Origin of the sequence: Mucilaginibacter sp. RCC_168 (genome assembly GCF_041355315.1) — a bacterium.
Lineage (GTDB): Bacteria > Bacteroidota > Bacteroidia > Sphingobacteriales > Sphingobacteriaceae > Mucilaginibacter.
The window spans coordinates 1-57,671 of the sequence record NZ_JBFUPN010000032.1; the positions used below are offsets into that span (position 1 = coordinate 1).

Genomic DNA, 57,671 nt, shown 5'->3' on the forward strand with positions numbered 1-57,671 from the left:
ATGGTGGAGACCCTGACAAACCGCCTCCGAACGGCCATCATTCCCCTTTCTGGTAACTCTTCCCAACACCTGTGGTTGCAAACGAGCGCAAGTAGAATCAACTATTTTACTTAACTTAATCTAATACAACTTAATCACGTGCTACCCCTATGTAATAATTAAAAGTATCTACTTCGATGTTATTTTCCGTAGCGCCATCCAGTTTTAATGGTGTAAAGCGGGTAGTTGGGGTGATGAATTGATAATCGCCGCCTTTTACTTTAATCCTTACCGGCATATTGAACTTTTTGCTGCTTACGTTTATCCAACGGCAACGTATTTTATCCTTATAGGTCAAAAACTCCAAGATCGGGATGGTTTTATAATGCAGGTACTGGTCGAATATAGGAGCCAGGTCCATGCCGCTTTGCTGAGAAATATAATCAACCACCTGGTTGTAAGTAACGGTTTGGTGGTAGAAGGTTTTGTTGAGCCCACGCAGAATGTTACGCCATTTTTCATCATCATTTATCACTGTGCGGATCATGTTGAGCAGGTTACCGCCTTTATAATACATATCGCCCGATCCTTCGCGGTTTACGTCATAAGGACCAACAATAGGGCGGTCATTCTGAATAGCCAAACGGGTGCCATGCACATACTCCTGCCCGGCTTGCTTGCCATAATAGGTTTCCACAAATAACGATTCGGAGTAATTGGTGAAACTTTCATGGATCCACATATCAGCTACATCTTTGGAGGTGATATTATTGCCGAACCACTCATGCCCACTCTCATGCACTACAATAAAATCCCATTTTAAGCCCCAGCCCGTGCCCGAAAGGTCGCGACCCAGGTAGCCATTCTGGTAATGATTACCGTAGGCGGTGCCGCTTTGGTGTTCCATGCCCAGATGTGGGGCCTCTACCAGCTTATAGCCATCTTCATAAAAGGGATAAGGGCCAAACCAGTGCTCAAATGCTTTGAGCATTTTGGTAGCATTCTCGTTCCATTGTTTTTTAGCCTTGTTCAGATTGTAGCTCAGTGGCCAGTAATCCATGGTCAATTTTCCCTTTTCGCCCTGGTAAACGCCATCGTAGTGTACATAATCGCCAATGTTGGCCTCAATATCATAGTTGTTGATGGGATTGGCCACAAACCAGTCAAAACGGGTATAGCCGTCTTTTAATTTGGTTACTTTACGTAAACGCCCGTTTGATACATCCTTTAAACCATTAGGTACGCTAATGCTGATGAGGGCGCTGTCAACCTCATCATACTGATGATCTTTGGTAGGCCACCAGATACTGGCGCCTATACCCTGACAAGCAGTAGCCACCCAGGGTTTGCCCAATGAGTCGGTAGTATATACGATACCGCCATCCCAGGGAGCGCGTTTGGCAATAGTAGGATTGCCGGAGTAAAACACCGTAAACTCATCGGCGCTGCCTTTGGTTATGGTTTGCGGAAAGGTGATGAATACGGCGTTAAATTCGCGGATGTATGGTAATTCCTGCCCTTTGTAAATCACCTTATCAACTTTGAGGTTAGCAAACAGGTCGAACTGTAGTTTGGTAAAATCCTGTGTGGCTGTAAATTTAAACTGGTTGCTGCCGCTGATGTACTTTTGATCGATATCAAACTTCACATCCAGGTGATAGTAATTGATATCATAACAGGTGCGTAGCGGAGTTAAACTGCCACGCAGGGTATCGGCACGGGTAAAAATTTCGCGGTTGGCGCCAAGCTGGGCCTGTGCAGGTAACGTAAACGCGTTGAGCATCAAAACAGCCGCTGTGATGGTATATAAATATTTTATTTTCATGTTAAAATTGCTGTGTTTTTAAATTTAGTAAGGATGTTTAGTCCCTTGGTCCCCAGATATTCTTTCGCCAAAGCTCCTGGGCATATTTCCTGAACACCTCCGGCCCGCTTTTAAAAGCATCGTCAAAAGTATATTTGCCGCCGTCGTACTCAGCCGGACCCACTTTAACTTTGTTTTGCCCTCTTATCGCATATTTGTTACCGCCCTCGTGCATAATGATCTTCATTTCGCCCGGACTGATATCGCCGACGCATAATGTTTTGTACATCAGCCATACTTCGGCTTTCCCATTCCTGTCCAGGTCGGTAACGGCAAAAGTGCCCGGAATGTATATCGCTTCCAGGTCTACCTGGCAGTCCTTAACAAAATCAACCATTTGCCAGTTTAACTGCATACTTCCGTTGCTCTTTATGGTATACTGATAAGCATAAAGGGCCGCATCGCGTCCATTACCATCTTCGCTATCGCCTCTGGTATCGGTTATCCCGGTTTCTGTTGTGATCAATAAGTGCTCACCTTCGCTGTCTTTAAAGCGTACGGAGTTAACAATATCTCCTTTATATTTAATGGATGCAGGTATCGATCTTTTATTAAGCTTGACCACACTGACCTGTGCCATAGCCATTTGCCCCGCGGATAAAAACATCAGCATGGTCATGAATTTGATGTAATGCATGCTCATACTAATCTTTCAGTATACCGATATAGTAATTAAATGTATCTACTTCAATATTGTCTGTAGTAGCACCTTCAATAGCAACCGGGGTAAAACGGGTAGTAGGTGTAATAAATTGGTACTCTCCTCCTTTAACCCTTACCAATACAGGCATGGCAAAACCATTAACATCGGCTATCCAGCGACTAAGCAGTTTGCCATCCCTGGTGGCAAACTCCAGTGTTGGCAGGTTTTTGTAATGCAGGTACTGGTCAAATACAGGTAATAGTTTTTTGCCCGATTGTTCGGTGATATAGTTAACCACCTGGTCATAAGTAACGGTTTGATGATAAAATGTTTTATTGAGACCGCGAAGTATCCCGCGCCATTTTTCATCATCATTAATAATAGTGCGCACCATATTGAGCAGTACCGCGCCTTTGGGATACATATCCCCGGAGCCTTCTTTGTTTACATTGTAAACGCCCACAATAGGGCTCTCGTTCCCAATTCCTATTCTAAGTCCTTTGTTGTATTCCTGGCCTGCTTTTTTGCCCCAGTTATTTTCAATAAACAACGATTCGGAATAACAGGTAAAGCCTTCATGTATCCACATATCGGCCAGATCTTTACCGGTGATGTTATTGCCAAACCACTCATGGCCACTTTCGTGAACTATAATATAATCCCATTTAAGCCCCCAGCCCGTGCCCGACATATCATAACCCAGGTAGCCATTCAAATAATGATTACCGTAGGCTGTAGCGCTTTGGTGCTCCATACCTAAATGCGGTGTTTCTACCAGTTTGTAACCATCCTCATAAAACGGATAAGGGCCAAACCAGTGTTCAAAGGCTTTAAGCATAGGCTTTACATTTTCGGCAAATTGCTTTTTGGCTTTCTCCAGGCTGGCTGGCAATACCCAGAAATCAAGACTGAGCTTGCCTTTCTCTCCATCGTATGTATCGCCGAAGTGAGTATAATCGCCAATGTTGGCAACCACATCATAATTGTTAATAGGGTTGGCCACAAACCAATCAAAGCGCGTATAGCCATCTTTGAGCGGAGTAACTTTACGCAGCCTGCCGTTGGATACATCCTTTAATCCTTTAGGTACGCTGATGCTGATCATCATGCTGTCAACCTCATCGCTTAGATGATCTTTATTGGGCCACCAGATACTGGCGCCCACGCCCTCACAGGCAGTAGCTACCCAAGGTTTGCCCAGCGAATCTTTTTTAAATACAAAGCCGCCATCCCAGGGGGCGTTAACCGCCACGGTTGGTTTGCCCGAATAGTATACGGTAAACTCATCCTTGCTGCCTTTGGCAATGGTTTGTGGAAGTGTAACAAAAACGGCATTAGCATCGCGGGTATAAGGCAGGTTTTTACCTTTATACACCACTTTGTCTACGTTCAGATTGGCAAACAGATCGAACTGCAGTTTGGTGAAATCCTCAGTCGCGGTAAATTTAAATTGATTGCTGCCACTGATGGCTCGTTGGTCGATATTTACTTTTACATCAAGGTGATAGTAGTTAATATCGTAACAGGAACGTAAAGGCGAAAGGCTACCACGCAGTGTATCTGCATGCGTGTATTTTTCTTTCTCTTGTAAAAGCTGGGCTTTGGCAATAACCGGGAGGCATAATAAAATAGCTCCCAATATAAACTGATAATTCAGTTTAGTAAGTGATGAGTTGTTCATTGTAACGGATCAGTCAATGTTTAATGAACCTAAATCTACAAATATCTTGTGATTAAGTTTATTTTTAAAGATAAGTTGCTTCTTAATTCACCCTAAAAGGGGGGCTTTTTAAGAAAAAAGCCCTTCTCTATTGGGAGAAGGGCCAGTATAACATCTATTTCAATACTTCCACATCAATAAAGCTGTCGTTATAAACAGTCTCGGTGGCTTTGATGTAGTCGCTTTCGTTGGCCTTGTACGGATTCTCCACAAATTTTTGCGGATTACGTGCTATGATCGGGAACCAGGTGCTTTGTATCTGGATCATAATGCGGTGACCCTTTTTAAAGGTATGCAGCACATCCTGCAGGCGGAAGTTAACATCGGTTTTTTGGTTGGCTACCAAAGCTTCTGGTTTCTCGAAGCTATTGCGGAAACGTGCCGGCATTACTTCGGAGCGTACCATTTGCCAGTAATTGCTCAGGATGATGTTTTTGTTGGGCATGTATGGGTTGTTAGGCTCATCGGCAGGGTAAACGTCGATCAGTTTTACTACAAAATCGGCATCGGTGCCGGTAGTCGCAATTTTAAGATGGGCCATGATCTCGCCGCCAAGGGTTACATCATCATTTAACACGTTGGTCTGGTAAACCAATACATCCGGACGACGACCGGCAAAACGCTGATCCTCACTCATATAATTGTGCGGGGTAAAGCCCATGGTAGTGGTATTATCCTCAGTATAAGGAACCGGTTTAAGCGGATCGCTTATATAGGATACTGAACCGGCTGTGGCAGGTTGCGCATCGGCCAGTTTACCATCGGCACCTAAATACATTTTTTGGTGAACGGCATTTGGAGCCGGCCATTTATCAAAAGTAGCCCATTCTTTTTTGCCGGTATTATACATATAGGCATTTGGCAGACCTGAATTTTTATCGCCATTACCTTTCAGGAAATGGTTGAAGAATTTGGCTTCGATATTTTTTTGGTAAAAAGTAGCGATGCTATCGCCAAAGTAAACGTTGCTGTGCATGGTATGCCCGGTTTCGCGCGACCAGCGGCCGTGCCCAAACGGACCCATTACAATGGTATTATAAGCATTAGGATCAGTTTTGTTGATGGTTTTGTAGATAGCCAGCGGACCGGTCAGATCCTCGGCATCAAACCAGCCGCCTACCAGCATTACCGCGGGTTTTACTTTGCCGTAATGCTTTAACAGACCGCGTTTTTGCCAAAATTCATCATAATTAGGGTGGTTGATGGTTTCCTGCCAGAAGAAATTGTCGTGATAAAATTTGTCGGCATTTTTTAGCGGACCAAGATCTAATAGGTATTGATATCCATCTTTGCTATTGGGTTTAAGCATGGTATACCAGGCCTTGGTAGTGGTATCGGTTTTCTGAACGCCAAAAACCGGGAAGGTGAAAAAGTAACCTTCAAGAAAAGCGCCGTTATGATGAAAATCGTCAAAAAAGAAATCGGATATAGGGGCTTGTGGCGATGACGCTTTCAAAGCTGGATGGTTTGACAGGATACCCGCCGCGGTATAAAAACCTGGGTAGGAGATGCCATACTGGCCAACCTTGCCATTATTGAAAGTTGCATTTTTAACCAGCCAGTCAATGGTATCATAAGTGTCAGAACCTTCATCAACATCGGTTTTGCTTTTTTTGTTATCGATAACGGGCGTCATGTTTGTCCAGGTTCCTTCACTTTTCCAGCGGCCGCGAACATCCTGGTACACAAAAATATAACCCTCTTTCATGATAATTTCCGACGGACCCAAGCGTGCGGGATATTTATCCTCGCCGTATGGCGCTACGCTGTAACAGGTACGCTGCATCAGGATAGGATACTTGTTTTTAGCCGAAGCATCTTTAGGCGTGTAAATGGAGGTAAAGAGCTTTTTACCATCGCGCATAGTGATGTACACGTCTTTTTTGGTAAAATGTTCCTTTACATAATCGCTTTGAGCAAAAGCGTTAATGCTGCACATTAATAATAGTGCAAAAAATGAGTAAATTTTTTTCATGAGATCAGTCAGTTTAAAGGCCTAATTTAGCAAGTAAATCGTTAATTCAATTTATTATTGCAACACTGTTACAATAAAGCTAAAAAAACAGCCTTACACATCATTTTGTATATTTATCTACCTTATTTATGTCATCATTCCCAGCTCAGTATTCCACCTTATCTGCCCTTGCTTTAAAAGATTATATAACAGCAGCGTATGGTATAAACCTAATAAGCTGCAAATATTTACTGCGTGGCGTAAGCGATACCTATGTTTTAGAAGCAGCTGATTCAAAGTATATTTTAAAAATTTACCGTGGCATGCACCGCTCCTTAACCGAGATACAGGGTGAAGTGGAGTTGTTGAATATGTTGAAAGAGTATGGTGCAAAGGTATCCTACCCACTGGTTGATATTTTTGGCGGACAGATACAAAAATTTGATGCAGCCGAAGGCACCCGCTACGGTATTGTGCTTTCCTATGCCGAGGGCAAACCTGTGCTTGATCTGTCTGATGAGCAATTGAAAACTGTTGGCCGTGAAATGGCCACGGTTCATAACATCACCTCGGTAGTGAAACTGAACTATAAAAGAAAAGCCTATACTACGGATAGCACGCTCATTCAACCTTTAAAAACGCTGAAGCCCGCGTTTGCGGAGCTGCCTGGTGAATATATCTATTTAAAAGAGACCGTAATGCAGGTAATTCAAAAGCTAAATACGTTTGATACAAAGAAATTTAGCTATGGTTACTGCCAGTATGATTTTTTGCCTAAGAATTTTCATTTTGATGACGGTGGCCAGATCACCTTTTTTGATTTCGATTTTGCAGGACAAGGTTACCTGGCCAATGATCTGATGTCGTTCTTTGTGCATTTTTTTATGCATGTATTTACCGGCAAACTGACCCGCGAAGAAGCCGACTGCATGTTTAAGGTTTTTATAGCAGCCTACCGCGAAGTAAGGCCTGTGTCAGATCAGGAGATCAAGGCTATTCCTTATCTGGGTGTAGGGTTCTGGATATTTTACCTGGGCTTTCAATATGAAAACTTCGATGATTGGTCGAACCCGTTTTTTGGTCCGAAATTTATAAAGGATAGGGTATCGCTGATAAAAGTGTGGGTAGATAAGTATTGCGAATTTTGACCATTAATCTATAAAATAATAGCCTAATAACCATTAACTTTGCCAACCACAAAATACAAACTTATGCAATATGATGTTATCGTTATCGGTTCGGGCCCAGGTGGCTATGTAGCCGCTATACGTTGTGCCCAGCTTGGTTTAAAAACCGCGATTGTTGAAAAATATGCTACCCTTGGCGGTACCTGTCTAAATGTAGGCTGTATCCCATCCAAAGCTTTACTGGATTCTTCTGAACATTACCATAATGCCGCTCATGCCTTTAAAACGCATGGTATTAACCTGGATAACCTGAAAATTGATTTCGGGCAGATGATCAAACGCAAGCAGGAAGTGGTTGACGCCAACACCAGCGGTATTGTTTACCTGATGAAAAAAAATAAGATCGATACCCATTATGGTGTAGGATCTTTTAAAGATAAAAATACCATCATCGTTAAAAAAAGCGATGGCACCGAAACTGAGCTCACCAGCAAAAATGTGATCATTGCTACCGGTTCAAAACCATCAGCACTACCATTTTTAAAGATCGATAAAAAACGCATCATTACCTCAACTGAGGCTTTAACCCTTACAGAGATCCCTAAGCACCTGGTGCTGATAGGCGGCGGTGTTATAGGTTTGGAGCTGGGTTCTGTTTACGCCCGCTTAGGCTCCAAAGTATCTGTAATTGAATTTATGGATGGCATTATCCCAACTATGGATAAAGGTTTGGGTAAAGAGCTGCAAAAAGTCCTGACCAAATTGGGTATGGAATTTTACCTGAGCCATAAAGTTACCGGCGCTACCGTAAAAGGGAAAGAAGTAACCGTGAGCTTTGATACCCCGAAAGGCGAGAAACAGGAACTAAAAGGCGATTACTGCCTGGTTGCTGTTGGTCGTATAGCTTACACCGATGGTTTAGGTCTGGATAAAATTGGCATTACCGTTGAAGAACGCGGTCGTAAGATCACCGTTGACGATCACCTGGAAACCAGCGTTAAAGGTGTTTACGCTATTGGCGACGTGATTAAAGGTGCCATGCTGGCCCACAAAGCCGAAGATGAAGGTACTCTGGTTGCCGAGATCATAGCCGGCCAGAAACCACACATTGATTATAACCTGATACCGGGCGTTGTTTATACCTGGCCGGAAGTTGCCGCCGTTGGTCAGACAGAGGAGCAATTGAAAGCAGCCGGTGTAAAATATAAAACAGGATCGTTCCCATTCAAAGCCAGTGGCCGTGCGCGCGCCAGCGGTGATCTGGATGGTTTTGTGAAAGTACTGGCCGATGCCACTACCGACGAGATTCTGGGTGTGCACATGATCGGTCCGCGTGCTGCTGATATGATTGCCGAGGCTGTAGTAGCGATGGAGTACCGTGCCAGCGCCGAAGATATTTCGCGCATGAGCCACGCCCATCCAACTTACACAGAAGCCATGCGCGAAGCCTGCTTAGCAGCGACTGAGAACAGGCCGATACATATGTAATTTGGGAATTGAGAAGTTCGATTTGGAATTTGGTTAATATCGAACACCAAATTTTGAACTTCGAATATTGAAGTAAATGATATCGAAGCAGAAACAATTAGGTTTGTTTCTGCTTTTTTTATTTTAAGGGTCCTTATATTGAGCTGATGATTATCTTATTGAATATTGGTATTGTGCTATGCACCATTGCATTTATGGAATTGCTTTCCTGGGCTATGCATAAATACCTGTTTCATGGGCCGCTGTGGTTCATCCACAAAACACACCATCAGGAAAAACATAGCTGGTTCGAGCTGAACGATCTGTTCAGTATAGGTTTTGCGGCCTTTGCTTTAGGACTGATGTGGATAGGGCACCTTAATCTGGACTATCACTTCTGGATAGGTACAGGTATCAGCACATATGGTATCATCTACTTTATTTTTCACGATTGGTTTATTCATAACCGCTTTAAAGCATTCAAAAGTAATAACCGTTACCTGGCAGGCATCCGCCGTGCGCATAAAATGCACCATAAATCTATGCAGAAAAATCCTTCGGAAGAGTTTGGGTTGTTGGTGGCGAGCAGGAAGTGGTTTAGGAAGTGAGTGTCTGAACTCGAATTATGGAATTAAGGAATTTTAGAATTTCCTTAGTAGGTTTAATTCTGTTAATTCTAAAATTCTATAAATTCAAGTTCAGACAAATAGCCTTACACCGCTATCACATGCTTCCCTTTTTTGTAACCAATGGCAGCAAAATACAGGATGAACAGATAGATAGGTAACAGGATCCAGTAAGATGTTTGAGCTGCTGCTTCAGGGCCGAGGCTGGGTTTAAATCTATCAACCAGGAAGCCATAAATAGGCGGGAAAACCGCCGCGCCGGCTATACCCATAACCAGTAGTGACGAACCGATCTTGGTAAACCTGCCCAGGCCCGATAAGGCCAATGGCCATATAGCAGGCCACATTAATGAATTGGCTAAACCTAAAAGCGCAATGCAGGCTACGGAAGCGTATTTGGGAACGAGCAAGGCGGCCGCTGTTAAAATCACACCCAGCACAGCCGAGTATACCAATGCTTTTTGTTGTGAAATATAACGGGGAATAAATAAGATGCCCGCGATGTAACCAATAACCATGCAAGCCAGTGTGCCCGATGCAAAATATTTGGCGGTGGATAGCGGGATATGATGCGCAACACCATAACTGATGATAGAGTCGCCGGCTATAACTTCGGCGCCCACGTATAGAAACAGGGCAATTACCCCCAATATTAAATGCGGAAACTCGAATACGCTGGTTTTACCGGAATTGGCAGCAGCTACGGTTTCATCCTCATGATCGGTATCAATTTCTGGCAGGCCCGAAAAGTAGATCAGCACGGCCAATACTGCCAATACAATAACAATAAGCACGTAAGGCAAAATTACCCTGGAAGCAAGTTCATTGAGCTCGGTTATTTTTTGGGTAGCATCAAGCTTAGCGAGATTGGCAGTAAAGGCATCGATGTTTTTTAATACCACTGCGCCCAATGCGATAGGCGCCAGTACACCGGCAAATTTATTACAGATACCCATGATGCTGATCCGTTTGGCAGCGCTTTCGGGTGGGCCAACTATAGTGATATATGGATTGGAGGCTGATTGTAAAACGGCCAACCCTGAGCCTTGTACAAATAAACCGATCAGGAATATAGTATAAGTCCTGGTTAATGCCGCGGGTATAAATATGAGAGCGCCAACCGCCATAATAAGCAGACCAACCGCCATGCCATTTTTAAAGCCAAATAGTTTAAGCAACCAGGCCGATGGCTTTGCCATTAATAAATAGGCAATATAAAAAGCGCTGGCTACTAAAAATGATTCGATGTTATTAAGCTGACAGGCAATTTTTAAATAGGGTATCAATACAGAATTTAGCCAGGTTACAAACCCGAAAATGAAAAATAATGCACCTATAATAATAATAGGATTTATACCCGAGCTTTTTACCGCCACCGGATTTTCAACTTTAATAACAGTAGCCATTTCTTTTAGTTAAATTGTTAAGAACTTAATGAAGTTTCTAAAATAATTAAAAAAGTTGGTAGATTGTATTGGGAATGTGAAAATTAGTGAAATTAAATGAGGATATATTCCTTTTATTTTGGTGATTTATATCATTCGCGTGATTTTTCGGGATGATTTTTCTTTAAAAAACAGGTTGATAATGAGTTTTATTGATTTATCAAACGTTTGTGTAGCTGTTCTATGGGCAATACCTGTAAAAATCAAGATTTCTGAAAAAAATTAATTTATTGTGTGTTATTGGTTCTTCCGGCTATCAATATCAGAAGATCTTCAATCCAAATTAAAATTCCGAAATTCGGACGCTTACATTCATCGCCAGCATGAAAATACTAATAGTTAACAATACCATGATACCGGCTGCCAAATATGGAGGCACCGAAAGAGTGATCTGGTGGTTGGGCAAGGAGCTTAACCGCCTGGGTCATGACATTACCTACTTGGTGAGTGAAGGCTCTGCCTGTCCCTTTGCGAAAGTGCTGGTATATAATCCTGCTATTGACATGAACCTACAGGTTCCGGATGATGTAGACGTGGTACATTTCCATTTCCAGGTAAGCGGGTTTACCAAAAAGCCATACCTTATTAATGTGCACAATAACCCGGGCTACGGCCAGGTGCTGGATCAAAACTCCGTATTTGTATCTGCCGATCATGCTGCACGTCATGGATCAAGCGTGTTTATACATCATGGTCTTGATCCGGATGATTATCCCCGGCCCGATCTGCAACAGAAACGTACCCATACCCACTTTTTGGCCAAAGCCGCCTGGCGTGTAAAAAATGTAAAAGGCGCCATTGATATAGCCACCCAAACCGGCAATAAGCTTGTCGTATTGGGAGGTACACGTTTAAACCTGAAAATGGGACTGCGCTTTACTCCCAATTTAAATGTTCGGTTTAAGGGTATGGTTGATAACGCGCAAAAATCGGTAGTATTGAATGCTTCAAAGGCTTTATTGTTCCCGGTTTTATGGCATGAGCCTTTTGGCTTGGCTATTATTGAAAGCCTTTATTTTGGCTGCCCAGTGTTCGGTACGCCTTATGGCTCGTTGCCGGAGTTGGTACCGGCTGAGGTTGGCTTGTTGAGCAATAGCAAAACGACGTTAATAACAGCGCTTAAAAATGTAGACTCTTTTAGTAATCAGCACTGCCATGATTACGCCATGGAACATTTTACTGTTCAAAAAATGGCCCGACGCTATCTGGAATTATATGAAAAGATATTGAATGGCGAAACCTTGAACCCGGTTAGCCCTGCGCTGAAGGAAGCATCACCCAAGTACCTGCCCTGGAACGCATAAAATAATACTCATCCTCAATTCCTCGCCACGGGAGGAGTGCGGTTGTTATGAGTGTAAAGGCAGGGAGGGGTTTATACGCCGGGTATAAACTACATGATGCAGAAACCCCTTCCTCCTTTTTCCCGAGGGAAGGAATCGCACCCTGCCTCAGCTTTTGAAAAACTTGAAAAAGGTCAAAACTTTAAAGAATCTTAATCAGACAACAACGTAGTAATATTATAATGTGTTATTTTGTACCTAAATATCTCCGGTGAATAGTTCAGCAACCACTTTATCTCCCGCATATAAAAAGCCATACATTGTAGTGTTGGCCCTGGCCATATTGGTAAATATTGCCGGCATAGGTATTAAATACTTTACCGACGATCCTAGTTTGTACAGTGTGCTGGCCCGTGGCATGGCCCAAAGCAATAATTTTACCGAGCTCATTTACCACGGGAAGGACTGGCTGGATAAACCGCATTTTCCGTTCTGGATGGCCGCGCTGAGCTTTAAGATCTTTGGTATCAATACCATCGCCTATAAATTACCGGCCCTGTTATTTTTCCTGCTATCGGTGGTATACACTTATAAACTGGCGCGCAAATTTTACGATCTGGAAACCTCATTGATCGCCACACTGATCTTGCTTACCGCACAGCACGTGCTCATGTCAAACACCGATGTGCGGGCCGAGCCTTACATCATGGGGTTGCTCATGGGAGCGGTATATCACTTTTATCAGCTCAAAGAGCGCCTTGGCTGGGCCGATATCTTGCTTGGAGCCCTGTTTACCGCCTGCGCCGTTATGACCAAGGGTATTTACCTGCTTATTCCCATCGGCAGTGCCATTATAGGCGATTACCTGTTTAAAAAAGATCTCAAAAGCTTGTTCCACTGGAAATGGCTGCTGGCATTTGTGTTGGTGTGCATATTTACCCTGCCCGAAATTTATACCTTATATATACAGTTTGATATACACCCCGAAAAAGTGGTGTTTGGTAAAACCGGTATATCAGGTATCCATTGGTTTTTGTGGGATAGTCAGTTCGGGCGTTTCAACAATAACAGCTTTATCCGCAACAGTCATGGCAGCGTGTTCTTTTTTCTTCATACCCTGTTATGGGCCTTTGCGCCGTGGATGCTGTTGTTTTATTACGCGCTCATCAGGCATATCGGTCAAATAATCAAAGGTGTAAAACTGCCCGAGTATGTTAGCATTAGTGGTTCGGTAGTAATGCTGCTGATATTTTCCGTATCTAAATTTCAGCTGCCGTTTTATACCAATATCCTGTTCCCCTTCTTCGCTATTATCACAGCCGGCTTTATTCGTGAAGTGATCCAACACAAAAGTAAATTCTTTACCATTGCTCAGTATACTATTGTTGCGTTATTGATCATCGCGGTAACGGTGCTCAACTTTGTTTTCGCCCCTGAGCGCTGGCAGGTGTTTATAGGGCTCTGTATCCTGCTCATTGGTGTCATCTTATATATTTATAAAAACAGCCGTAACCGGGAAAGGGCTTTGTTTTTATTAACAGCCATAACGGCATTATGGGTTAATACTTACCTCATGGGTGTGGTTTACCCCACACTGCTGAAATTTAAAGGCGATGTTCACGCTGCCGAATATATTAACCAACATTATCCAAACGCTGAGATCATAGCCGCTTTTAATGTCCCCAATGCTTTTGACTTTTATACCCATCAGCCGGTAACTTTTATGGACATGGCTCAGGCCGTCACACACAGCAATGCCCTTATCCTGATAGACGACGGCTTAAAAGCCGAACTGGAAAAGAACCACACCAATTTTCAAATAGTACAGGCATTTTACAATTATCCCAACGAAAATATGCGGCTACCGTTTATCATCAAAAGCAGCCGGCTGGGTAGCTTGGAGCGGTTTTATCTGGTGAGGGTGGATAAAGGTTTGTAATGTTCTGGCGGTGGTGCGTTACTCAGCATGATAAACGTGTTATATCGACCACATACTACTTTTGAGCTTAAAATGTAAGGTTTAAAAAGTTTTTCATTATAGCGGCGATACAATAACCGCAGGCAATAAAATAAAATTCCGAAATTCGCCACCAATAAATCCGACATCGAACATCCGATATCCGACATCAAAAAAATATGCTGCAAATACAGGAAAACGTATCCCTCAAAAATTTCAACACCTTTAGCATCGACGCGTATGCCCGTTATTTTGTGGAGATAGCGCACGAGGATGAACTGGTGGAGTTGTTTGCCGATCCGCAATGGCAGCAAATTGAAAGGCTGGTATTGGGCGGCGGCAGCAATCTGCTACTGGTGAGTAATTTTGAAGGATTAGTGATCCGTATGAATATCCGCGGTATTGAACACCGCATCAGTCATAACGATGTTTTTGTGGAGGCCGGCGGCGGCGAAGTATGGAACGACCTGGTAAACTTCTGCGTTGCCCGCGGATATGCCGGTATCGAAAACCTGAGCCTGATCCCCGGTTCGGTAGGCGCATCGCCTATCCAAAACATCGGCGCTTACGGCGTGGAACTGAAGGATGCCTTTTTGAGTTGTCGTGCTTTTGAAATAGCAAGCGGTAGTTTTAAAACATTTACCAAAGCCGATTGCAAATTTGGTTACCGCGAAAGTGTATTTAAAAATGAACTCAAAGGTTTGTACATTATTGTGTCGGTAAAATTCCAATTATCGCTTATTCCTGATATCAATACACAATATGGCGCTATTGGGCAGGAGTTAGCTAACCGGGGTATTACTACGCCTACAATCAAAGATGTGTCGGATGTTGTATCGCATATCCGGGTATCTAAACTGCCTGATCCATCAACCATAGGTAATGCAGGCAGTTTTTTTAAAAATCCCTTGATTAGCCAGGAAGAATTCAGCACGCTGCAGGCTAAATTTCCGGATGTGGTTAATTATCCAGGCGGTGACGGCCTTGTGAAACTGGCTGCAGGCTGGCTTATTGAGCAATGCGGCTGGAAGGGAAAAGTAGTAGGAAATACAGGTACCTGGAAAAATCAGGCGCTGGTTTTGGTGAACCACGGCGGTGCCACTGGCAAGGAAGTGTATGCTTTTTCGTCGCAAATCATAGACAGTGTGTACACTAAATTTGGCGTTATGCTACAACGCGAAGTAAATATTATTAGTTAAATAATTTTATTCTAATTAAACTTTTGGTTTCGTTTAGTGTCAATTGTATAACATTTTTGTTACGTAAGTTAATTTCATTGATTTTTCATTTTGGTTAATTTTTGCCTTTAATGTTCTGCTTTTCAGTTCATTAATTGTCTATATGGTGTAACTTTTACACTCTTTATTTTTCCAGAAAAAATCTCTTTCGTCATTGTTCTGGTTAAAAGATCAATTTTTAAGTGGCATCATGGTTGCCTGAGTGTTGATACAAAACTTTAACAAAATGACAAAGATTGAGTTTAACACCCTAGTACTACGTCAGGCAAGTTCATTGAGGTCCTACGCACTTCATTTTACCCATGACGCAGATGATGCTAACGACCTTGTCCAGGACACAATGTTGAAGGCCATAACTTATTACAATAAGTTTAAAGAGGGTACTAATTTAAAAGGATGGTTATACACCATCATGAAAAATACATTCATCAACAATTATCGCCGTTTTGTTAAAATGAGCACTTTTGTTACCAAGTCAGACGAGATATCTTCTCCAAACCTAGTGTACAGTTCAACAAAAAATCAAGGCGAAGCAAAATTTGTGATGGACGATATCAAAAGAGCGCTTGACCGCTTACCAGGAGATTATTATGTACCCTTCACTATGTACTTTGAAGGTCATAAATACCACGAAATTGCCGATCATCTGGATATCCCGATCGGTACTGTAAAAACCCGCATCCACGTAGCCCGCAAGTTACTGAAAAAGAACTTGAAAGCTTATGATAATGGCATTGCCAAACCCGTTTACGCAGAGAATTAATAAGATTAAACTCAAAATATATATCATAGAAAAACCCGCTTTTTAGGCGGGTTTTTTATGCTTTTGATCCGGGACAGATAGTATATCTATACCGCCAGACCCGTTTGAAGATCATAGGTATAGGATGTACCGTTGATTACTATTTTTACCCGGTGATTGCCCAGGAATTGAATAGTACCCTTATAATCCCAGGTACCATCGGCGCCGCTGCCTTTGGTAGCAAAATTGGCAGAACCGCTGATAATATCCCCCTCTTTTGTTGGGTCGATGATGAGTGAGTTGAACGAGTAATTATAGCTGAAAATGCCTGTTTTTTCCGCAGTTGTTTTAGCCTGTAGATTAGTGTAAACATTCATGGAGCCGGTCATTGATAGCTGAGAATCCTTATTGCCCGGTGTTAATAGCTTCATATTGAGCGTTTCACCACTCTTGGTTAGTACAATATAATCATTGGATGTGATGGTAACGTATAAACTATCATACACACTGATACCCGAAAGCGAGCCGGCTGTACATTGTACGTTATATTTGATTTTGTTCCAGATGCTGAATTTGGCAGTGTCGCTCAGATCGAGTGCGAACTGGAAAGCGGTATCTATCTTAAAATCACAATCCGGTTGATGGGTTGATTGTACTTTCAGGCGTCCTTTATGGCTTTGATTCATATTATCGGGCATATTAGCTCCATCGGCAATATTGAATGAGCCATATTCGCCATACAATATCTGTTTAAGGTTCATTACCACATTGCTGCTTACCACCTTGGTACTTACCGTGCTGGTATTGCCTTTGTTATTAATATTGGCCGATTTGATACAAGCCGAGTAACCAATAGCGATGCAGGCCAGTAATAGAAAGATGAGTTTGGGGTACTGTTTCATAAAAAAGGTTTGGTGTTCTGTGTAAATTTAACTTATTATCAATGAATTAGAACAAGGGGAAAGCAAAATAATTTATGAGGATAATCAGGCATGAATAGATCAATTGGATAATATTATCCGCAGAACATAACAAACAAAGCATCAATATACTACCAAACTAATAGGTATTTTCTTAATTTCGCAACCTCATACGTGTAAACAATAAAATGGACTATCAATTTAAAGATATAGAGCAAAAGTGGCAGCAGTTTTGGGCCCAGAACGGAACCTTTAAAGCTGAAGATAAAAGCGCCAAACCTAAGTATTATGTGCTGGATATGTTCCCCTACCCATCAGGCGCGGGGCTGCATGTGGGCCATCCGCTGGGTTATATTGCCTCTGATATTTTTGCACGCTATAAACGTTTAAAGGGTTTTAATGTGCTGCACCCCATGGGGTATGACAGCTTCGGTTTACCGGCCGAGCAGTATGCTATACAAACCGGGCAACACCCCGCTATTACCACTGCAGATAATATTGCTACCTATCGCCGTCAGTTGGATCAGATAGGTTTTTCGTTTGACTGGAGCCGGGAAGTACGCACCAGTTCGCCCGATTATTACAAATGGACGCAGTGGATCTTTATGCAGTTATTTAATTCCTGGTATAATAAAGATGCCGACAAGGCCGAATCCATTACCAAACTGGCAGCGCATTTTGAGCAAAAAGGCTCTGCCGGTATTAATGCCGTATGTGACGAAGAAGTTTTGACTTTTACCGCTGAAGAATGGAAAGCCCTAAGCAACCGCGAACAGCAAAATGAACTGTTAAAATACCGCCTGACCTATTTGCGCGAAAGCACCGTGAATTGGTGCGCCGCTTTAGGTACTGTATTGGCCAATGATGAAGTGAAAGACGGCTTTAGCGAGCGTGGTGGTTATCCTGTAGAGCAAAAGAAAATGATGCAGTGGAGCATGCGTATTACCGCCTATGCCGAACGCCTGTTGCAAGGATTGGACACCATTGACTGGCCCGAACCACTGAAAGAAATGCAGCGCAACTGGATAGGCAAAAGCACCGGTGCAAGCGTCAAATTTCCGATTGAGAAAACTACTCACCACTCATCACTCACTACTCACGAATTCATCGAAGTTTTCACCACCCGGGTTGATACTATTTTCGGTGTTACGTTTTTGGTGATCGCGCCCGAGCATGAGTTGGTGGCTTCGTTAACTACGCCTGAGCAAAAGGCGGATATTGATGCGTACATCGCCCAAACCAAAAAGAAATCGGAGTTGGACAGGATGGCTGATGCCAAAACGGTATCGGGCGCCTTTACCGGCAGTTATGTGCTAAATCCGTTAAATAACGAAAGGATCCCGATCTGGATAGCGGATTATGTATTGGCAGGATACGGTACAGGTGCTGTAATGGCCGTACCATCGGGAGATCAGCGTGATTATTTATTTGCCAAACATTTTAACCTGCCGATAGTACCTATTATCGATATACAAAATATCGAAACCGAAGCCGATCCGACTAAAGAGGGCAAGTATATCAACTCCGACTTTATGAACGGGCTTGCTTACAAAGAAGCAACTGCTGCCGTAATTGCCAAGCTGGAAGCTATTAGTGCCGGCAAAGCTAAAGTAAACTTCAGGATGCGGGATGCTATATTTGGCCGTCAGCGTTACTGGGGCGAACCAGTACCGGTTTATTTTAAAGATGGCCTGCCTCATTTAATTGAAGAGGAGCATTTACCATTACTATTACCCGAGGTTGATAAATACCTGCCAACCGAAACCGGCGAACCGCCATTGGGTCGCGCCGAAGGTTGGAGCTATAAGAGTCAGGAATCAAGAGACAAGAATCAAGATAAGGCTGGCTACGCTTATGAACTAAGCACCATGCCAGGCTGGGCTGGTAGCAGCTGGTACTGGTACCGCTATATGGACGCGCATAATGATCAAGAGTTTGCATCTAAGGAAGCAATTGCTTATTGGAAAGATGTCGATTTGTACATAGGCGGCAGCGAACATGCTACCGGGCATTTGTTATACAGCCGTTTCTGGAACAAATTTTTAAAAGATCTTGACCTGGTGATTGAGGAAGAGCCGTTTAAAAAGCTCATCAATCAAGGGATGATACAGGGGCGCAGTAACTTTGTTTATAGATTGATTGATGAGGAAGGTCGCGGAACTAATACTTTTGTATCTCACGGTTTGATTAAAGAGTACAAAACTTCGCCATTACATGTGGATGTGAATATTGTAGAGAATGAGGTACTGAACCTGAACAAGTTTAAAGAGTGGCGCCCCGAGTTTGCTGATGCTGAATTTATTCTGGAAAATGGCAAATACATTTGCGGGGTTGAAGTAGAAAAAATGTCAAAGCGTTATTATAACGTGGTAAACCCAGATGATATAGCCCAGCGTTATGGCGCCGACACTCTGCGTATGTACGAAATGTTCCTTGGTCCGTTGGAGCAGAGTAAACCATGGAATACCAACGGTATCGAAGGGGTGTTCAAATTCCTGCGTAAATTCTGGCGTTTGTTTCATAATGATGCCTGGGAATTTAGCGTAAGTGATGCAGAGCCGAGCAAAGCCGAACTGAAATCGTTGCACAAGATCATCCGCAAGGTAGAAGAAGATGTGGAGCGTTTCTCGTTCAATACCTCGGTTTCCAGCTTTATGATCGCGGTTAATGAACTAACCGATCTGAAATGTAACAACCGGGCCATCCTGCAGGATATGGTGATCGTGTTATCATCATACGCACCCCACATTTGTGAAGAATTGTGGACCTTGTTAGGTAACCCCGCTGGTAGCTTGTCATACGCTCCGTATCCAAAATTCAATAGCGCTTACCTGGTTGAGGATGAGTTTGCTTACCCGATCTCTATCAACGGTAAAACAAAAATGAACTTGAATATATCACTAAGCCTGGAGCCAAAAGCTATTGAAGAGTTTGTTTTAGCCAATGCCGATGTACAACGATACCTGGACGGGAAAGCTCCTAAAAAGGTGATCGTGGTAAAAGGCAGAATAGTGAATATGGTGGTTTAAGCCCCAGGAATTCCAACCAATTAATATCCAACACTGAATATCCAATACCGAACATTGAAGTTTCGAATTTCGGTGTTGGATATTCGGAATTGTGATTCGATATTATTGTCCTCCTGTTTTTTCTTAGTATCAATAGGCTTTTATACCTTTCAGTAAAATATGATTGAACGGGATACCTCCAAAAAGCACATTCAACAAGTAGATTATATCCGGGCTATCGCTTCTTTGGCCGTAGCACTGTTCCATTTAGGGGGTAAAGCACTGCCGGTTTTAAAATATGGCTGGCTGGGGGTGCATATGTTTTTTCTGCTGTCGGGCTTTATTATATGCTGGTCTATCCCTGCAGATTATACCTGGAAGATGAGCGGCCGTTTCATTGGCAAACGTATTACCCGTATCGAACCTCCTTACATCATTTCTATCGGACTGGTTATCATGATGAATTTTATTGTGCTGAGCCATTACAAGCCCGATTGGTTGAATATTATTTGCCATTTTGCCTATCTCAACTCGTTTTTAGAGAAACCCTATCTGAGCCCGGTATATTGGACGTTAGGCGTAGAATTTCAGTTTTATCTTTTTGTGGCTTTATGTTTTCCGTGGCTCAAGTCTAAATATGGCCTCTGGTTATTACTGATATTATGTATCGTTCCCGTATTTGTAAAGATCCCGGGCGGTTTGCTGTTAGGTGTTTTCCCGGTATTTGGTTTAGGCATATTATATTACCTGTACCTGAAAAAGATTACCGACATTAATATAGCGTTGTTTCTGGGCGTTTTGATCTTCTTCTGTTGTATTCATACGGTAGGCTGGTTGCCGGCTGGTATGGCATTTGTTACTCTGTTACTATTGACGGCGCCCTTAAAAAGCTATGCTATGGTCAGCTTTTTTTCAAAGATCTCCTTTTCATTATATCTTACCCATGATATTGTGGGTAGTCGCCTGGTGGTTTTTATGGGTACTAAACTTCCTAAAAACGTACTTTTTAAAGGCCTGGAGTTTTTAACAGGTATTGTGGTGAGTATCTTATTTGCATACCTGTTCTATTTAGTAATTGAAAAACCTTTCTTTAAATTATCAAAACGGATAAGCTATACTCCTATTAGTGAGGACTAACTTTCAGAACAAGTATTATAAAGAATAATGCTAAGGTTACACAATGTTAATGTATCCTTAGTGTAACATATACATGACAATTGCTATTTTCCTAAAAAAATAAAAGTTTAGGGTGTAACATTTAATCTATTTTCGCCTCCAATTACGAAAATACTTAGAAATGAAACGTTTTTACATACTTATAGCACTTTTTTGTTTTGCACTTTCGGCGAAAGCCCAGTTTGGTGTGGGAGGAAGCGGGCCAACAACCACAGGCCGGATATCGGGTACCGTGATTGACTCTGTTACCAAAAAACCAATGGATTACACTACCGTAGGTTTATATCGTAGCGGCGGCAAATCGCCGATTACCGGGGTGGTAACCGACGAAAAAGGTAACTTTAAACTGGATAATATTAAACCCGGTAGTTATAAATTGGTAATATCATTTATCGGTTACCCGGCAAAAACCATTGATCCGGTAGTTACTACTGCATCAAAGCCTGATAATAAAGTGGGCAGCGTGCTTTTGTCTCCGGGTTCTCACGCGCTGGCGCAGGTTAACGTAGTTGGCCAGGCTCCGCTGATAGAAAACAAGATCGATAAAATTGTTTACAATGCCGAAAAAGATCTTACCTCAGCCGGTGGTAACGCTACAGATGTGTTGCAAAAAGTGCCGTTGGTTAACGTGGATATTAATGGCAATGTATCTATCCGCGGCGATCAAAACGTTAAGGTATTGATCAACGGTAAACCATCGGGTGCTACATCGGCCAGTTTATCAGATGTGTTGAAAACCATCCCTGCCGATCAGATCAAGAGCATTGAGGTAGTAACCTCTCCATCGGCTAAGTATGATGCCGAAGGTTCTGGCGGTATCATTAACATTATCACCAAACAAAAAAATGTATCGGGCATAAGTGGTTCTATCAGTGGCGGTGTTGGTACCCGTCAAAATAATGGTAACATTAACTTAAACTATAATAAAAACAGGTTTAGCTTAGGCATCAACGCAGGTGGCAACTTAACCTGGCCACAAACATCATTAACCACTACCGATCAGCAAATTAAAAACCCGGTAACCGGCGACGTGTTGGTACATAACTACAACAATTCATCAAGCCGTATTAAAAGGCATGGTGCTATTGGTTCTGTTACCATGGGTTATGAATTTAACGCGTTTAACAGCATCAATACTACCTTCAGGCTTAATGATGGTGGCTTTAATATCGATGGTACGGGCTTAAATCAATCGGACTCAGCAGGCGTTCATAGCCAGTATAACACAGCAACCAAATCGCATAATCATTTTGGTGGTTTTGACTGGAACCTTGATTACACCCACAAATTTCACAAAGAAGGTGAAGAATTAGTAGTGTCTGGTCAGTGGAGCCATAGTGTGATCACTACCGATTATACCAGTTTATTTACTGCAAAAAACCCCAATCAAAAAGGTGATAACAATGGTAAAAACAACGAGTACACTTTCCAGGCCGATTATACCCTGCCTGTAAACAAAGTTGTAAAAATTGAAGCCGGTGGTAAAACTATTCAAAGGCGTATAAACAGTAACTACGATGTTTTTAATACAGACGACCAGGGTAATAACCAGATAAGGGACGTACTAAACTCAAACCTTTATGATTACAACCAGAATGTATATGCGGGTTATACTGTATTAACTTTCACCTTGCCAAAAAACTATTCGATATTGGTAGGTGGCCGTGTTGAAAATACCCGTATAAAAGGCGATCCGCAGAACCCTTACCAGGATGCCTTAACAGCTGGGTCGTCATTCCAGGTGCTAAGTCCGTTCAACTCAAGTTATACTACCTACATACCAAGCTTAACCATACAAAAGCAGTTGGGCAGCCAAACATTGAAGCTGTCATACAGCAAACGTATTCAAAGGCCAAGCTTACAATTTTTAAACCCATTCATTAACCGTACCAACGTACAAAGCCAAAGTGTAGGTAACCCTAACCTGGCACCAGAGGTATCGCAAACGGTTGAATTAAACATCAATAAATTTGTTAAATCATCTGTACTTAACTTTTCTATCTATTATAAACACACCAACAACCTGATTGAAGGGATAGCATCACCCGTGTTAGATACCATTAACATGGTGCCCGTAACAGGTACCCGTACCAAGTACAATAATATTGGTAAAAACAACTCATTTGGTGCAAGCTTCTTTGGGTCGATAAATCCGGTTAAGCCCTTAACCATAAGGGCAAGTATCAATGCTTATACTTATGATCCAACTATTTTTCCTGAGTATGCAAGTATTGGTTCAAAAACAGGTGTTTATTTCCAGTACTCAGCATTCGGAAGCGCGTCTTACCAGTTCCCACATAATTTCCTTGCCGAATTGTTCGGCTTTACCAACTCGGCCCGCCGCACTATACAGGGAACTAATCCTGCATTCGGTATCTACGCGTTTGGATTAAAGAAACAGTTTATGGATAAAAAACTGGCTATCGGCTTTAATACTGTGCAGCCATTTGCAAGGGACAAGCATTTTGATTCAAACATCAGCAACGATGCTTTTTCTTACAAAAGCTCAACCGCGTTCCCTTTCCGTTCGTTCGGTATCACGTTTAGCTATAACTTTGGTAAGTTAAGCTTCAGCAACCCGCAACAACAGAAAAAAGGCGTTAATAACGACGACCAGAAACAAGGTGACCAAACCGGTGGCCAGGGCGGTCCGGGCGGCAGATAAGTCGTTTTAGAATCAAGATATAAGAGTCAAGAATCAAGACAACAAAAAAGCTCCCGGTCATATGGCTGGGAGCTTTTTTGTTTTATTATCTAATAATGTATAATCCGTCCGTCATTGAGGTACGAAGCAAAAGCCTCACCCAACCCTCTCCAAAGGAGTTGCCGCGTACACAAGTTGCTATGCTACGTTAGGAGCTACCTGTTTGTAGCAGATCGAATCAAAAAACAAGATTGCTCCGTAGGTGCAACCTCTAATAGCAGATAATCGGATTTGCTATTATGGGATAGCCTCATAGAGCAATGTCATTATTTAAGGATACTCCGTAGGAGTAAAAGCTTTGTAGAAAAACAAACAACTATCATTTAGCATACCGTAGGTATGCAACCTGAGTACAGTCCCTACGGCACTGAATGGGAAACGAATTTTTTCTACAAAGCTTTAACCTTATAGGGGTTTGTAAATCTCTTAACTTAATGTCATTGCTCTACGAGGCAAAGGGTATAAAATTTAAAGTGCTACAAACAGGTAGCTCCTAACGGAGCATATTATCCTGTCGGTTATTTTCTAGATGTGTCCACACTGTAGTCAAGGGAGCGGCTTTTGCTTAGGACTTCGCAACGACGTGGTTTTTATCAAAAGTCTTTGTTCCTTGTTCCAATAATCTTTAATCCCCTCAATGAGCTTCTACATTAATACCGATCTGTTTCAGCAACAGCGAGGCGTTAAAGGTTTTGCATTCACCGTGTTTGATCTTATAGTCAAACAGCATTTCGCCGTCTTTAACCTGTATATCAAAATAAAAATTGCGTACATAATCGGGATATTTGGTTTCCAACTGGGCAATCTGCAGATCATGCGTAGCTACCATGCCTACCGCTTTTTTAGCTATCAGCTGTTCAATTACGGCTTTTGAGCCCAGGTATTTATCAACCGAGTTTGTGCCTCTAAGCATCTCATCTATCAGGAAAAATATCTTAGGCTCATTTTGTACCGCGGCCAGTAACATTTGCAGGCGATCAAGTTCGGCTTTAAAGGTAGAGGTGCTTTCATTCAATGAATCTTTAATACGCATATAGCTAATGATGGTAATAACCGATACCCGCATGCTTTTAGCGCACACCGGCGCCCCGCAAAGGGCCAGCACGGTATTGATACCGATGGTACGCAAAAAGGTGCTCTTACCCGCCATATTTGACCCGGTAATAATATCTATCTTAAAAGCAGTATCCAATTCATAATCATTTGCTATCCGCTTGTTCACATCAATAAGCGGGTGAGCCATTCCTTGTGCTGTCAGCGTATATCCTGATCTGCCATCGATTTCCGGGAAATTCCATTCCGGATAATTAATAGCTAATCCCGCTAAACTGAGCAATGCCTCAAACTTGGCTATCACTTCAAAAGCAGCTTCGAGGCTTTGATTATTCTGGCGTTTCCAGTTCTCAATGGCTATTACCTGGCGTATATCCCACAAAAAAAGCAGATTAAGCACAAAAGCCATGATCATATTCAGATGGTAATTGAGCTTATTAATCAATGAAGCCAGTTCTTTTATTTTGTTGGATGTTTGCCCGGTTTTGAGCTGTTGGGCCAGATCGGTATTATAAGCCGCCTGCCATTTCTCCTCTTCAATACGTTCAAAAACATCGGCGTAATTGGCCAGGGTATTACCTATTTTACCCGCTATCAGATCGGCCTTGGTTATGTATGTGGCTTTTGAAAAGACGAGGCCCATATTGATGATGCCCGCCAAAATGGCCAGTAGCCTTATTATTGGAAAAAACCAGGCCAGCAACAACAGCCCGGTGAACAGGTAAGGTGCTATCCTGATATAACGGTTGAGCCACTTTTCGCCCGGCATATCCAGCGATAGGTGCAGATATTTAAAAAGGTTGGGCAGTTGGTTAGCATCCTGTTTCAGAGCAAACAACAGCCGGGTTTGGATATCCAGTTTCCAATTGTTTTTTGCAGCAATCTCCTGAACGGCGGCCTGCCGGAGAAGGATAGCCTCCTTTGTCGATGGTTTATCAAACCACTGTGCCAGCTTATTGTTACCGGTTGAAGTTGCCGTACGGTTTACCAGTTGATACAGGGAGGCATTGCCAAAAATGTCAAGATCAGCAGTGTAATAGTGTTTTTCGTTGGCAAACCGGGCTCCATCATTATAAATGTTGACATGAGTTTGCATGTTGTCGATCTCATTGAGATTAACCTTTTGCAGATCCTCAAAATATTGTTTCTGGCGCTCATATTTGCTTTGGCGCGACACCAGCCAGGCAAAAGCGAAAACAAGTACCACGAATGCGCCGGCTACAATGCTAAAATTATCAAACTGTACAGCAATATAAATAGCTACCACAATAAGCGCGAAGATACTGAGCCGGAGCAGGGAATAGGTGTTGGCCAGTTTTTTGTATTGACCAGCTTCCTGACCGGCTGCTGCCGCACGTTGCTGATAATCATTTATAATATCCTGTTGCATAATTGCTGTTAAAAAATTTGTGGCTAAATAAACACATATATTTTAAATAAACGTTTATTTGGGAATTATTTAGCTCCCTAAACAGCAAGGCCAAAGGACTTTTTTGAACCCACTCCTTTGGAGTGGTCCGGGTGAGGCTAAACGTTTATTTGTTCAATATATGAAGATCACTTTTTTAACCGTTGGTAAAACAGAAGATGCCTATTTAAAAGAGGGTATCGACAAATATGTAAAGCGCCTGAAGCATTACACCAAACTGGAACTGGTTGAAATTAACGAACTGAAAAATACCAAAGCCCTGAGCGCCGAACAGCAAAAGGCCAAAGAAGCTGAGCTGATACTCAAAAAAGTTACCCCGCTTGACCACCTGATATTGCTTGACGAAAAAGGCATTGAATATTCATCAACCCAGTTTGCGGCTTATATTAATAAAAAAGAGATCAGTTCATCAGCCAATATGATATTTGTTATCGGCGGTCCTTACGGTTTTGATCAATCCGTTTATCAACGTGCGAATGATAAAATATCGCTGTCACGCATGACCTTCTCGCACCAGATGGTCCGCCTGTTTTTTGTGGAACAGCTTTACCGTGCCTATACCATTATTAAAGGTGAGCCCTATCATCACGAGTGACCGGATGTGCAGATTTTAGATGTGCAGATGTGCAAATATGCAGACGTAGACATTATATATGTTACTTCACGAGCAATTACAATGTTTGAATAAATGGAAGATTAGAGCATCATTTTTTATTTGCACATCTGCATATTTGCATATCTGCACATCAAAAAGCCTATCTTTGCTAAATGTCAGCAGGTCACGATCATTCACACGCAGGTCATCATCACCATGATCATGCCCCCAAGCTCGATCATTTGAATACCGCGTTTATTGTCGGTATACTATTAAATTCCATTTTTATAGTAGTTGAGGTAATAGCCGGTTTAACAACACATTCCTTATCGTTATTAACCGATGCTGGTCATAACCTTAGCGACGTAGCCTCATTGGCGCTGGCCCTGCTGGCCTTTAAGCTCACCAAAGTGAGTGCTAATAGTAAATATACGTATGGCTACAAGCGATCAACCATTATTGTATCGTTTTTTAACGCGCTGATCCTGTTTGTAGCGGTTGGCTTTATTTTGTACGAAGCCGTGGTACGCTTTATGAACCCCGAAGTAGTATCTGGTGGTACTATGGCCTGGGTGGCTTTTATCGGTATTGCTATTAATGGTTTTACCGCATGGCTTTTTGTGAAGGATAAGGATAAAGATTTGAACGTAAAAGGCGCTTATCTGCACATGGCTGTTGATGCCATCGTTTCATTCGGGGTGGTGGTATCTGGTTTGATCATTTATTTTACCAAGATCTATTGGATCGATAGCGTAGTGAGCGTAATTATAGGCATTGTAATATTACGCGGTACCTGGAGCCTGCTTAAAGACAGCCTGCGCCTGGAAATGGATGGTGTACCTGCCGAGATGAATCTGGAAAAGATCAAAACCGAACTGATGAAAGGTAAAGGTGTAGTTGACGTGCACCACATGCACGTATGGGCCCTGAGCACCACCGAAAACGCGCTGACCGCCCACCTGGTGATCAAACCCGAATCAATGGCCGATTTTGACAATATCAAACACGACCTGCGCCACCGCCTGGAACACCTCGATATAAACCACAGCACCTTTGAACCCGAGTTTGCCGACGAAAAGTGCAAACAGCCGGAGTGTTTGTAAGGAATGAGTTATCCTGTCAACTATAAAAATATTACTGCTGATATAGATTTTTATCAGGAGCTCGATGTAATGCATAGGGAAGCCGAAAACTATCTGCGTGGTTTTAAGTGGTGTAAGGAAATAAAGAACAGTTTTCTTTATACTAATCTGGGAGGAGTGCTCTGCATTTTTCTTTTCGAGATCATAAATACACAAAGTAGCGAGGACAACTTTTTATGGGTGATGGTTGGAGATTTTCCACCTATGTACCTGGATGTTTATGGGCCAAAAAAAACAAAACATGTAGTTGAGGATTACATTAATCTGGCCCAGGATTGGATTGATCAAGTTAAAAAAGGAATCCCGGTAATTGATTGTTATCCATTTAATGCAGAACCCACATTGGAATTGGCTGAACGCTTGGAAAAAAGAGTTCTGTTTATGAAAAATGAATTATTGGATAATATGGACGATATTTCTTTTAGAAATTGAATGCTAATATGACAAAGCTAAAAGCGCTTAACCTTATTCTGATCATCACATGCGTAGAGATAGTAACATGCATAGCATTTGCCTGGAATGCACTGTCTGAGCCGGGGGGCGGATTAGGGGCAGTCGGGTTTGGTTTTCTCTTTGGGGTTATAATTCTTTATTATCTTATCTATTTGCTTTTATTGGCTCGTTATGCCCAGGGAAAACCGGTCAATCCCAATATCTGGCTAATTATTCTGCTTAATTTGTTACCGGTAATTGGTTTCGTTATTCTGCTCTGATTGGGAGCACAAGACTTACACGTCGTTATTACATAGGTTTTAAATAATTCTTATTAATTTAAGACCATTATTTAAACTACCATGAGCACATCAAACAGACGCAAATTTATAACCACAACTGCCGCTCTTGCAGCGGGCACCATAGCAGCATCAGCCATGCCATCATCAGATTATCAAAAAGACGAATTTCCGGTAGTTCACCATGTATTTTTCTGGCTTAAAAACCCAGGTTCAATAGAAGATCGTGATAAATTAGTAGCCGGTGTAAAAACCTTAGCCAAAATAGAAACCATCAAAAAACTCAAAGTAGGCGTTGTAGCCAGCACCGAAAAGCGCGACGTGGTGGATAACAGCTGGGCGGTATCCGAACTCATGTTCTTCAGCGACCTGGCCGGACAAGCCACTTACCAAAGTCATCCTATACATCTGGAGTTTATCAAAAACTGTAGTCACCTTTGGGAAAAGGTTATTGTGTATGATGCTGTGGATGCATAATACTTAAATAATGTATTAATCATAATGCATTTATTCTATGAAAACTAGACTAGTATATCGCTTTATGCTAATGGTGTACATAATCTGCGGTATGGCTATGAGTTGTTCTGGTCCTGAACCTAATTCCGCATTACGTAGATTAACGGCAATGAATGCACATGAACGTGATAGCCTGCGAAAAATGGTTTTGGCCAGTTATAAAGACACGATTAAAACGGATACGACTGACCTGAAAAATGGAGATACAATAATTGTGAGATTAAAATACTACTGTACCCATGATGGTAAAATAAATGTACCACAGAAGTATCTTAACGTTTATGGGTTGTCCAAATTCCAAACACATAACTTTATATCGGAAGTAGAATATAAGATAAACGCTAAAATCCTTTTTAAAGGCATTGTAACAAAGGAGGATTTCAAGAATTCGTTAAGCAACGAACTTGAGCGATGTGGTGTGTTATCTCAACCCAATATAGCTGTGATTGAGAAACGATTGCTTATAGGATATGATATAACTGTTCCGTTAACCGATTACCATACAGGTTATTTAATGACAGTTGATTCGACAGGAAAGGTATATAGAGGAAAACTGGCTTTATAAAAGCAACAAAGCCCTGGTAGGTAATTACCGGGGCTTTTATATTTTAAAGCAAATGGCTTATGCTTTTTTGGCTGGAGCTTTTTTAGCTTTTGCTTTAGGTGCAGCGGCAGGTGCTGATTCGGCAACTTCTTCAACAGCAACCGGTGTTTCAACAGCCGGAGCAGCAGCTTCTTCTGCAGGAGCAAGGGTTGAATCTGGCTCGTTAAAAAGCGGCAGATCTTTTAACAGCTGATACCATGATATTATTTTTTTCATGTCCGAAGCGTAAACTTTCTCTTCGTCATGATCTGGGGCTACTTCAAAAAAGAATTCCCTTAATTTTTTACCGTCGGCTTTAGCGTCGGGGATGCTGGCAGCACTTTTCATCTGCTCAAATACATCAGTCAGCTTAATATCGTCATCAACCCCAAAAATGGTGATCTCGCTCAGCGCCGCTAATTTAGCAGTCGATAGGTTGGCTACCAGTTTGGTTTTTAGCGCATCAAGGCTTTCCAGCACATAACCATTTTTGTTTTGCGCCAGGGCTTTCCATAAACCTGGTTTGCCCGATACGGCTACAATTCCTTGTAAATTCATATATTTTGGTTGATTAAGCGAGTGGTTGATTGAGTTAAGTAGTTGATCTGTTTTAGAAATTTAAAACCAGTCAACTTAATCAACCACTCGCTATTCACTTAGTCTTCTATTACTTCGATGGTTAAAATTTTGTCGCCCTGACGGATAGCGTCAACTACTTCAACATTTTCAATCACTTTACCAAAAACGGTGTGGTTGCGGTCTAAGTGAGCGGTATTATCGCGGCTGTGGCAAATGAAAAACTGTGAACTGCCGGTATTACGACCAGCATGAGCCATTGAAAGCACACCACGGTCATGATATTGGTTATCGCCGGTTAGTTCGCAATCAATTTTTTGATCGGAGCCACCTGCACCGGTACCGGTTGGGTCGCCGCCCTGAATTACAAAGTTTGGGATAACGCGGTGAAAGGTCACGTTGTCATAAAATTTTGATTTCGCTAATTTTTGAAAGTTAGCAACAGTATTTGGGGCATCTTTGTCGAAAAACTCAACAGTCATATCGCCCTTTTCGGTTTTGATAATCGCTTTGCTCATTTTATTTGTTTTTTGGAAAACAGTTGGCAAAGGTAATAATTTTGAGGTGAAAGGGAAAAGGCTTAAAGCGAAAAGCTTAAGGCTTAAAGCTTTTTATATCATCATTGATATACGGTAATACATTAAGCGTTTATTCGTTACATTTGAATACATCTACATACATAATTACAGATTAGTGACCCATAAAATTGATCAATATAACTCTCGCCTTTCCCTGGCAAAGCTTTTTGCTTTCTGCTTTCTGCTTTTGGCACCTATCTTTTCTAAAGCCGCATCCATCCTGCTCCCGATGGATGATGAGCAGAAAGATCACCTCAAATCGTACGGTATCGCTTTCTGGACTTTGAAGAATGGTGAGGAAGTGGATTGGCTGCTGAACTATCGCGGCGGCAGCTTTATGATGAAGTACGATCAGAAGATAGAAGAGGAATGTAAAGTACGCGGGGTAAGCTACCAGGTACTGGCCGATGCCAAGGTAAACGAGATATTGACCGAGGTAAGCGACCCGTCGGTTAATATGGATGTGATCAAGCTGGAAAAGGCGCCCAAAATGGCGGTGTATTCGCCTAAGAATAAACTTCCATGGGATGATGCCGTTACCCTGGTGCTTAAATATGCAGAAATACCATATGACGTGGTTTATGACGAAGAAGTAATTCGCGGCGACTTGCCTAAGTACGATTGGCTGCACCTGCATCATGAGGATTTTACTGGACAGTACAGTAAATTTTACGGAGCCTATAGATTTGCCCAATGGTATACCGACGATATAAAAGGCCAGGAGGAACTTGCACATAAGCTGGGTTTTAAAAAAGTATCCAAAATGAAACTGGCGGTTGCCAAAAATATCCGTGATTTTTGCGCTGGCGGGGGCTTCCTGTTTGCGATGTGCTCTGGTACCGATACTTTTGACATTGCCCTGGCTGCCGCGAATACCGATATCTGCGAAAGCATGTTTGATGGTGATCCGGCCGATCCGGATGCGCAGTCGAAACTTGATTTTACACAGACCTTCGCTTTTCAGAACTTTACGCTGGATATGAATCCCGTATCACACCAGTTTAGCAATATTGACGTAACCGGCACCCGCCAGGTAGAGCGCACCCGTGATTTTTTTACGCTGTTTGATTTTTCGGCCAAATGGGATGTGGTACCCAGCATGCTCACACAGGATCATGATAAAGTGATCAAGGGTTTTATGGGATTGACCACAGCCTTTAACAAAAGCATGCTGAAGCCCGGAGTAACCATTATGGGCGAAATGAAAACGGCTAACGAAGCCCGTTACATACATGGCGAATACGGCAAGGGGCAATGGACATTTTACGGTGGTCATGATCCTGAGGATTATCAACATGCCGTAGGCGACCCGCCAACCGATCTGAAACTACACCCCAATTCGCCAGGTTACCGGCTTATACTCAACAACGTATTGTTCCCGGCAGCCAAAAAGAAGAAACAGAAAACGTGATTTTGGAGTGAGTGTGAAGTGAGAGATGCCTGAATTTAACTGCGTGCGCGTAGTCTGAAAGAAATAACCCCTAATTTTGATAAATAGATTATGATCCATTCATGAAAATCGCGGAGTTCCCGCACTCACAATGATATCTCACACTCAATTATAAAACGTCCAGCTTACGCCGAATTTGAGAAGGCGGTCCTGTTGCGGATACCGGTTCACGGTATAATATCCCTTGCTCGACAGACCCTGGTTGGCATAATCATACATCAGGAATAAATTGGTGCGCTGCAAGGTTGCCTTGAAATATACAGATGCAATTGGGTACGATGAGAAAGTAACATTTGGTCCGTTATAAAACTGGCCCAAACCAACTGCGTAAGATGGCGCCACATATTCAGAATTATAACGCACATTTATCCCAAAGGCCGATTGTAATACATTGAAAAATGTTTTGGTCAGGTAAAGGTTACTGTAGGTATATATTTCCGGCGTGCGAAGAGTTGATTGATAATCGGTTTTTTGATAAACTATATAGTTATCAAAATGCAGGCTGCGCCATTTTAAACTTTTACCAATGCTTACTTTCAATAAGTTGATATCGCTGCTTAATTGCGTTGGGTGCGCGTCGTTACCGCCATCCTGAGCGGTAAAGTATAGATAGTTAGATATCAGGAAATACTCCACCTTTATATCAAACTTTAAAGGAGCATTGATATAGTTGAAAGATAAACTGGTAGTTTTTTGATTGCTGAAATCATTATGAAAAATATAATGATTGGATATCCAGTTGGTATATACCAGCGGTGGCGAACTATTTTGTGTATAAGCCTCTAAAACTACTTTACCCACCCGGCCGCCTCCGGCAAGGTTAAGCTTGGCATCGTACAAATAATTACCGAAATCACGCCCCTGCACAATCTGTCTGAAATCGGCATCCAAGGCTATGCGGTCACTAAAACGGTAGCCCAGTTTGGCTTTAAGGGTAATATCCTGAAAAGTGGTGTTTTGTACCTTGTCCTGGTGTATATATTTAGCACCATATTGGTTCAATGCGGTATCACTTACAAATTGGGCGTAATGCCAAAAATCGTGTACCAGCCCAAGGTCCAGCTTCAACTCGTTTTTAACAAACTTGACTGATTTACTGCGCAGATAAAAACTGTATGAAAACTCATTCTGAATGTGTGTGTATACCATAGAATCGCGCGACCGGTTATTGCTGTAATAATAATCGGGGAATACGTTATAGGTATCAACACCGCTCTCGATATAGTTATACCTGCCATTTTTGATGTTCAGCGTATGTGCCACGCGCTGTGTAGGTAAAACCTTGGAGTTTTCCTTACCCTTATTTAGGCTATCAATACGGCCCAGGTAGTAAAACTGCTTAATGTATATGCCCTTATCGTTCCAGTTTTCGTAACTGTTGGGTAAACGGACAGGAGCGTTTGCTTTAAAAAATACGGTGCCTTTAGCGCTGGTGAAAACAGAATCGGTCAATATTGATCCGGTTTCAGGGGCTTTCAGGTTGTTAAACGTGGCATTTGCCAGCAGGTTATAACGTTTGCTTTTCGACTCGTACCAGGTAAATATAGCCGCGTTTAAACCGCTTACGTTTTGCCCCAATACACTGCTGCTACTATAATAGCCTTTGGAGCCATTAAAATTTAAATTAAAACCAACGTTCCAGTTGGGCTTAATGTTTTGGGTATGGATCACCTTAAATAGCTGCTCTGCCGAACTGCCAAAACCATTAAAAAGCGACAAGTTGGAGTAGGCTACCCGTGTATTATAATAATTAATATCCTGTGGTTGAATAGTGTAAATGTCCAGAGCATGCAGGCCCACATCAAACCCAATGGTTTTAACAGGTTCAAACAGCAAACTTCTTTGCGACACCCCGGTATAGCCCAGGTGTATGCGTGGATTGCGGGGATCAAGCAGCGGGCTGTAGTTTTCAAAACGGCTTATACCGGTGTCAATGGCAAATGTTTGGGTACTGTCATTAAGCAACTGCTCATTGGTTACGCGGATGAATTTTGAATTGTAAATTACAGAATCATGCTTGTTCTCTTCCTTTTTACGCAGGCTATCCAGTAGTTCGTCATCACTCACCTGCCTTGTTTGTTTGAGTGTATCTCGGGTAGGTAAGGGACGTTGCCGGCCGGTTTGGTTATATTGCGCAAAAGCGCTGTGTACCGATATGCACAGCAGGAACAATAAAATACATTTAAATGGCTTACGTCGCTCAAGAGTCAGGATGTTAGAGTCAGGAGTCAAGATAAAAGCGCGCTCATTTAAACTATGGTGCTGTAATGGCTTGCCGAAATATTTTCTTTTACAGGATTTATTCACTTTGAAACTCTTTTCTTGACTCTAATATCTTGCCTCTTGGTCCTGGTTTCTAACTACCAGCTATCAGTTCTTTAAGTATTAATGTTAGTTTGGGTTCAGCCTCTTCGGCAATTTTTATAATATCTTCAACCACAACAGGCGCCAGGTCATCATTAAAACCTTCGTCGGTTAATACCGATATCGCGAATACGGGCAAACCCATGTGGTTTGCCACTATAACTTCGGGCACAGTGCTCATGCCAACGGCATCGCCGCCAATAATTTGTAAATACTTGTATTCTGCCTTGGTTTCCAGATTTGGTCCGGTAACAGCTACATAAACTCCTTTATGGCAAATAATATTGTTTGCTTTGGCTATTGTTAATGCTTTATCAATCAATGTACGCTGATACGGCTGACTCATATCCGGAAAACGTGGTCCCAATTCATTATCATTACGCCCCACCAATGGGTTTTGCGGTTGCAGGTTGATATGATCGGCAATGATCATCAGTTCGCCTTTTTTAAATTTTGGATTAAGCGATCCGCTGGCATTGGATACAAACAATGATTTAATACCCAGGTATTTCATCACCCTTACCGGGAAGGTGATCTGCTGCATGCTATAGCCTTCGTAATAGTGCAAACGGCCTTGCATGGCCACAACCTTTTTACCGGCCAGTGTACCAAAAATTAATTTTCCGGAGTGAAATTCCAGCGTGGAGATCGGAAAATCGGGGATGTTGGAGTACATCAGTTGTTTTTCGACCTCTATTTCTTTTACCAGACCGCCAAGACCAGTACCTAAAATAATACCTATTTCGGGTTCAAAATCGCCAATGCGGCTTTTAATGTATTGGGCTGTGCTTTGAATATTTTCTAACATAATCTGTTACTAATTTATCAAACTGTTTTTGTTGGTTATTTAAAAACTCAATGCCAATGGGCAATACCAAAATATTAAGTTTTTTCACCACCTGCTGCAGATCCTGTTCCCCTAAACGCTGTGCGTCCTTTTCTGTTGTGATGATCAGTTTTTTTTGTGCAGTGCAGGCCACAAAATCATCGGCAAGTTTACTGATATTTTTTAAGCTAAACTGGTGATGATCGGGATATTTATGATGGATAATGTGCGGTGTTTGCTTTTTTAGATGCTCCAGCAAAGGATGGGTATTGGCTATCCCCGTAAGCAGGAATACCGTTGTGGTATCATCTATCACGGTATTGGTAGCCTTCCCGGCCAGATCCTGCAAAGGTAAATAGCTTATCGATGTAAAAAATACGGCCTGACGTTGTAGTGGATTTATTCGCTTGATAACAGCTGCCTGTTGTTCGGAATCCAGCGTTACAGGGCATTTACTGATCACCAAAATATCGGCACGTTTGCGCCCTGTAAAAGGTTCGCGCAGGTTGCCGGCGGGTAATAACAAGCGTGGTTCATTAACCCGGTTATAGTCAAAAAGTAAAATGCTGAATCCCGGTTTCACGGCCCGGTGCTGGTAGGCATCATCCAGAATAATGATATCATGTGATGTCTGTAATTGTTCAATGCCTTCTACCCGTTTTTCGGCTACGGCCACGGTAACGTTAGGGAATTTGTTTTTGAATTGTGCCGGTTCATCGCCTACCATTACAGCATCTGCCGGACTATTTGCCAGTAGAAACCCCGTTGTTTTGCGGCCATAGCCCCGACTTAAGGTGGCCAGTTTATAATTCCCTTTCAGCAAACGGATCAGGTATTCGGTCATCGGGCTTTTGCCAGCACCACCTACATCCAGGTTGCCTACCGCGATCACGGGAATGTTAAACACCCTGCTCTTAAATAACCCCGTATTATAAAACCAATTTCGGACAACCACCGCTAGGCCATATAGCAACGAGAAGGGAAATAAAAGCCAGCGGAGGTATATCATAGGTAGATAAATGTCGACGTGATTTGGGAACTTGAAAAAACGAGTGTCATGCTGAGCTTGTCGAAGCATGGCGGGCAGGCCTCTCCGCACGATCCTTTGACAAGCTCAGGATGACAGACCTTTCCCTGGTACGCGGTGACATTTTTGTTCATTTATCCAAATAGTATCAAAAAAACAAATCTAAATATTTTTGAGCCCATTTTTATAACTTAGTGTTCCAACCATTATTTCCAATGAAGTTCAAACTACTTATACTTTTACTCGCCATTAAATCCGCTGCCTTCGCCCAAACCGATCATAAGCTTACACTACAACTCACTGGCGCGGTGAAGGGATTTCACGGCCAGGTAGGCATTTATGTACAAAGCCTTAAAACAGGCAAAACGGCGGCCATTAATGCCGATACTCTGTTCCCGACGGCCAGTATGATCAAGGTGAGCATTCAATGTGGTTTGATGGATAAAATTGAAAAAGGCGAGCTGCAATACAACCAGAAATTGGTTTACCGCGATTCGCTCTTGTATAAGGGAGAAGATATCCTGGGTTCCTTTAAAGATAAGGATACCATACAGCTCAGCAAAGTGGCCCTGCTCATGATCACTATGAGCGATAATACGGCAAGTACCTGGCTGCAAAAGCTGGTAGGCGGCGAGTATATCAATAATTGGCTGCAGCAAAACGGGTTTAAGGTAATGCGTGTAAACTCCCGTGTGCCCGGCCGCGAAGCCATTCGTGGTATTTATGGCTGGGGTGTAAGCACACCGTTTGAAATGTGCCGCCTGTTCACCATGATCAGACAGGGTAAGGCGGTTAGCGCTGCCGCCAGCGAGCGCATGAGCCGTAACATGGCACGTATTTATTGGGATGAAAAAGCCCTGTCGCAAATACCGCCTTATGTGCAAACCATATCCAAACAAGGGGCTGTTGATGCCGCCAAATCAGAAACCGTGCTGGTGAGCGCTCCCCACGGCGATTATGTATTTTCTATCATGACCAATCATAACACCGACCAGCGCTGGGTGCCCGACAATGAAGCCAGCGTGCTCATCAAAAAAGTATCGGCCCTGCTATGGCACTACTTTGAACCAGGCAGCGATTGGAAGCCCGCCGAAGGGATAGATAAGTATATGAAGAATGAATAATCGTTAAGTCGAAAGTCACGGTTGAAAATCTTAAGTCTCGCTTTCTCCAGGAGCGTCAGTCTTTACAAAAGATAACTCTTGATGAAATATATTGCGAAATTCGGCAGCAAAACCCAGATAGGGCGTATTATTTGCTTGAATAAATGTTATAAATCGAATTGCCACTGATGATCACCGCCTTCATTCTGAAATAACAGTGAAATATCTTCAGGTCGGTTAGGAAAGGCTTCGTCAACAATAAGCGAAACCTGTTGGCGAATTTGAGTGAAGTGTTTTTTAAAATCATCATCATGAAGTGCGATCAACACATGGCCGTCACCGCCGGTCACGCTGGCCCTTCCATTAAGACTAACACTCAGCACAGCTGCTACTTTTTCTGCCAATGAATTTTCTCCAGTCATATTGAGGTTTCTCTGGGGATTTTTAAAAGACCCTGCAGCATAGCCACTTTAATCAATTCTAACCCGTTCCGGGTACCGGTCTTTTGCAGCAGGGACAGCCGGTGCCCTTCCACCGTCCGCTTACTGGTAAACAGGCGATTGGCGACCTCGACATTGGTCATTCCATCGGCCAAAAGGCGCAGAACCTCCGACTCCCGTTCGGAAAGTTCCACTGACGGCTGCTTAGCACTTTCATCATTTTGCCGGATCAGCCGTGTCTGCAATTGTCTTGCCAATCCGGTGCAAATGAAATATTTTCCTTGCAGTACCTTTCTGACCGCATGGACAAGTTCATCGCTATCTGCTTCCTTTAAAAGATAACCCTTAACACCAGCCTGGAATGCTTCTGAAATATAGTATTCGCTGGCTTCTACGGTCAGCATGATTACACCGGCTTCCGGCACCAGTTGCTGAAATTCGCGCACAACATCAATACCGCACATATCCCCCAAGTGCAGATCGCACAGCACAACATCAGGTTTCAGGCCCTTCCTGACCAATTCCAGCGCCTCTTTTCCGTTCTTCGCCAACCCGGTAATTACCAGTCCCGCTTCTTGTTCCAGGATATGACTTATGCCGGCGCGGACCACGCCATGATCTTCGATTATCAGAATTTCCTCCATAATCCGTTACTTCTTTGAGTTTTAACAAAATAACGTGGGGGCAAGTTTGTGAGATAACTACGCAATATGAATGCGTAAAATACGTATAAAGCCGAAATAACTACGTCTGCCGTAAACGAATCAATTCGCCAGTGCAAGCCAATAGTTCCCATACATCGAAAGGTTTGCTGACCAGGACTTGACACAACTTACTTTCCCAAGCCGATTTGGCTTTAGGCCAGGCAGATAACATTATAATCGGCAGCTCTGCAAAAAGCGCGAGTCTCCTGATCTGACAGCACAAATCGCGACCGTTACAATCGTTTTTCAAATAATAATCCGTAATGATCAGATCTGGCCGGCTGCTTTCCAGCAGCCCGGCCAGATCTTTTACTTCTGCCACAGCAGTTACATGATAACCTTCTGTTTCGAAAACCTCGGTCAGCAGATCTAACAACGCCGCGTCATCATCGATCAGCAGTAAACGCATATTCATCAGTAGTTAATTTCTGGACAAAATTACCGGTCACAGCGTCTTTTGCGCCAGTATCGATGTTAACTGTAGACAGCCGGCCATTTCCAGCAGGATAAATAGCGTTTTCATACCATTAGCGTTTAGTACTGTCTTTCATCCTGGTACTGTCGCTTTGGTGGGCAGTGTCGGCAGCCATTCCTGAACCCGTACCGCCATTGGCGCTGTCGGCATTTCCGCTGCTCATAGACGAAGTACTATCGGTACTGCTGTTATTATTCGTTTTACTTTGACAAGCTGTCATACCGACACTCAACAATGCCACCAAAACTAAAATGCGTGTGAAGTTTTTCATATTATTATTTTTAAGTAAACTGATGGTAGAATAACATACTGTTTACCTGGGCGGTTTGGTGTTTAACTACGCATTCATAGCGGGTGAACTACCCGTTTCGGCAGTTTGCCCAAATATATTTACCGCCACAATTATTATTCATTTTCTCAAAACCCTCACTTAATAATTCCAATAAGGATAATTATTTACTTTTAAATTAAAACCATCCATATTATTACTTGTTTATCAGATACATCTCAAAATAAATCTATGAGCACCAGAGGAGCAAAAGTGGAAAGAAACTCTGTATCGGAGCAGCCACATGAATTGAAATATGAAGCACGCAAAAAAGGAACAACGACAAAGAATGTAGCAGCAGCCAAGAAAGCAACAAGCTCTAACCAGCGAAGCGTAGTAGAGAAGAAACTGAATAAGTAATAAAGCGCCTATGGAAGCTTTAGGCTAAACCATAAATACCATGAAGAAAAAAAAGTTAACTGATGACTCGCTTCATCCGGTAGGTAGCTTTGACCTGCCCAACCCAAAAGACATACTAAGCCAGTCGGACGTAAATAAAGGAATCAATACTATAAATTCAACCGACAAGCCGCATGCCGCGCTCGAAACTCCCGAAGGGAAGAACAATGGCGCCGAACCAGCTATTTTCAAAAATCAGCGTAAAGCGCACACTTGAACTAATAGGCCATGGCTGACAGATCATTTTTCTTTTCTGTTGGGTTAGATAAGCAGATATAAAAATTTATAGAAGTAATCAAACCCCGCTTTAGTCAAATCCTATATATTAACCATACGGTTACTGGTGCTTTCATGTGAGGCCGGCAGCTCATTCAGCTAATGTAATATCGGTCCGGGCACCAGCCAAATGAGGGCTGTTGAAGATGCGAGAATAAATGCAGCGGAGCTACCGGCGGTCACAGAATGTAATATACTGCTTTCAAGATAAAAGAATCTCAAATAATTAATTAATAAGAAATATTTTTAATTAATCACAACCTTGAAAGGTCTTCTTTGTTAATTGATTGAATAGTTCTGCAAACTGAACGGGATTGAATTTATGGCGTTATACATCCATGATTCTACCCGCCGCTCAATATGGGAAGGTGACAAAAAGGCATTTTAATTTTGCAGGATTAAGCAATAATTTATTAAACTGAAAAAAATGGAAATTGATAGGGCACGCGGAGTTTACACATCATATATCTTAAACGGGAACAAATATTCCTCATACATATTGGGTAACAGTATTAAGCAAATAAAATATATTTCCAACTTAAGAAACATAGGCGAAAAAATTGAAACTAAATTGCAACACATAAATACAATTGAAGACTATAGCAATTTAAGCGATAAAGCTTTTTTGGAGAATTTACCTGTTATAACTCACCTGGCTTGTTACCTTTCCTTTATTGCACTTAAATCTAAAACGATATCGATTGAAGAGGTTGTTGGTGATGAGGGAATAATTCATGAACTGGCTCATTTAATGACTGATTCTATTCAAAAAGACAAGGCAACTATCAAAAGAATAAAGATAAATCTGCGTAATTTACAAAAATGCGCAATCGGGATATTCCCCTCGCATTAATCGCTGCGATGGCAGTTCTCACACTGCTTTAAAAAATCCAGAAGTCTTATATTATTGTGTATTGCCGCTATATTGGGTGTTCATCAAGCCCATTATCCTGTATCATTCAATCAATCCGATTACAAGCAATACTGTTAAATCGTTAAATATCAAACTTGATCCATACTTTAAAAGTGATGGGCCGATTATACTGCCACTATAAACGACGAAATAATTCTTTACTGTCTCAAAATTACCATCGAATTTGACTCTTAAAATAACATAGGCAATTTAGCGTGCTGAATTTCCTTTGACTCTCTGATTTTCATGCGTTATGCATGTATTAAATTTGTGAATTTACCTTAAACTCCGGTTAACGGCAAATACAATGAACTTAAATCACCTTAAAAATGATTATTATCATAAAAAAGTGTAAAATTTTAAACAATAAACCATTAAATTATTACGATTATCATAAAAATAATAAAAAATTCAATTTTTATAGTGCTTAAAAATTGAAATATTGAATTAATTAGTTAATATTGTTATCATAATGCTTTAAGGTCGCAACTATAACGCGTTATAAATACAGTTTTTGCTTTAACATTTAAAAAAATCGTTATGTTTCAACCAACCATCGTAGTTGTTGGCAATGGAATGGTGGGTTATAAGTTTTGTGAAAAACTATTAGCCCGGTCATCACATTTCAATATCATTGTTTTTGGCGAAGAATCCCGAATTGCTTATGACAGGGTTCACCTCAGCGAATATTTTAACGGAAAAACAGCAAGCGACCTATCGTTATCTACCGACACATGGTATGCTGATAATGGCATAAAGTTATATCTTAACGATCCTGTTCAGGAGATAAACCGGGCAGAGAAAACTATTCATTCCCTGAAAGGGCTTACCATTAAATATGATTACCTGGTGCTGGCCACCGGATCATCGGCTTTTGTACCCGATATTCCGGGCGTTGAAAAAGAAGGCGTATTTGTTTACCGCACCATTGATGATCTGGAACTGATCAAAACTTATGCTGTCAATGCTAAAGTTGGCGCTGTAATGGGTGGCGGCCTTTTAGGTCTTGAGGCTGCAAAAGCACTGATAGATCTGGGTATTGAAGAAGCGCACGTTATAGAGTTTGCCCCCCGCTTAATGCCGCGGCAAATAGACTCTGCAGGCAGTGGTATGTTGCTGTCTAAATTAAAAAGCCTCGGTTTAAATATTCATCTCAATAAAAACACTGCAGCCTTTGTTGGCGATCACAAAATTGAAGCGTTAAAGTTTAATGATGATACCAGTTTGCCTATCGATATGATGGTAATATCTGCCGGCATCCGCCCGCGCGATGAACTGGCAAAACTGGCGGGACTGCATACAGGCACCCGCGGCGGCATCGTTGTTAACGAAAAAATGCAAACCAGCGATGAGTGCATTTTTGCCATAGGTGAGTGCGCACTTTACGAAGGCATGATATACGGTCTGGTAGCTCCAGGCTATGAAATGGCTGATGTTGTTGCCGGCTATTTATCAGGTAATGAGAAAGGGTTTTACGGTTACGACATGAGCACCAAGCTTAAATTGATTGGTGTTGATGTAGCCAGCTTTGGTGATGCTTTTATCACTGAGCCAGATTGCCGCACCATTGTATTTGAGGATACCCATAAAGGAATATACAAGCGCATCAACATCAGTAATGATGGCAAGTACCTGCTTGGCGGCATTTTAATTGGCGATGCTGATGCCTATAGCATGCTCCTGCAAACGGTTAATAACAAAATTGCACTGCCGCCAAACCCGGAGGATCTGATACTGGGCCTACGCAGCGGCGAAGCTAATGAAGGTGCAGGTGTAATGAGTTTGCCTGATGATGCATTAATCTGCTCATGCGAGGCGGTAAGTAAATCAGCTATATGCTCGGCAGTAAACAGCGGCGCCTGCAGTGTTGATGATATTAAAAAATGCACCAAAGCAGGCACTGGTTGTGGCGGTTGTGTACCATTGGTAAAAGACCTGGTTACAGGCACCATGAAAGCCAATGGCCAATATGTTAAAAATGTAATATGCGAGCATTTTGAATATTCGCGCCAGGAACTGTTTGACCTGGTAAAAATAAACCAGGTTAAAAATTACGACCTGGTATTGGATCATTTTGGCAAGGGCGATGGTTGCGAGGTTTGCAAACCTGTGGTAGCCAGCATCCTATCGAGTCTGTGGAATGATGTGATTGTAAAACAAGATACTATTCAGGATAGCAACGACCGCTACCTGGCTAACATACAAAAAGGCGGTACTTACTCGGTTGTGCCACGTATTCCCGGCGGCGAGATCACTCCTGATAAATTGATCGTGATTGGACAGGTGGCTAAAAAATATGGTCTTTATACCAAAATAACGGGTGGGCAGCGCATAGATATGTTTGGCGCGCATATTAATGATCTGCCAGAGATCTGGGAGGAATTAATTGATGCTGGTTTTGAGAGCGGACATGCTTATGGCAAAGCGTTGCGTACGGTTAAGAGTTGTGTAGGTAGTACATGGTGCCGGTTTGGATTGCATGATAGTGTATCCTTTGCTATTGAAATTGAAGAAAGATATAAAGGCATCCGTGCGCCGCACAAAATAAAAGGTGGCGTGAGTGGCTGTATCCGTGAATGCGCAGAAGCTCAGTCAAAAGACTTTGGCATAATTGCCACCGAAAAAGGCTGGAATCTGTATGTGTGCGGCAATGGAGGCTCAAAACCGCAACATGCGCAATTGCTGGCTACGGATGTTGATAATGCAACCTGCATCAAATACATCGATAGGTTCCTGATGTTTTACATTAAAACCGCCGACCCGCTTACCCGCACCGCAACCTGGCTTAATAAAATGGATGGCGGTATGAGTTATTTGAAAAATGTAGTGATTAATGATAGTCTGGGTATTGCCGAAAAGCTGGACGAGGAAATGCAGCAGCTGGTGGATACCTATCATTGCGAATGGAAAGAGGTTGTAGAAAATCCCGCTCTGCGTAAACGTTTCGCTCATTTTATTAATGCTCCGGAGGAGAAGGATCCTTCAGTGAAATTTGAAGCCATGCGCGAACAGGTAAAAGCAAAATGGTAATTATCATAAACTAAAAACATAACTATGGAAACAGTAGTAGATATTGAATGGGTTTTAGCTTGTTACACGGATGATGTTCCGGAGAACGGAGGTGCCTGTGTAAAACATGGCGATGAACAAATAGCGTTGTATAATTTTTCGCGCCGTGGTGAGTGGTATGCCACACAAAATCTTTGCCCGCACAAACAGCAGATGGCGCTTTCACGTGGCATGATAGGCAGTACTGGCGATGATTGTACTCCAAAAGTAGCTTGCCCCTTTCATAAAAAAGCTTTTTCATTGATTAGCGGCGAATGTCTTACAGGTGAAGAATATCAAATAAAAACCTACCCTGTAAAAGTTATTGATGGTAAGGTTTATATAGGGATTACCTAATTGAGTTTACGAAAAACTATGCATTTCGGTATTTTTGCAAATAAAAATCCTTCAAAAGCTAAAAAATTTGGAGGATTTTTTATTTTAATCAAATTTATCCGATGCGAATACTCAGTTAAATGATATCAATTAATAATTGACGTAAATTTTTCGCATTTATATTATAACGAGTGATAAATTTTTTGATATCTCTATTAATTTATCGGTAATTAAATAAAAAAACCAATAAATAATTCAATAAAAATTAAAATACAGGTAATCTAAATAAATCAAATGTAAAATTTCATTATAAAAATGTTATTTACGCTGTTTTTAAGATGTTATAAATTGATAATTTGATAAAAAAATGAATTTTTATGATTTAAATCATAAAAATTATAAAATAACATTGTAAAAATTGATACATAGCATCAATTTGGATATATTTATGACAATAAAAAACGTAAAATAAAAGAATCATAAAATTTAAATGCCTATGGATATAAACATTTAAATACAAAACATAAAAAAGCCCTGCCGGGAGGTCGCATTCCCAGACAGGGTTAAACAGTTTTCATTGCTTTAACAAATAAAAAACTATCTCAAATGTACAAAAATGTATTAAACCAATACACTATTCCGACTATTGCATTTATTATTGTTTGCTTATCCTCTTTAAATGCAAATGCACAGCTCTCTTTTTCGGGACAATTACGAACAAGGGGCGAATTGAGGGATGGTTATGGTACCCTGCAAACCATAGGGTACAAAGATGCAGCGTTCATTTCGCAGCGAACGCGTTTAACGCTTGATTATAAATCGAGCAAGCTTATTTTCCATACCTCGGTTCAGGATGTCAGGCTATGGGGGCAGGATGCATCGACCATAACTGCTGCTGACGGCAATAAACTGAGTCTGCATGAAGCCTGGGCCGAAATTATTTTATCAAACAAAAAAGATACTTCCTTTAAAGTTTCTCCTGTTGATTATTTTGCTATCAAAGTCGGTCGGCAGGAGTTGGTTTATGACGATGAACGCCTGCTGGGTAACCTGGATTGGACACAACAGGGACGGCGCCACGATGCCATTGTGTTAAAATTACTGCAAAATGGCTGGCAGCTTGATCTCGGCGCGGCATTTAACCAAAACTCCGACGCTATTAATTATAATGGCACCTTTTATACTCCCGCAAATATCCCCGCTACAGTAAAAGACAGTAAAGGCAACCTGGTAAATACCCCTGCAAACCTGATCCCGTTTGTCAACAGTGCCGGACTGAGTGCTAAAAATGGCAGCCCCGCTTATTTAAACTCTCCAGGCAGTAATGCAGCCACTCAAAACTACAAAGCTTTGGAGTATTTGTATGTGGCCAAAAAGTTTAGTAAAACCAAAATATCAGGCTTGTTCCTGGCCGATCAGTTTAGTAAATACATACTGGATTCGGTTAAAAATACTTCGGGCACCGATGTGGGTTATGTGTATGGTAAACGTTTTAACCAAACAGGTGTAAATACCCGTTATACCACCGGGCTGTTAATAAACCCGGCCTTTGGCGATAAAAATCAGCTGGCATTAACCGGCGGGTTTTACTACCAGGGTGGTCATGACCGCGATGGATTGGAATTAAGCGCCTATACTATTACAACATCAATCACCTATAAGCCAAATCAGCTAAGCTATACTGCCGGCTGGGATTACCTTTCGGGCAATGATGCTTTCTCTACCTCAAAAACCAATCACCGTTTTGACCCATTGTATGGCACGCCACATAAGTTTTGGGGATACATGGATTATTTTTACGCGGTAAGCGGTTCGCCAACAGGGGGCTTGAGTAACCCGTACTTAAAAATAAAGTATACCTCATCAAACAGCAGGTTTACAACGGAGCTGGCCAACCACTATTTTATGTTAGCTAAAGATCAAAAAGACGTTAATGGCCAGCCGGTAAGTAAATACCTCGGCACCGAATTCGACCTTACCACCGGCTATAAATTAAATAAGTTTACAGGTATTGATTTGGGCCTCTCCTACATGGCGGCTACCCGCAGTATGGAATACGCCAAAAATATAACGCCCGGGACCGCCAATTTGAAGCCGGTATGGGCCTACCTGCAGATTAACATTAAACCCGAATTTTTAAATAAATAAACCCTGCTATTAAATTCAAAAATTATGGAAAATCAACTGACTAAACTCAATATATTCTCGCTCAAAGGTGTGCAAATGCGCACATTCCACATTACCTGGCTGATGTTTTTTGTGTGCTTTTTTGGCTGGTTTGGCCTGGCTCCGCTAATGCCAACCATTCGTACCGAGCTGCATTTAACTAAGGGTCAGGTGGGTAATATCATCATCGCTTCGGTGTCGGCAACTATTATAGCACGCCTTATTATCGGTAAACTTTGCGATACCTGGGGACCGCGCAAAACCGCTATCCGGTTATTGTTAGTGGGTTCGCTCCCGGTATTTTTTGTGGGCCTGGCGCATGATTATACTACCTTTTTATTATTCAGACTATCTATCGGTATTATCGGTGCTTCGTTTGTGATCACACAGTTCCATACCTCTATGATGTTTGCACCGCAGTTAAAAGGAACGGCAAACGCGGTAACCGGCGGCTGGGGCAACCTGGGTGGTGGCGTAACCAATATGGTAATGCCTTTAATATTTGCGGCCATAGTTGGTTTTGGTTATACCAAGGCCGAGGCCTGGCGTTACGCCATGATCGTGCCGGGAGTAATGATGCTGATTATCGCTTACTTATATTATAAATATACCAAGGATACGCCCAACGGCAACTACGATGAAGTTGGTTACACACAAGGCAAATCATCCAAAACCGACTGGAGTGTACTAGCCGACTGGCGTATCTGGGCCCTGACCATGGCCTATGCCATGTGCTTTGGCATGGAGATCACTTTTGATAATGTGGCCTCACTTCATTTTGTCGATTCATTTCATCTGTCGCAAAGTCAGGCTGGTTTCTGGGCGGGCATATTCGGTTTTATGAACTTGTTTGCCCGTGCATTGGGCGGTATCGTATCAGACAGGGTTGGTCGCAAGTTTGGTATGCGTGGCAAGGGTTTGCTATTGGCAGGTGTGCTATTATTTGAGGGCCTCGGGCTGATATTATTCGCACAATCAGGAACCTTGTTGGCGGCTATCGTTTCTATGTTATCATTCGCGCTTTTCCTAAAAATGGCTAATGGTGCTACTTATGGTATTGTGCCATTTGTAAATACTAAAAATGTGGGTTTAGTGAGCGGCATAGTGGGAGCTGGCGGTAATTTCGGCGGGATGCTTTTTGGCTTCCTGTTCAAATCAAACTCCATTACTTATGTGCAGGCATTTACCTATATCGGCTACACGGTTATTGCTGTGGCCTTAGTTGTTTTCATTACCCGTTTTTATAAACAAACAGTTCCCAATACAGAAACTGATCCGGTAATAGCGGGCAGTATCGCATAAACACATGAGCTTAAAGGCATCATCATCAAAAAACAGGTTAACCGCCAATGCCGTAACCTCTACCTGCTGCTATTGCGGGGTGGGTTGCGGCGTTGTGCTGAATAAAGAAAAAAACGGCAGTGTTACACTGCAGGGCGATAAAGATCACCCTGTAAATAAAGGTATGCTGTGCAGCAAAGGCATGAACCTGCACTATACGGTGAATGATAAAAGCGACCGCCTGCTTTACCCGCAAATGCGTTACAACAAAAGTATGCCCATGCAGCAGGTAAGCTGGGATGAGGCACTTGACCGTACCGCCGCTGTTTTTAAAACTTTCATCGAAAAATACGGCCCCGATTCTGTGGCATTTTATGCTTCAGGCCAGTGTTTAACCGAAGAGTATTATGTAGTTAACAAGCTGATGAAAGGCTTTATCGGCAGTAATAACCTGGATACTAATTCCCGTTTATGCATGAGCAGCGCAGTGGCTGCCTATAAAATTGCGTTAGGGGAGGATAGTGTGCCGCTTTGTTATGATGATATTGAACTGGCCGATTGCTTTTACATTATGGGAGGCAACCCGGCCTGGTGCCATCCTATTTTATGGCGTAGGGTAGAAGCCCACAAAGCCGCCAATCCCGACACAAAAATTATTGTGGTTGATCCGCGGGCTACGGATACCTGTGCCATTGCCGATCTGCATTTGCAGATAAACCCAGGTACTGATATTACGCTGAACCATGCTATTGGTCGCCTATTGATCGAGAATGGCGATATCGATATCAACTTTATAAATAACCATGCCGAAGGCTTTGAGCAGTACAGCGCTATCGTTTTTGAAAGGTCGCTGACCGAAGCCGCAATTATTTGCGGGCTGAGTGAAAGTAGCATTCGCCTGGCTGCAAAATATATTGGCGAGGCCAAAGGTTTTATTACTATGTGGACTATGGGGCTTAACCAGAGCGCCATAGGAGTAAACAAAAATCTGAGCCTGATTAATCTAAATCTCATTACCGGGCATATTGGTAAACCCGGCTCTGGCCCTTTATCATTAACGGGGCAGCCCAATGCTATGGGCGGGAGGGAAGTTGGTGGATTGTCCAACATGCTCCCGGCCCATCGCAACCTGGGTAATCCGCTGCACCGGGAAGAGGTGCAAAAATTTTGGGGTGGTACTACCATTCAATCCAAACCGGGATTGACGGCAACAGAAATGTTTGAGGCTTTGAACGACGGCCGCTTAAAAGCCATTTGGATCATGTGCACCAATCCGCTTACCAGTCTGCCCAATGTTCGCCTGGCCGAAGAAGCTTTAAAGAAAGCGAAGTTTGTGGTAGTACAGGAGATCAGCAACAAGCCCGAAACTTTGGCTTATGCTGATGTGATACTTCCGGCGGCAGCCTGGGCCGAAAAGGAGGGTACTATGACCAACTCCGAACGCCGCATCAGTTATTTAAACAAACTGCTTGATCCACCAGGCGAAGCCCTGCCCGATGCCGAGATTATTTGCCGCTTTGCCCGCAAAATGGGCTATAAAGGTTTTAATTTTGAAAGCCCGGCAGACATTTATGCCGAACATGTAAAGCTTACCGCCAAAACCAATATAGATATCAGCGGCCTGAATTATGCTGTTTTGAAAGAGCAAAAAACGGTGCAATGGCCCTATAAAAAGAAAAGCCCGGCCAAAGGCACACCGCGCTTATTTACAGACCATATTTTTTATACTCCATCAACAAAAGCGGTGATCAGTCCGGTTGCGGATACTTTAACCAGCGAGGCGCCGGATGATGATTACCCATTCATCCTCACTACGGGCCGCATCCGCGACCAATGGCATACCATGAGTAAAACGGGTAAGGTAAATAAGCTCAATCAGCATTATAAACAATCCTTTTTAGAGATCCACCCAGATGATGCTGCCGCTTTAATGCTCAATGAGGGTGATATTACCGTTATTACCTCACGCCGGGGCGAGGTGTGTGTGCAGGCTAAACTGACTGCTCAAATAAAACAGGGCGTGGTGTTTTTGCCTATGCACTGGGGGAAAATTTTGAATAACGATCTGAACAGGGCCAATAATGTGACCAGTGACCGGGTGGACCCAATATCCAAAGAGCCTGATTTTAAGTTTTGTGCGGTAAACCTTAAAAAGTATAAAAAGCCTTTTCAGCGCATTGTGGTGGTGGGTGCCGGTGCGGGAGCTTATGGTTTTGTAAAATCGTACCGGGAATTGAACCCTGATGATGAGATCACCATATTCAGCAAAGAAAACCATCCATTTTATAACCGTGTTATGTTGCCCGATTATATCAGTGGCGAACAATCCTGGGAGCAGCTGGTAAAAATGAAGGATTCGGAAGAACCTGCCTACAACATCAAAATGCTGCGGGGCGTAAGTATCGAAAAGGTGGACCGTACTAACAAACAGGTTACGGATTCGCGTGGTATTAAAACCTCATATGATATACTATTGCTGGCTACAGGTAGCAGGGCATCGGTACCTAAAAATGTGCCATCGTTGCCGGGTATATTCACCATGCGCAGCCGTAACGATGCCGATGGTTTCATCAAACATGTGCCACAGGGTGGTCATGTGGTTATTGTAGGCGGGGGTTTGCTGGGGCTCGAAATGGCTGCGTCGCTAAGGGAAATTGGGATGCGTATCACCATTGTACAACGTGTTTCACGCTTTTTAAATAGGCAACTGGATGTGCTGGGCAGTCAGCTTTTGGCTGAGGAAATGGCCGACCAGGGCTGCGATATTTATTATGACGACGAGGTGCAGCTTTTTTATGGCAGATCAAAATTAACCGGGGTGGGCTTAAAAAGTGGTAACAAAATAGACTGTGATGCCATGATCCTGGCTATAGGAACCACGCCCAACCTGGAAATAGCCAAAGACTGTGGACTGGATTGTAAGCGCGGTGTTATTGTGAACGAGCGCATGCAAACCAGCGACCCCGACATTTATGCCATTGGTGAAATTGCCGAGTTTGAAGGTACCATGTACGGCATCACTGCCGCCGCCGAGCAACAAGCCGAAGTGATGGCTAAATATATGAATGGAGATATTGCCAGTTATTACAAAGGCACACTGTTCATGAATATCATTAAAATTCATGGGTTCGATCTGTGCAGTATTGGTTTGTCTGAATGCCCGGATAACCAGCATTATGAAGAGATCGTTTTTATCGACAAGGCCAAACGCTATTATAAAAAATGCATCATTCATCAGGATCGGCTGGTTGGCACCATACTTATTGGCGACAAAAGTGAGTTCCTGGAATTTAAAGAGCTGATAGCCAATAAAACCGAGTTAAGCGAAAAACGCATACAGCTTTTACGTAGCGGCAATAAAACCGAACCGGTACTGGGCAAGCTGGTATGCAGCTGTAACAATGTGGGCAGCGAAAATATCCAGAACAAAATAGCATCGGGTTGCAATAACCTGAAAGATCTGTGTAGCGCTACGGGCGCGGGCACCGGTTGCGGATCATGTCGTCCGGAAGTAAAACGGTTATTAGAAGAAATGCTTAAAGCTGAGGTAGTCATAAAATGAGGAAGTAAAGCAGTTAGAGTTAGGATTTTTGGAATCACTAATTCAGTAAATCAATAATTCAATAATTATTCCCTATGGATAAAAAAGAACCCTGTTGTATCAAAGTAAACCTGCCCGGTGGTGTTATATCCGCGGGTGACCTGTATGAGTTATTGCTCATTGCCGAAAATGCAGGAGCGCAGGCTATTCGTATCGGGAACCGGCAGCAATTATTTTTTTGTATCGATGCCAGTCAACTGGAAGATCTGGAAATGGATATGTTACGGGCTGAGGTTAGTTACGAAATAAATGAGGATGAATTTCCGAACATCATCAGTTCCTATGTTACAGATGCTATTTTTAACACAGAAAGCTGGATAAAGGAGGGTGTTTATAAAGACATATTTGACCTGTTTAATTTTAAGCCCAGGTTAAAGATCAACCTGGTTGATCAGCATCAAACCTTTGTGCCTTTTTTTAGCGGTAACTTCAATTTCATTACCTCTAACATTAGCAATTACTGGTATCTGTATGTCCGTTTTCCGAAAACAACCGATATTTATTGCTGGCCATCGATGGTTTACTCAGATGATATTCCTTTGCTAAGCCAAACGGCCGAAAAGGTGATCATGGCCCATAAAGCCCAGTTTTACGACCGACAAAAAATCAATCATCAAAAATTCCATGATCTGGTTATGGCCCAAAATGATTTTGTTACACAGCCCATAACAGAACCGTTAAAACTTCCCGATTTTCAACTCCCCTATTACGAAGGCATTAACCGGTATGTGAATAATAAATACTGGCTGGGCATTTACAGGCGAAATGAACTATTTCCACTTGAGTTTATGAAGGACATTTGCACCATATGCCTAAAAAATCGCATTGGTCAGCTATATACCACCCCCTGGAAATCATTGCTTATTAAAGGCATCAGCGAAGCCGACCGCAAAGAATGGGGCAGTATCCTGAATAAGCACCTGATCAACGTAAGACATGCCTCCAATGAACTGAACTGGCAGCTGGAAAACCTGAACAGCGAAAGTCTGGAGTTAAAACAGCAACTGGTACGGATATTTGAGGAATACGACCTGCGAACTTACCGGCTCTGCTTCGCCATAAAAATGCAGCCCAAAACGGGGCTGCCGGGCTCTATCATCATTAAAAAACAATTGCCCGATGTGTTTAATATTTTGCATACCAGCGATTTTAACCCGAACTCAAAAGATTATGTAACCTACCGGGAAGAAGTGCCAAAAGTTGATCTTGCCAGGTGTTTGATAGAGCTTTGTAATCACTTTTACAGCATTCTGATTGATGATAGTATATCCCCATCTGTACTACCCAATGAAACGGATGAAAAAGAAACGCATTACATTTATCAATGCCAAAGCTGTTTCAGCATTTATGATCAAACTTTTGGCGATATAGTTAATGACATTACCCCCGGTATCGATTTTCAAACATTAGATGAATATACCTGCCCGATTTGTGATTCACCAAAGAGTAGTTTCATTCGTATTGAAAACAGTATGGATAGTATTGGATGGAGAGGAAATTTGTAATGTTTTCTTTTTGTCCCTTTAAAAAAGAAGTGATGGAATTTTGTGTCTTTCTCTGCAAATTTCCTGCAATAAAAAAACCCAACTCGCCAGAGTTGGGTTTTTTTATTGATTTTCAGGCTCCTGAGGCTGGGCTCGAACCAGCGACCCTCTGATTAACAGTCAGATGCTCTAACCGGCTGAGCTACTCAGGAGTATTTTCCGATTGGAGTGGTGCAAAAGTATGATTTCTGAGGTAATTTCACAATATTTGCGCAAAAAATTTTTAAAAATATTTTACATGAGCTTGTTAGTTATTGGTACTGTGGCATTTGACGCTATCGAAACCCCCTTCGGAAAGACGGATAAAATTGTCGGTGGGTCGGCAACCTTTGCCAGTTTAGGCGCATCTTACTTTTACAACCGTATAAAAATTGTTGCTGTTGTAGGCGACGATTTCCCACAGAATGAGATCGAAGATCTTCAAAAACATCATATAAACACCGAAGGCCTGCAGATAAAGCAAGGTGAAAAATCATTTTTTTGGAGCGGAAGATACCATAACGACATGAACAGCCGTGATACTTTGGCTACCGAGCTCAATGTTTTAGAGGCTTTTGATCCTATTATTCCCGATTCCTATCAGGATTGTGAATACCTGATGCTGGGTAATTTATCCCCACAGGTACAACAAACGGTTATTAAACGGTTAAATAAACGCCCCAAGCTCATTGTGATGGATACCATGAACTTTTGGATGGACATTGCTCTTGATGAATTATTGAATACCATTAAACTGGTAGACGTTATCACTATTAATGATGCCGAAGCTCGTCAACTATCAGGCGAGTTCTCCCTGGTGAAGGCAGCACGCAAGATATTAACCATGGGACCAAAATATGTAATCATTAAAAAAGGTGAGCATGGCGCATTGCTTTTCCATGAAGATAAAATATTTAGCGCCCCCGCTCTGCCATTGGCCGAAGTATTTGACCCTACCGGGGCAGGCGACACTTTTGCAGGTGGCTTTATTGGCTATCTGGCTAAAGTAGGTTCGGTAAATTTTGATTATATGAAAAACGCTATCATATACGGATCGGCGCTGGCATCATTCTGTGTTGAAAAGTTTGGCTCAGAGCGATTGCGAAACCTATCTCAGGAAGAAATTACTACCCGCATACAAGAATTTGTTGGCTTAGCTAAATTTGAAATATAAGTCTCAAAGCCCTCTTCTGATTTCTAAGAGGAGGGCTTTTCTTTCAAAAATATCCTTCCTCTACATAGTCGGCCGACTCAACCGCCCTACTTTCTCAAACTTTTCAAATACGCTTTCGGTATGAGGCGCATCGGGTAGTTCATCAGTCAGATCCTGTCCGGCCCAATGTTCATAATGCTTGCCGTTTTTCCATAGCCGGCTTTCGCTCACATCATAGATTACCCCTTTATAGGCTACCCATATCTGAGGCTTGTCCTGCCCGTTTCGCAGGGCCAGTTGTGATCTGGTATATTCCGGAAGCTGACTCAAGATAATTGATTTTTAGTTTTAAAGTACTCAAAAAATCCAACGTTCATCAACAGCAGGATGATCAAGTAAAAATGATCTTCTATCGGAATGGTACCTATGCGTTTGCCCATATTCTCATTGTTATTATAGATGACTACAGGTATAGATGTTAGTATGCCATTTACGATATAGAAAGGAATAAGCGCTACCAGATAAGCTAAATAAAAGCGGTTTAGCCATCGTACTTTAAATACATATTGCAGCAAAGGCATCAACACCAAGAGCAGGCCAAAAGTCACGATAGTATACAATCGATCATGATAAAAAATGGCCCCTAATACACTCAATATAATGATCAAACTATTGATCATAAGTGTGAGCCTGTTATTCATCTGCCATTTGACATAATAATTTAAACAGGCATATATAAAGATACAGGCAAATGGCACGGTTATAAAAAACAATACCTCCTCCAACGGTAAGCCCCAGAGCGTTATCCCTATAATATAATGTGGATTAAAAGACCATACCCCTTTTACGGTAAAAAGCACATCCCAAAACAAAAAGAAAAGTGCGGTTATGGCCATCCCCCGCCAGATGAATTTCCAGCTTTTATAAAAATGTACCCTCTTATCAAACGATAATACCACCGGAAAAAACACGGTTAATATATTGATCAATAAGTAGGTATATTTCACTTTAAAGAGGCTAAGAGCTTGTTTAACTCATCAATTTGAGCTGGGGTACATCTGCGGGAATTCACCAAAAACTTAATGATCTCCACGGTAAGTTCTTTATCGGCCGTACCATAATTTTTTTTACTCAACTGGGTTATGATCTCTTTACTATCGGTTGCAATATTTTTATTATAGCCTAAAAAACCGGGTACACTATCCTCAACAGAAAACCGCATAAACCTGATCTCAATATTATGCGGATCGACCTCTATCGCTTTTTCAAATGTTTTTTCGCAATTTTTGATGTACTTTATCTTGGAGTATGGGTTCCAGGCGTGCTTGGCCTTCAGTGCCTGCACGCCAGCTATAAAGCCATCAATAATTCCTGTACGATTTTTTATACTGTTCAGACTTTTATAAAGAGAATCAGTGGTTTTACTATCATTAATGGCCTCCCTCAATTGCCTGCGTATATTTTTAAGGTTGGGCTCATCGGCCTTTACCCCTTGTATCATGAACAAAAACGAAAACATTCCGGCTATAAAAAAAATACTTCTCCTCATTCTCTTAAATCACATTCAGTTTTTGTTGTAAAACAGCTTTGACGTACAAACCCATCTTCCGTACATCAGAAATACGTATCCTTTTTTGCAGGATAACGTTTGCTGGCGTATAACTTATTTTTTTAAACAGTTTCAAATAATAGGTGTAAGCTATGTAAACCCCTAAACGTGTACCTGGCGGTAATTGTTTTACTCCCTCAAAGGCATTGTCAAAGTCATTTTTAATCTCAGCTTCAATACGATGCTTATCCTGCTCGGTAAAATTATTAAAGTCAATACCGGGGAAATAGGTACGGCCACGCTCCTGATAATCAGCCTGTATATCGCGCAAAAAATTTACTTTTTGAAAAGCAGCGCCCAGGCTGCGGGCCTGGGATAAAAGTGACTGATATTGTGCCTCATTATTATTTGTAAAAACACGCAGGCACATAAGCCCTACCGTCTCGGCCGAACCATAGATGTAGGTTTCATAACAAGCCGGGTCATACGCTTTTTTATCCAGATCCATTTCCATAGAACGCAAAAAAGCGTCAATAAGCCCTGTTTGGATACCGTACTCGTTTACCACCTGTTGAAATGAGTGTATAACCGGATTTAAACTGATCTTTTCCTGGATAGCTTTAAACGTTTCCTTTCTGAAATCGTTAAGCAGCGTTAGCTTGTCATGTTCATGAAAGGTATCCACTATTTCATCAGCATATCTTACAAAACCATAAATAGCGTAAATAGGGTAGCGGAGTTCCTTATCAAAAGCCTTTATCCCCAAGCTGAATGATGTGCTATACTTATTGGTTATTAATTTACTGCATTCAAAACTGGTCTCGTCGTACAGATTCATCATTTACACTTGGGCTGATTCCCAAATGTACAAATTCAAACCGTTATTGTTTTTTATGACCTCAAAACAATTTGTTTAACTTGGACCCCAACAGGTATATGAACAGCAGAAGGCATATTATCATCATTGGGGCAGGTTTCGCGGGCTTATCAGCGGCCTGTGTACTGGCCAAAGAGGGCTTTAAAGTCACCATATTGGAAAAGAACGATCAACCCGGCGGCCGGGCACGGGTTTGGGAAAAAGATGGTTTTAAATTTGATATGGGGCCCAGCTGGTATTGGATGCCTGATGTGTTCGAGAACTTTTTTGCCTTGTTTGATAAAAAACCTGCTGACTACTATCAACTCGAACGCTTAGACCCCGGATACCGCATCTATTACGGCCCCAATGATATAATGGATATACCCGCCAGTATGACCGAACTGGAAGCTCTTTTTGAGCAAACAGAACCGGGTAGCAGCATTGGCTTAAAAGATTTTTTAAAACAGGCTGCCTACAAATATAAAGTTGGCATGGGCGAATATGTATTCCGTCCCTCCCATTCTATCACCGAATTTATTGACTTTAACCTCATCAAAAAAAGCCTGAGCATACAGCTGCTAAGCAGTATGAGCAAGCATGTACGCCGGTATTTTAAAAATCCCCGGCTGATAAAACTGCTGGAGTTCCCGGTTTTATTTTTGGGTGCAACACCGCAAAATACGCCTGCCATGTACAGCATGATGAACTATGCCGATCTGGCCCTGGGTACCTGGTACCCGCAAGGGGGAATGAACCAGATTGTAAAGGCCATGGTGAATTTAGCCGAAGAGTTA

The 57,671-nt window shown here is 42.2% G+C and carries 49 protein-coding genes and 1 tRNA gene (1 of these 50 running past the window's edge); 29 read left to right on the forward strand and 21 right to left on the reverse strand.

The features are described from left to right. Window positions 1-130: 130 nt before the first annotated feature. The 4 genes from AB6735_RS25045 to AB6735_RS25060 form a co-directional block, all read right to left on the reverse strand. Complete coding sequence (locus AB6735_RS25045) at window positions 131-1,804, reverse strand: M1 family metallopeptidase (RefSeq protein ID WP_370998933.1); 1,674 nt, start codon at window positions 1,802-1,804, stop codon at window positions 131-133. A gap of 37 nt (window positions 1,805-1,841) precedes the next feature. Further along, the gene (locus AB6735_RS25050) at window positions 1,842-2,486 is read right to left on the reverse strand and encodes a M949_RS01915 family surface polysaccharide biosynthesis protein (RefSeq protein WP_370998934.1); all 645 of its coding nucleotides are present in this window, start codon (window positions 2,484-2,486) and stop codon (window positions 1,842-1,844) included. 1 nt (window position 2,487) lies between these two features. Continuing rightward, window positions 2,488-4,167 (reverse strand): M1 family metallopeptidase, encoded by a 1,680-nt coding sequence (locus AB6735_RS25055; RefSeq protein ID WP_370998935.1) that lies wholly within the window; start codon window positions 4,165-4,167, stop codon window positions 2,488-2,490. A gap of 154 nt (window positions 4,168-4,321) precedes the next feature. Beyond that, complete coding sequence (locus tag AB6735_RS25060; RefSeq protein ID WP_370998936.1) at window positions 4,322-6,181, reverse strand: CocE/NonD family hydrolase; 1,860 nt, start codon at window positions 6,179-6,181, stop codon at window positions 4,322-4,324. A gap of 128 nt (window positions 6,182-6,309) precedes the next feature. Here AB6735_RS25060 and AB6735_RS25065 point away from each other — a divergent pair, with 128 nt between their 5' ends. The 3 genes from AB6735_RS25065 to AB6735_RS25075 all read left to right on the forward strand — a co-directional run bounded on the left by AB6735_RS25065 (window position 6,310) and on the right by AB6735_RS25075 (window position 9,362). Further along, the gene (locus AB6735_RS25065; RefSeq protein ID WP_370998937.1) at window positions 6,310-7,308 is read left to right on the forward strand and encodes a phosphotransferase enzyme family protein; all 999 of its coding nucleotides are present in this window, start codon (window positions 6,310-6,312) and stop codon (window positions 7,306-7,308) included. Window positions 7,309-7,371: 63 nt separating this feature from the next. Beyond that, the gene (gene lpdA, locus AB6735_RS25070; RefSeq protein ID WP_370998938.1) at window positions 7,372-8,775 is read left to right on the forward strand and encodes a dihydrolipoyl dehydrogenase; all 1,404 of its coding nucleotides are present in this window, start codon (window positions 7,372-7,374) and stop codon (window positions 8,773-8,775) included. Between the two features lie 146 nt (window positions 8,776-8,921). Continuing rightward, window positions 8,922-9,362, forward strand: a complete 441-nt coding sequence (locus AB6735_RS25075; RefSeq protein WP_370998939.1) for a sterol desaturase family protein — start codon at window positions 8,922-8,924, stop codon at window positions 9,360-9,362. Window positions 9,363-9,466: 104 nt separating this feature from the next. On the opposite strand, the gene AB6735_RS25080 is transcribed toward AB6735_RS25075, so the two are convergent. Then, a complete protein-coding gene (locus AB6735_RS25080) occupies window positions 9,467-10,786 on the reverse strand; it encodes a sugar MFS transporter (RefSeq protein ID WP_370998940.1) in 1,320 nt (439 codons plus the stop codon). 362 nt (window positions 10,787-11,148) lie between these two features. Here AB6735_RS25080 and AB6735_RS25085 point away from each other — a divergent pair, with 362 nt between their 5' ends. From AB6735_RS25085 to AB6735_RS25100, 4 genes are all read left to right on the forward strand, one after another. Next, on the forward strand, window positions 11,149-12,129 hold the full coding sequence (locus tag AB6735_RS25085; RefSeq protein ID WP_370998941.1) for a glycosyltransferase: 981 nt from the start codon (window positions 11,149-11,151) through the stop codon (window positions 12,127-12,129). A 250-nt stretch (window positions 12,130-12,379) separates the two neighbouring features. Next, complete coding sequence (locus AB6735_RS25090; protein WP_370998942.1) at window positions 12,380-14,047, forward strand: ArnT family glycosyltransferase; 1,668 nt, start codon at window positions 12,380-12,382, stop codon at window positions 14,045-14,047. A 197-nt stretch (window positions 14,048-14,244) separates the two neighbouring features. Next, window positions 14,245-15,264 (forward strand): UDP-N-acetylmuramate dehydrogenase, encoded by a 1,020-nt coding sequence (gene murB / locus AB6735_RS25095; RefSeq protein WP_370998943.1) that lies wholly within the window; start codon window positions 14,245-14,247, stop codon window positions 15,262-15,264. Window positions 15,265-15,529: 265 nt separating this feature from the next. Further along, window positions 15,530-16,066: an RNA polymerase sigma factor gene (locus AB6735_RS25100; protein ID WP_370998944.1), complete on the forward strand. Its 537-nt coding sequence runs from the start codon at window positions 15,530-15,532 to the stop codon at window positions 16,064-16,066. An 86-nt stretch (window positions 16,067-16,152) separates the two neighbouring features. On the opposite strand, the gene AB6735_RS25105 is transcribed toward AB6735_RS25100, so the two are convergent. Continuing rightward, window positions 16,153-16,947, reverse strand: coding sequence for a hypothetical protein (locus AB6735_RS25105; RefSeq protein WP_370998945.1), 795 nt, complete (start codon window positions 16,945-16,947; stop codon window positions 16,153-16,155). A 206-nt stretch (window positions 16,948-17,153) separates the two neighbouring features. On the opposite strand from AB6735_RS25105, the gene leuS reads away from it, so the two are divergent. The 3 genes from leuS (at window position 17,154) to AB6735_RS25120 (ending at window position 23,814) form a co-directional block, all read left to right on the forward strand. Next, window positions 17,154-19,994 carry a leucine--tRNA ligase gene (gene leuS / locus AB6735_RS25110; protein ID WP_370998946.1) on the forward strand — a complete coding sequence of 947 codons (2,841 nt, stop codon included), beginning with the start codon at window positions 17,154-17,156 and terminating at the stop codon, window positions 19,992-19,994. A gap of 159 nt (window positions 19,995-20,153) precedes the next feature. Further along, a complete protein-coding gene (locus AB6735_RS25115; protein WP_370998947.1) occupies window positions 20,154-21,110 on the forward strand; it encodes an acyltransferase family protein in 957 nt (318 codons plus the stop codon). Window positions 21,111-21,270: 160 nt separating this feature from the next. After that, entirely contained in the window at window positions 21,271-23,814 is a 2,544-nt protein-coding gene (locus AB6735_RS25120; RefSeq protein WP_370998948.1) for a TonB-dependent receptor domain-containing protein, read from the forward strand. Window positions 23,815-24,487: 673 nt separating this feature from the next. Here AB6735_RS25120 and AB6735_RS25125 read toward each other — a convergent pair. Further along, on the reverse strand, window positions 24,488-25,096 hold the full coding sequence (locus tag AB6735_RS25125; protein ID WP_370999003.1) for a hypothetical protein: 609 nt from the start codon (window positions 25,094-25,096) through the stop codon (window positions 24,488-24,490). Between the two features lie 1,360 nt (window positions 25,097-26,456). On the opposite strand from AB6735_RS25125, the gene rlmH reads away from it, so the two are divergent. The 6 genes from rlmH (at window position 26,457) to AB6735_RS25155 (ending at window position 29,884) form a co-directional block, all read left to right on the forward strand. Next, window positions 26,457-26,930, forward strand: coding sequence for a 23S rRNA (pseudouridine(1915)-N(3))-methyltransferase RlmH (gene rlmH / locus AB6735_RS25130; protein WP_166090694.1), 474 nt, complete (start codon window positions 26,457-26,459; stop codon window positions 26,928-26,930). A 173-nt stretch (window positions 26,931-27,103) separates the two neighbouring features. After that, window positions 27,104-28,033 (forward strand): cation diffusion facilitator family transporter, encoded by a 930-nt coding sequence (locus AB6735_RS25135; RefSeq protein ID WP_370998949.1) that lies wholly within the window; start codon window positions 27,104-27,106, stop codon window positions 28,031-28,033. A 3-nt stretch (window positions 28,034-28,036) separates the two neighbouring features. Beyond that, window positions 28,037-28,504, forward strand: a complete 468-nt coding sequence (locus AB6735_RS25140) for a hypothetical protein (protein WP_370998950.1) — start codon at window positions 28,037-28,039, stop codon at window positions 28,502-28,504. A gap of 8 nt (window positions 28,505-28,512) precedes the next feature. Then, window positions 28,513-28,785, forward strand: a complete 273-nt coding sequence (locus tag AB6735_RS25145; protein WP_370998951.1) for a hypothetical protein — start codon at window positions 28,513-28,515, stop codon at window positions 28,783-28,785. 81 nt (window positions 28,786-28,866) lie between these two features. Further along, complete coding sequence (locus AB6735_RS25150; RefSeq protein ID WP_370998952.1) at window positions 28,867-29,280, forward strand: Dabb family protein; 414 nt, start codon at window positions 28,867-28,869, stop codon at window positions 29,278-29,280. A gap of 37 nt (window positions 29,281-29,317) precedes the next feature. Further along, complete coding sequence (locus AB6735_RS25155) at window positions 29,318-29,884, forward strand: hypothetical protein (RefSeq protein ID WP_370998953.1); 567 nt, start codon at window positions 29,318-29,320, stop codon at window positions 29,882-29,884. 57 nt (window positions 29,885-29,941) lie between these two features. On the opposite strand, the gene AB6735_RS25160 is transcribed toward AB6735_RS25155, so the two are convergent. Beyond that, entirely contained in the window at window positions 29,942-30,460 is a 519-nt protein-coding gene (locus AB6735_RS25160) for a DUF5606 domain-containing protein (RefSeq protein ID WP_370998954.1), read from the reverse strand. A 98-nt stretch (window positions 30,461-30,558) separates the two neighbouring features. Beyond that, window positions 30,559-30,996: a peptidylprolyl isomerase gene (locus AB6735_RS25165; protein WP_370998955.1), complete on the reverse strand. Its 438-nt coding sequence runs from the start codon at window positions 30,994-30,996 to the stop codon at window positions 30,559-30,561. Between the two features lie 289 nt (window positions 30,997-31,285). Here AB6735_RS25165 and AB6735_RS25170 point away from each other — a divergent pair, with 289 nt between their 5' ends. After that, window positions 31,286-32,467, forward strand: a complete 1,182-nt coding sequence (locus AB6735_RS25170) for an asparagine synthetase B (RefSeq protein ID WP_370999004.1) — start codon at window positions 31,286-31,288, stop codon at window positions 32,465-32,467. Window positions 32,468-32,611: 144 nt separating this feature from the next. On the opposite strand, the gene AB6735_RS25175 is transcribed toward AB6735_RS25170, so the two are convergent. From AB6735_RS25175 to lpxK, 3 genes are all read right to left on the reverse strand, one after another. Beyond that, window positions 32,612-34,678: a putative porin gene (locus tag AB6735_RS25175; protein WP_370998956.1), complete on the reverse strand. Its 2,067-nt coding sequence runs from the start codon at window positions 34,676-34,678 to the stop codon at window positions 32,612-32,614. Between the two features lie 184 nt (window positions 34,679-34,862). Further along, a complete protein-coding gene (locus AB6735_RS25180) occupies window positions 34,863-35,678 on the reverse strand; it encodes a purine-nucleoside phosphorylase (RefSeq protein WP_370998957.1) in 816 nt (271 codons plus the stop codon). Next, complete coding sequence (gene lpxK / locus AB6735_RS25185) at window positions 35,641-36,705, reverse strand: tetraacyldisaccharide 4'-kinase (RefSeq protein WP_370998958.1); 1,065 nt, start codon at window positions 36,703-36,705, stop codon at window positions 35,641-35,643. The genes AB6735_RS25180 and lpxK overlap by 38 nt, the downstream gene beginning before the upstream one ends. A 233-nt stretch (window positions 36,706-36,938) precedes the next feature. On the opposite strand from lpxK, the gene AB6735_RS25190 reads away from it, so the two are divergent. Continuing rightward, entirely contained in the window at window positions 36,939-37,847 is a 909-nt protein-coding gene (locus tag AB6735_RS25190) for a serine hydrolase (protein WP_370998959.1), read from the forward strand. A gap of 146 nt (window positions 37,848-37,993) precedes the next feature. Here the strand turns inward: AB6735_RS25190 and AB6735_RS25195 are convergent, their stop codons facing one another. The 4 genes from AB6735_RS25195 to AB6735_RS25210 all read right to left on the reverse strand — a co-directional run bounded on the left by AB6735_RS25195 (window position 37,994) and on the right by AB6735_RS25210 (window position 39,716). Further along, the gene (locus tag AB6735_RS25195) at window positions 37,994-38,248 is read right to left on the reverse strand and encodes a hypothetical protein (RefSeq protein ID WP_370998960.1); all 255 of its coding nucleotides are present in this window, start codon (window positions 38,246-38,248) and stop codon (window positions 37,994-37,996) included. Continuing rightward, window positions 38,245-38,910 carry a response regulator gene (locus tag AB6735_RS25200; RefSeq protein ID WP_370998961.1) on the reverse strand — a complete coding sequence of 222 codons (666 nt, stop codon included), beginning with the start codon at window positions 38,908-38,910 and terminating at the stop codon, window positions 38,245-38,247. The genes AB6735_RS25195 and AB6735_RS25200 overlap by 4 nt, the downstream gene beginning before the upstream one ends. A gap of 100 nt (window positions 38,911-39,010) precedes the next feature. Then, a complete protein-coding gene (locus AB6735_RS25205; RefSeq protein ID WP_370998962.1) occupies window positions 39,011-39,385 on the reverse strand; it encodes a PleD family two-component system response regulator in 375 nt (124 codons plus the stop codon). Between the two features lie 112 nt (window positions 39,386-39,497). Beyond that, window positions 39,498-39,716 (reverse strand): hypothetical protein, encoded by a 219-nt coding sequence (locus AB6735_RS25210; RefSeq protein ID WP_370998963.1) that lies wholly within the window; start codon window positions 39,714-39,716, stop codon window positions 39,498-39,500. A 249-nt stretch (window positions 39,717-39,965) separates the two neighbouring features. Here AB6735_RS25210 and AB6735_RS25215 point away from each other — a divergent pair, with 249 nt between their 5' ends. The 9 genes from AB6735_RS25215 to AB6735_RS25255 all read left to right on the forward strand — a co-directional run bounded on the left by AB6735_RS25215 (window position 39,966) and on the right by AB6735_RS25255 (window position 53,298). Then, on the forward strand, window positions 39,966-40,133 hold the full coding sequence (locus AB6735_RS25215; protein WP_370998964.1) for a hypothetical protein: 168 nt from the start codon (window positions 39,966-39,968) through the stop codon (window positions 40,131-40,133). Between the two features lie 40 nt (window positions 40,134-40,173). After that, on the forward strand, window positions 40,174-40,389 hold the full coding sequence (locus AB6735_RS25220; protein ID WP_370998965.1) for a hypothetical protein: 216 nt from the start codon (window positions 40,174-40,176) through the stop codon (window positions 40,387-40,389). A 486-nt stretch (window positions 40,390-40,875) separates the two neighbouring features. Next, window positions 40,876-41,301 (forward strand): hypothetical protein, encoded by a 426-nt coding sequence (locus tag AB6735_RS25225; RefSeq protein WP_370998966.1) that lies wholly within the window; start codon window positions 40,876-40,878, stop codon window positions 41,299-41,301. 600 nt (window positions 41,302-41,901) lie between these two features. Beyond that, window positions 41,902-44,391 carry a nitrite reductase large subunit NirB gene (nirB, locus tag AB6735_RS25230; RefSeq protein WP_370998967.1) on the forward strand — a complete coding sequence of 830 codons (2,490 nt, stop codon included), beginning with the start codon at window positions 41,902-41,904 and terminating at the stop codon, window positions 44,389-44,391. A gap of 24 nt (window positions 44,392-44,415) precedes the next feature. Further along, entirely contained in the window at window positions 44,416-44,766 is a 351-nt protein-coding gene (gene nirD, locus AB6735_RS25235) for a nitrite reductase small subunit NirD (RefSeq protein WP_370998968.1), read from the forward strand. Between the two features lie 585 nt (window positions 44,767-45,351). Further along, a complete protein-coding gene (locus AB6735_RS25240; RefSeq protein ID WP_370998969.1) occupies window positions 45,352-46,893 on the forward strand; it encodes an alginate export family protein in 1,542 nt (513 codons plus the stop codon). 24 nt (window positions 46,894-46,917) lie between these two features. Further along, the gene (locus AB6735_RS25245) at window positions 46,918-48,213 is read left to right on the forward strand and encodes an MFS transporter (protein WP_370998970.1); all 1,296 of its coding nucleotides are present in this window, start codon (window positions 46,918-46,920) and stop codon (window positions 48,211-48,213) included. A 4-nt stretch (window positions 48,214-48,217) separates the two neighbouring features. Beyond that, the gene (locus AB6735_RS25250; protein WP_370998971.1) at window positions 48,218-51,754 is read left to right on the forward strand and encodes a molybdopterin-dependent oxidoreductase; all 3,537 of its coding nucleotides are present in this window, start codon (window positions 48,218-48,220) and stop codon (window positions 51,752-51,754) included. Window positions 51,755-51,828: 74 nt separating this feature from the next. After that, window positions 51,829-53,298: a rubredoxin gene (locus AB6735_RS25255; protein ID WP_370998972.1), complete on the forward strand. Its 1,470-nt coding sequence runs from the start codon at window positions 51,829-51,831 to the stop codon at window positions 53,296-53,298. A gap of 117 nt (window positions 53,299-53,415) precedes the next feature. Here AB6735_RS25255 and AB6735_RS25260 read toward each other — a convergent pair. Then, window positions 53,416-53,489, reverse strand: a tRNA-Asn gene (locus AB6735_RS25260). An 86-nt stretch (window positions 53,490-53,575) separates the two neighbouring features. Here AB6735_RS25260 and AB6735_RS25265 point away from each other — a divergent pair. After that, a complete protein-coding gene (locus AB6735_RS25265; RefSeq protein ID WP_370998973.1) occupies window positions 53,576-54,490 on the forward strand; it encodes a PfkB family carbohydrate kinase in 915 nt (304 codons plus the stop codon). Window positions 54,491-54,550: 60 nt separating this feature from the next. Here AB6735_RS25265 and AB6735_RS25270 read toward each other — a convergent pair whose 3' ends face one another. The 4 genes from AB6735_RS25270 to AB6735_RS25285 are packed head-to-tail and all read right to left on the reverse strand — an operon-like array spanning window position 54,551 to window position 56,859. Continuing rightward, window positions 54,551-54,799 (reverse strand): cytochrome b5 domain-containing protein, encoded by a 249-nt coding sequence (locus tag AB6735_RS25270; protein WP_370998974.1) that lies wholly within the window; start codon window positions 54,797-54,799, stop codon window positions 54,551-54,553. Further along, window positions 54,796-55,476, reverse strand: coding sequence for a lycopene cyclase domain-containing protein (locus tag AB6735_RS25275; RefSeq protein WP_370998975.1), 681 nt, complete (start codon window positions 55,474-55,476; stop codon window positions 54,796-54,798). Before AB6735_RS25275 ends, AB6735_RS25270 begins: the two co-directional genes overlap by 4 nt. Next, the gene (locus tag AB6735_RS25280; RefSeq protein ID WP_370998976.1) at window positions 55,473-56,018 is read right to left on the reverse strand and encodes a hypothetical protein; all 546 of its coding nucleotides are present in this window, start codon (window positions 56,016-56,018) and stop codon (window positions 55,473-55,475) included. Before AB6735_RS25280 ends, AB6735_RS25275 begins: the two co-directional genes overlap by 4 nt. 4 nt (window positions 56,019-56,022) lie before the next feature. Beyond that, a complete protein-coding gene (locus AB6735_RS25285; protein WP_370998977.1) occupies window positions 56,023-56,859 on the reverse strand; it encodes a phytoene/squalene synthase family protein in 837 nt (278 codons plus the stop codon). Window positions 56,860-56,954: 95 nt separating this feature from the next. Here AB6735_RS25285 and AB6735_RS25290 point away from each other — a divergent pair, with 95 nt between their 5' ends. After that, window positions 56,955-57,671: the 5' portion of a phytoene desaturase family protein gene (locus AB6735_RS25290; protein ID WP_370998978.1), read on the forward strand. It continues 762 nt past the right edge of the window; only the first 717 of its 1,479 coding nucleotides appear in the window; the start codon lies at window positions 56,955-56,957; the stop codon falls past the right edge of the window.

Bases quoted from the DNA above. Each gene is read 5' to 3' on its own strand.
- AB6735_RS25045 (WP_370998933.1), bottom strand. From the start codon at position 1,804: ATGAAAATAAAATATTTATATACCATCACAGCGGCTGTTTTGATGCTC.
- AB6735_RS25050 (WP_370998934.1), bottom strand. From the start codon at position 2,486: ATGAGCATGCATTACATCAAATTCATGACCATGCTGATGTTTTTATCC.
- AB6735_RS25055 (WP_370998935.1), bottom strand. From the start codon at position 4,167: ATGAACAACTCATCACTTACTAAACTGAATTATCAGTTTATATTGGGA.
- AB6735_RS25060 (WP_370998936.1), bottom strand. From the start codon at position 6,181: ATGAAAAAAATTTACTCATTTTTTGCACTATTATTAATGTGCAGCATT.
- AB6735_RS25065 (WP_370998937.1), top strand. From the start codon at position 6,310: ATGTCATCATTCCCAGCTCAGTATTCCACCTTATCTGCCCTTGCTTTA.
- lpdA (WP_370998938.1), top strand. From the start codon at position 7,372: ATGCAATATGATGTTATCGTTATCGGTTCGGGCCCAGGTGGCTATGTA.
- AB6735_RS25075 (WP_370998939.1), top strand. From the start codon at position 8,922: ATGATTATCTTATTGAATATTGGTATTGTGCTATGCACCATTGCATTT.
- AB6735_RS25080 (WP_370998940.1), bottom strand. From the start codon at position 10,786: ATGGCTACTGTTATTAAAGTTGAAAATCCGGTGGCGGTAAAAAGCTCG.
- AB6735_RS25085 (WP_370998941.1), top strand. From the start codon at position 11,149: ATGAAAATACTAATAGTTAACAATACCATGATACCGGCTGCCAAATAT.
- murB (WP_370998943.1), top strand. From the start codon at position 14,245: ATGCTGCAAATACAGGAAAACGTATCCCTCAAAAATTTCAACACCTTT.
- AB6735_RS25100 (WP_370998944.1), top strand. From the start codon at position 15,530: ATGACAAAGATTGAGTTTAACACCCTAGTACTACGTCAGGCAAGTTCA.
- AB6735_RS25105 (WP_370998945.1), bottom strand. From the start codon at position 16,947: ATGAAACAGTACCCCAAACTCATCTTTCTATTACTGGCCTGCATCGCT.
- leuS (WP_370998946.1), top strand. From the start codon at position 17,154: ATGGACTATCAATTTAAAGATATAGAGCAAAAGTGGCAGCAGTTTTGG.
- AB6735_RS25115 (WP_370998947.1), top strand. From the start codon at position 20,154: ATGATTGAACGGGATACCTCCAAAAAGCACATTCAACAAGTAGATTAT.
- AB6735_RS25120 (WP_370998948.1), top strand. From the start codon at position 21,271: ATGAAACGTTTTTACATACTTATAGCACTTTTTTGTTTTGCACTTTCG.
- AB6735_RS25125 (WP_370999003.1), bottom strand. From the start codon at position 25,096: ATGGCTCACCCGCTTATTGATGTGAACAAGCGGATAGCAAATGATTAT.
- rlmH (WP_166090694.1), top strand. From the start codon at position 26,457: ATGAAGATCACTTTTTTAACCGTTGGTAAAACAGAAGATGCCTATTTA.
- AB6735_RS25135 (WP_370998949.1), top strand. From the start codon at position 27,104: ATGTCAGCAGGTCACGATCATTCACACGCAGGTCATCATCACCATGAT.
- AB6735_RS25140 (WP_370998950.1), top strand. From the start codon at position 28,037: ATGAGTTATCCTGTCAACTATAAAAATATTACTGCTGATATAGATTTT.
- AB6735_RS25145 (WP_370998951.1), top strand. From the start codon at position 28,513: ATGACAAAGCTAAAAGCGCTTAACCTTATTCTGATCATCACATGCGTA.
- AB6735_RS25150 (WP_370998952.1), top strand. From the start codon at position 28,867: ATGAGCACATCAAACAGACGCAAATTTATAACCACAACTGCCGCTCTT.
- AB6735_RS25155 (WP_370998953.1), top strand. From the start codon at position 29,318: ATGAAAACTAGACTAGTATATCGCTTTATGCTAATGGTGTACATAATC.
- AB6735_RS25160 (WP_370998954.1), bottom strand. From the start codon at position 30,460: ATGAATTTACAAGGAATTGTAGCCGTATCGGGCAAACCAGGTTTATGG.
- AB6735_RS25165 (WP_370998955.1), bottom strand. From the start codon at position 30,996: ATGAGCAAAGCGATTATCAAAACCGAAAAGGGCGATATGACTGTTGAG.
- AB6735_RS25170 (WP_370999004.1), top strand. From the start codon at position 31,286: ATGGATGATGAGCAGAAAGATCACCTCAAATCGTACGGTATCGCTTTC.
- AB6735_RS25180 (WP_370998957.1), bottom strand. From the start codon at position 35,678: ATGTTAGAAAATATTCAAAGCACAGCCCAATACATTAAAAGCCGCATT.
- lpxK (WP_370998958.1), bottom strand. From the start codon at position 36,705: ATGATATACCTCCGCTGGCTTTTATTTCCCTTCTCGTTGCTATATGGC.
- AB6735_RS25190 (WP_370998959.1), top strand. From the start codon at position 36,939: ATGAAGTTCAAACTACTTATACTTTTACTCGCCATTAAATCCGCTGCC.
- AB6735_RS25195 (WP_370998960.1), bottom strand. From the start codon at position 38,248: ATGACTGGAGAAAATTCATTGGCAGAAAAAGTAGCAGCTGTGCTGAGT.
- AB6735_RS25200 (WP_370998961.1), bottom strand. From the start codon at position 38,910: ATGGAGGAAATTCTGATAATCGAAGATCATGGCGTGGTCCGCGCCGGC.
- AB6735_RS25205 (WP_370998962.1), bottom strand. From the start codon at position 39,385: ATGAATATGCGTTTACTGCTGATCGATGATGACGCGGCGTTGTTAGAT.
- AB6735_RS25210 (WP_370998963.1), bottom strand. From the start codon at position 39,716: ATGAAAAACTTCACACGCATTTTAGTTTTGGTGGCATTGTTGAGTGTC.
- AB6735_RS25215 (WP_370998964.1), top strand. From the start codon at position 39,966: ATGAGCACCAGAGGAGCAAAAGTGGAAAGAAACTCTGTATCGGAGCAG.
- AB6735_RS25220 (WP_370998965.1), top strand. From the start codon at position 40,174: ATGAAGAAAAAAAAGTTAACTGATGACTCGCTTCATCCGGTAGGTAGC.
- AB6735_RS25225 (WP_370998966.1), top strand. From the start codon at position 40,876: ATGGAAATTGATAGGGCACGCGGAGTTTACACATCATATATCTTAAAC.
- nirB (WP_370998967.1), top strand. From the start codon at position 41,902: ATGTTTCAACCAACCATCGTAGTTGTTGGCAATGGAATGGTGGGTTAT.
- nirD (WP_370998968.1), top strand. From the start codon at position 44,416: ATGGAAACAGTAGTAGATATTGAATGGGTTTTAGCTTGTTACACGGAT.
- AB6735_RS25240 (WP_370998969.1), top strand. From the start codon at position 45,352: ATGTACAAAAATGTATTAAACCAATACACTATTCCGACTATTGCATTT.
- AB6735_RS25245 (WP_370998970.1), top strand. From the start codon at position 46,918: ATGGAAAATCAACTGACTAAACTCAATATATTCTCGCTCAAAGGTGTG.
- AB6735_RS25250 (WP_370998971.1), top strand. From the start codon at position 48,218: ATGAGCTTAAAGGCATCATCATCAAAAAACAGGTTAACCGCCAATGCC.
- AB6735_RS25255 (WP_370998972.1), top strand. From the start codon at position 51,829: ATGGATAAAAAAGAACCCTGTTGTATCAAAGTAAACCTGCCCGGTGGT.
- AB6735_RS25265 (WP_370998973.1), top strand. From the start codon at position 53,576: ATGAGCTTGTTAGTTATTGGTACTGTGGCATTTGACGCTATCGAAACC.
- AB6735_RS25280 (WP_370998976.1), bottom strand. From the start codon at position 56,018: ATGAGGAGAAGTATTTTTTTTATAGCCGGAATGTTTTCGTTTTTGTTC.
- AB6735_RS25285 (WP_370998977.1), bottom strand. From the start codon at position 56,859: ATGATGAATCTGTACGACGAGACCAGTTTTGAATGCAGTAAATTAATA.